Source organism: Armatimonadia bacterium, assembly GCA_039679385.1.
In the GTDB taxonomy this organism is placed as follows: Bacteria; Armatimonadota; Zipacnadia; order Zipacnadales; family JABUFB01; genus JAJFTQ01.
Map to the genome: position 1 here is coordinate 1 of JBDKVB010000096.1, position 43,557 is coordinate 43,557.

Below are 43,557 nucleotides of genomic sequence, written 5' to 3' on the forward strand. Positions count from 1 at the left end.
ACACCATCGCCTTCGGCCGCACCGGGTTCATCGGCATGCAGCTCATGAAGCATCCGCACGGCGTGGTGCGTGAGTATCACCTGATGCAGGCCTTCGGTCGCGCCTACACCGGACAGTTGGCGAACCGGATACGATACGAGGTCGGCGGCAAGATGGTCGATGCGGCGACGGCGGCCCGCTATGGAGAGCTGTCGCGCATCAACGTCGAGTACGAGGGCGGTCAGCAGGTCTATGTGAACCTGTCCGACAAGCCCTGGCGCGTCGCCGGGGAGGAACTGCCGAGCAACGGCAGCTTCACCACCGGCCCGCGCGGGACGGCAGGCACCGTCCTGCGTGATGGTCAGGTCTGCGACCTGGCGCAGTATGACAAGGTGACCTATGCTGACGCTCGCTCGCAGCAGTGGCTGCCGCCGGCAACTCAGCCGGCGATCGAGCCCTCCGTGGCCTCCTTCAAGGCCCTCGGTGGCAAGGAGTTCGAGCTGACCCTGAACTGGAAGGTCGGCCGCGCCCTGGATCGCGACTACACGATCTTCTGGCACTTCATGGACGAGGGCATCGCCTTCCAGTCCGACCACGCCATCGACCGCAAGACGACCTCGTGGAAGGTCGGCGAGACCATCACCGACGGTCCGCGACGGCTGGCGATCAAGGACGATGCCGCCGTCACCCGCTACGGCGTCTGGGTCGGCCTGTATGACAACCAGGGCCGGGTGCCCCTCGTGCGCGGTCTCACCAGCGTGCAGATTGGCACGCTCGTCGTCGAGCGCGACGGCGCCGTGGCCAAGTCGGTGCGCCTCGAACCCGTGGCGCCGCAGCAGATGCCCGGCAGCGATCCTGCCCCGTACCTGGTCGACGCCAACACCACCCATCGTGTGATCGACTTCGGCAAGGTCGCCACCAACGGCGCCGTGGTCTTGCAGCAGCAGACCAGGGGGATGGAGATCGTCCCCGTGCCCGCCGGTACGGTCATGACCGTGGGGCTGCAGGGCAAGGTCGCTTCGGTCAGCGCCTGGAACGCGAAGGGCGAGAAGCTCGCGGCACCGCAGCTCACCCGTTACGACAGCAAGACCTGGTTCGAGACTTCGGCCGACGCAGTGCGGTACCAAGTCCCGTAAGGGCGGCGTCGTTCTGAGGAGGAGCCAAGATGCCTGCAATCGAGCCCGTGGCCTTCGCTGACGGCCGGGTGCGCTGTGCCTGGGTGCCTCCCGGTGATGCGCTCTATCTTGCCTACCACGATGAGGAGTGGGGAGTGCCGCTCCACGACGACCAGCGGCTCTTCGAGATGCTGGTGCTCGAGGGTGCGCAGGCCGGCCTGAGTTGGTCCACCATCCTGCGCAAGCGCGAGAACTACCGCGCCGCTTGTGATGGCTTTGATATCGAGACAGTGGCCGGCTACGGGCCGGATCGCATCGCCGAACTGCTGACCAACGCGGGGCTGATTCGCAACCGTCGCAAGATGGAGGCGATGGTGGTCAACGCCCGCGGAGTGATGGCGCTCCAGGAGGACTTCGGCAGCCTCTCGAAGGCGCTGTGGCAGTTCGTCGAGGGGCACGGGGTCGCCCCCGGAGAGCCAGTCAGGAACGCCTGGCGCAGTGTTGGCGAGATCCCGGCAACGAGTCCTGAGTCGGAGGCCATGAGCAAGTTCTTGCTCCAGCGCGGGTTCAAGTTCGTCGGCCCCACGATCTGCTATGCCTTCATGCAGGCCGTGGGGATGGTCAACGATCACACCGTAGATTGCTTCCGGTACAACCAGGTGTAGCGGCTACCACGATAGGAGGGCCTGCTTTTCGCGGCCCATCTTCCTGCTTTGGAGGCTCCCATGCACGCATCCTTCGTCGTCTCGCAGGCCCGGCAGTGTGTTCCGGTCTTGGTGCTGCTCGCCCTGGCCGTGCTCTACCCTTGCTTCTCAGGAGGCGCTCCCGCCATGGCCCAGACAGTGGTTGTCCATCCGGCTGAGAACCGCGACCCGGAGCAGAACCCGCCGGGAGTCATGCCCTACGAGATGGCAGAACGTCCCGAGGGCACACCCCTGGTGAGCTTCGACAACGTGACAGGATGGGAAGTCGTCGGCAGCAATGCCGAGGGCCGGCTCTACCAGTCGGCCGACCAGCACCTGTGGCAGCCGCACTCGGGCAAGCTCCTCTATGTGGGCAAGGGTTCGAACCCGGAGCTCTTCGTGCGGGCGCAGAAGCCGGTTCAGATCCCCGACCCCTGGGATAGCCTCAACTGCTGGACCTACGGCAACAACTGGGGCTGGGCGCCGGACCCCAAGACGCCTGTGCTGTCCGTGGCGGCCGTTGTTCGCGACTCCGCCGGCTGGGAGTTCGAGATCCCGCTGGGCCGCATGGACTACCAGTACTGGTTTTTGATGAACGGGCGGCTACACGCGGAGGAACTGGCTCGGATCAAGCGCCCGGCCTACTTCCTCGGCCTGCGCTTCCGCAATGCCGGCAATCAGGACCCGCGCACGGTCTACCTGGGGCCCTGCTACTTCTTCAAGGAGAATCTGCAGCCGCTGAGCTTTGCGCCTGCTCCGGAGAAGCTGCCCTTCCCGACCCGGCCGGAGACCATCCTGCCCACCAACAAGGTGACGGGCTTCCGCAACGCGGTCCGGCAGGAGGGCAAGGACACGATCTTCGCCTACGCCGGACCTGACTGCAACCTCGAGTACCGCTACACGCCCACCGACGGGACCCTCGGCGACCTGGGGCTTGTGTACAAGGGCCGGACCGTCCGTCCCTGCGCCGGAGGTGGTGTGCAGTTGGTCGGTCCCGCCGGCATCCTCAAGGCCGACGACCCGGCGATCAAGCGCACTCTCCGCACGCTGACCCTGGAGAAGGACACCTTGCGGGCCGTCTGGCGGCTCGAAGCGGACAACCTCGCGACAGACGTCGAGTACCGCTTCCGCATCGCCCAGAAGTCGCTCATCGTGGAGACGACGGTTGCGGAGCCGGTTGCCGAGGCGCTGACCCTGGGACGCGTCGAAGGTGTCACCGATCAGAAGCTGGTACAGGTGCCCTACCTGACTTACGGCGGCGGCACCAATGACCCGCGTGTGCTCTACGCCCAGGGCCTGTTCTACTTCACCCAGTTTGACTGGTACGTCTCGGATGCCTCAGTGCTCTATGGTGGCGCTTCGCTGGGACCGGACTGGGCGGTGTGCAACGGTGGCGCTCGCTACAACCCGAAGACCGACGGTACCCGCAACCCGGTGCATGAGCGCCTCTTCCTCACCGCCTCGCCGGACTTCGTCGAGGTGCTTCCGAACATCCCGAATCCGCCGTCACCGTGGAAGGAGGTTCAGGGCGAACGCGTCTGGCGAACCAAGCACGGTGGTGACATCGCTGCGGAGATCGCCGAGGCTACCCACCTGCGCAAGCTTGGCTGTGACAAGGTGACCGTTCGGTATCATGAGGATAGCTGGCGGGACGGCGGCGAGAGCTTCACCTTCCGCCTTAAGGCAGCTCCCGGTCGCGGCGGAGATGCAGCACTCAAGAACTTCGTGCAGTCCGTCCAGGCTCTCGGCTGGCGTGTGGGCCTGTACACGAACTACACGGACTATGCTCCCGTGAACTCGTACTGGAACGAGGACTGGGTCACGCGCACCAGCAACGGGGACTGGCTCCGAGCCTGGATGCGCTGCTATGCGCCGAAGCCCCTGCGGGCTGTGGAGATGGAGGCCCTGCTGGCGCCGCAGATCCAGGCCAAGTTCGGCGAGAACCACAGCTACTGCGACGTCCACACCGCCGTCACGCCCTTCTCGCGGGTTGACTACGACGCCCGCGTGCCCGGCGCAGGGACCTTCCGCCAGGTCTTCGAGTGCTTTGGCCGCCTGCTGTACAACGAGAAGTTGGCGCACAAGGGCCCGGCCTACTCGGAGGGCAACAACCACTGGTGGTACGTCGGTCTCGTGGACGGCAACTACGCCCAGACGCAGGTGGCCTCCAATTCGCCCGAGCGCCTGCTGGTTGACTTCGACCTTCTCAAGATGCACCCGCTCTGCCTGGACTCCGGGCTCAACTACCGCGGCGGCCCCAGGGTCAGTCGTGACCAGCACCTCGCCTGCATCCTCGCCTACGGCCACATCTGCGGCTTCGGTGGTCCCGGTGGCTCCTCCGGCGGCGTGCGCGACTACTACATGCTCCAGCAGACCCAGAAGCGCTACGCCATGGAACCGGTCGCGAAGATCGAGTATGACAACCAGGGCACGCTGGTGGAGATCTCGCAGGCGATCATCACCGACGCCTACAAGAGCGGTCGCGTGCATGTGGTCTACCAGAACGGCACCGAGGTCTACGTGAACGGCAGCCCGAGCCTGTGGTCCCTCAAGACCGCTGCGGGGCAACTGGAGTTGCCGGAGTGGGGCTATGTGGTCTTCCGTCCGGGGGAGAACCCCGCGACCCGTGGCCTGGACCTGCTGACCGCCTCGACGCTGGTTCCCGTCGCCGGTCCCGAGGCAACCTACGGGCCACGCCAGCGAGTCGAGCAGTCGCTGGGCACCGAGCAGTTCTACGCCGACAGTCGCGGTGGCTTCGTGAACCTGGGTGCGCTCGCGCTGGAGGGGACTGCCGCAGTGAAGCGCGATACGGGGGCCTGGTGGCTGATCCCCCAGGACACCTGCGCCGACGTGGCCTTCTCACCGGTCCTGCTTGGCGCGGAAAAGTCAGTCGGGGTCCGCGTGGAGGCCCTCAAGGAAGATGACTCCGCCGGTCCGGCACCGACGCTGCGCTGGAGCCGGGGTCTGCTTCACGTGATTCCAGGTGCGGAGCAGGCCTTCCGGTACCGTCTGACCGCGACTGCCGAGTCACAACCGGCACAGGCCTCCTGCGATACGGTACTGGCCCCGATCGGCGCACAGGTCAGGGTTGCCGTCCCCGCCGGAGCTCGCCGCGATCAGGTCTTCTGGGAAGCGGACGGCCGCCGTCAGCCTGCCGCCGTGCAGTCGCGTGACGGTGGGCTGATCTGCGAGGTCCCGGCCAACCTGCAGCCCGGCAAGCACCTCTGGCTCGGACTGCCGACGGACAAGGACACTCTCTGGCTGGACTTCGTCGCCGCCGCTCCGCTGACCGTGACGCTGGATTCGCCCCTGCCGACAACGCTTCAGCCCGGCGGGCGTCTCGAGTGCACCGCGCATGTCTCCAGCCTGCTTGACGCCGAGGCGCAGGTCAGCACCTCGGCCTCGGTAGCCGGCGGAACCTGTGAGCCGCCGACCGGGGCAGTGCGCGTACCTGCCCGGGGGATCGTCTCCTGGCGGTTCGCGGTCGCACTCCCGGCAACTCCCGGTCGCAGCGACATCGTCTGCCAGGCTAGCAGCGGCACCTACAAGGGGAGCGGCGCTCTGGCAGTGAGCACCGAGTCCGTGTACCCGATCGTCGCCGACCTGCTGGACCCGAACCGGCCCTTCAACCGTGGTCGCTGCGTCCGTGGCGGTCAGGAGATAGAGGGCTTCGGCGTGGTCGAGGAGGGCAGCTTCGAGCCCATGGCCGGGACCTGCGGCGGCGTGACCCGCAACGGCTTTTTCTCGCATCCGCCCTATGCGAACGGGAAGGTCGGCTACAGCTTCGCCGTCTGGGATATCGCCTTGCCCGCGGGGCACACGAGTGCCTTCACCACCCAGATCGGCATGCGCGACGGCCTGCATACCACCGACGGCGTGACCTTCAAGGTGGTGGTCATCGACGCCGCCGGGAAGGCGACGGAGCTGTTCTCACGCCATCACGACGAGTTGCGCTGGGAGCCGGTGACGGTTGACCTGAAGGCCTTCGCGGGGCAGAAGATCCGCCTCAAGCTCATCGCGGACTGCGGCCCTGCCAACAACACGACCGCCGACCACGCCTTCTGGGCGGAGCCGAAGGTGATCGTCAGGGACGAGGCTGCGCGGGAGACCATCGTCACCGCCGCCGCGAAGTAGGCCTCGGCGAAGGCGACCCGTGGTCAGGGCTCGTCATGTAGGGGCGAGCTGCCACCGCCTAGCCGCTGCGTCCAGCCAGTATGCTTACGGTTTTCTGGCGAAGGGATTGAGCGATCCGCGACCAAGCCTGGTCGCGCCTATTCCAGTGCCTGCTGCTGACAGGATGTCCATCAGTGGGCAAGGCTTGGAGTGCGCCAAAGGGAAGGTCCTGCCAGACGCAGTCTCGGATGATCACGGGCACAACCGTTGCCTCGCCTGCCTGGTGACGCTCCAGTGCTCTTTGTGCTTCGACCTTGTAGCAGTAGTCGGAGCCGATGAAGTCGGCGCTGACCAAGAGCAAGACTAACTCAGCCGTCTCGAGGTGCTCACTGATCTCGCTGCGCCATTCGTCACCAGGCCCCATTCTGTCATCGTACCAGAGCTCTACCAGCTTGCTGCGTCGGAGCGGGCTCAGCTGTGCCAACAACTCGTCGAGCAGCCGTCTGTCCTTGTGCGAATAGGATATGAACACTTGGACCGGCCGAGAGGGCGGCGCGCATGGCGCGGGACTCCGCATCGTTGTCAGGTAGTCGCGGTCCTCAATCACCTTGAGTATCGTCGACCTCGTCGACGGGCGAAGCCGGTCGTCAGCAACCTCACGCATTCGACGCAGCCCATCTACCACCTGTCGGCCGTGGCGCTTGGTCAACTCCCAGAGCTTCTGTACGGTCTCCCTCTCGTCCGCCTCTGGGAGCCAATCCACAACCATCGCCAGTTCCGACACCATCCTTGTGTAGAACTCCTCCTGGCTGTAGCTCTCAAAGTCCGAGGCCTGTTGGAGGTAGTCGATCACAGCCCCCTTGACCCTGCCATCGGGAACGTCTTGCTTGACGAAGTCAACTGCGTAGAACCCTGCGTCGTCACAGTCCTCCAACCCGGCAGCGTATTCGGAAAACCTCCGGTCGATGCATTGTGAACACCCCCCACAGTGGGTGCTCTGGCCCCCAGTCTTCCTCGTCTTGCTGCAGGAGACTGAGCTGGACAGCAGATCAGACTGCCCACGTTCGCGCAGCAACGCCATGGTGTCGGTCTTGGTCCTCCAGAGGAACGGCGTCTCGATGCTAAACGGGGCTCCACTGACCTCCGAGAACAGCTCCGCCAGCAGCGCGATGGTTCGTGGGTGCGTTGTCCTACTTGCCCGTGCGTTCATGAGGTCTTGCCGTCTCGCGAAGTTCAGCGATGTGATTCCATTCTCGTACACGTGAATGCGGTTGGTTCCGACGGAACTGGCGCACGCGAATGCGATGGTCGCGTAGAGCAAGAAGCGGCTGCGCTGCGTCTCCTCGTGCTGGCTTGAGCCTATCAGACCGCACTTGAAGGGCACCGGCGTCACTCTGTTGGGGAACCTCTCGTCCAGCGCCCTAATCAGTCCATCCTGTGTCCTCGCGATGGAGCTCTGCGACCTGTGACTGACCAGCATGACCGGGCCACCGGTGGAGGAGAGCTGCTCGACGGCTCCCGCCAATGAGTCCACACCACCCGAGAGCAGAGTCACCTCGCTTCCTGTCCTGCAAACACACCCCGGACGGTCAAAGAGGTTCTCTGGGACGTCGTTGGTGCTTCTCTCGAACCGCAGCTCCACACGAGCTTCACCTGACAGGAACAGGAGCAAGTCGCTGAGCTGTTGCCCGGCCTCTGACGTGGACCAGAAGTCGAAGTCACGAACACGGAACCAGAACTCCAGATTCCTGCCCCACGAGTGGTACTCGACAGCGTCCCTGTGGCCTCTCGGGATCAGGCGGTCCGCGCAGTAGATGTAGGACGCTATCTCGATGAGGTCTTTGGCCCTAGCCGACAGGTGATAGACGCTGTTGATGAACCCGGGAAGGCCAATCCGCACATTAGGAACTACTGCCTGCCCGCGTCGCCACTCGAGCCGGTGAATCGCTGCATCGCCGTGGCCCCCTGCTCCGGGGTTCGCTCCACCGCACAGGATCACGTGAGGGTGCCGGGTCATGCCCTTGACCCCTCCCTCGTCATCTCATCTCGCAGCTTCGTCAGCGCGTAGTTGAAAACCCCCCGAATGCTGGACTTGGGCGGCATGCCCTTCTGTGCGTGCTTGTTGAACCATCCCGCAGCGAGAGACTGTGTGATCTTCGAAGTCTCGAGCGCGTGCTGAGACACGTCGGCCAGGTAACTCTGAAGGTCGGCTCGTACCTGGTCGCTGTGCGAGAGCGAGGGGCCAACGGCGGACAGCTCACGCTCCAGGAAATACCTCAGATAGCGCTCTACAATCTTGGAGAAGAACAAGCGCGAGAGTTCGCAGAAGCCTCGACCGCTCTGCAGCGCGTCCCAGGTGCTGTCCGCGCAGCCGAAGCCTTCGAACAGGCTGACGTCCTGAACGCGATGCGTCTGGTACCACAAGGCCAACGCATCGGCTCCCGCGGCCGCTGACAGCTCGCGGTACTCGGGAGACGAGTCGATCGATGCGAGGCGAGAACGCAGGACTCGCACGAGGCGCAAGGGCGTCAGTGGCCCGCCGTCGTCCAGTCCCGGCATACCGCTGAGGCCACCCGTTCTCGCCCGCACGGACAACTCAACGAGGAAACTGAAGGCTTCAAGCGGTGCAGGGTCATCCTGGAACCACCTAAGCCTACTGCGTGTCGCTCGTAGGGTCTCGCCAGCGATGGTGCCGACGTCGTACTCGCCGCCCGTCAGCGACCCTACATCGGCCACGATGCTGCGCCATCGCTTGCTCTTTGGGAGTACACCGATCCGCTCGTGACCCATGGCGTCACCCCTCGAGGGATGTCCGGCTGCTTCCTAGCGGTCGACGGCCGCACCTTCCAACAGATATTCTGTCGAAAGATACGCATTGCAGAGCAGGGGTCATGCATGCGGCGTCTTTCCCACACCCAAGGCCGAGTGCCGTGTCCATTTCGCCATAGCATGGCATTTACCTTCGACGCTTTCGTGCGCATCGCACTGCCGCCACAGCATCGTGTACACACTAGATCGAACGGGCCGTGTCTCGCGGGACGCCTGCCTGAAGCAAGCACCCTCAGCCTTTCAGCGTACGCCCTGAAGGTGCCACCGGCTCGCGTGCGCAATCCTGTGTGCGTCCTGGTCCGGCCCTGGCGGGAGGACTGAGCACAAGGGCGGGCGGCGCATGAAGCAGCTCTTTGCCCGCGAGACGCTCAGCCAGGTGTACGAAGGAATGAAGGGTGAGAACCGGCTCCGGCGAGTGCTGGGGCCGGTCGGTCTCACCTCCCTCGGGATCGGGTGCGTCATCGGCGCCGGGATCTTCGCCATCACCGGTCTCGTCGCCCATGACAAGACGGGACCGGCGCTCATCGTCTCCTTCGTGGTCGCCGGTGTGGCTGGTGATCGGCATGGTGGTCTACTTCGGCTACGGCCGCCGCCACAGCCACCTGGGCCGGAGACTCGCGCAGGGCGAAGAGACCCAACTCGCCTCCGAGGAATCGGGCGAGTAGGCTCAGACAGGCACTCAGCGACGACCCACCAGTGCACCTTCACCCAACAGCCACCCTTCTCCCGGGTGGCTGTTTCGTCTCTGCATGCTCCTCGGCAGGAACCTGCCCTGTCGTGCCGAAGGAGAGGAGGCCGGCTTACGGTTTGGTGCCACTGGGGAGGCGAGGACTGTGAGAGTGTGCCCTTTCCGGCCAGGATTGCTGCTGGTGCCGCTCCTTGCCTGGGCCCAGCCTACGGACACAGAGGCAAGGCAGCAGCAGATGCGCGAGTACGTGGCGGCCGAGCGCGTTTGGGCAGAAGACGGCCTCACCGCGTCCATCTCCGACTGCCACACCGACGTCCCCTTCCTCGATGACTACCGTCCTTCCGAGTACCTGCCCCTGGCTGAGATGCCGCGTGCCCGAGCCCGTGGCTTCCTCCTCGTATCGCCGGGTGTCTACGAGATGGACGCCGCCGGGTTCTGTCTCCACGCCGGAGCCTACCGGCCCTCTCGTGGCGATGGCTATGCACCGGGGCCCCTTGTCGGGCGAGCCTCAGGGCCGGTCCACGAGGTCCTGTGGAACTGGGCCGAGCACCCCGAGATCAAGCAGCGGGAGGTCCAGTGCCTGCTCTGGGCACTGGTGGGACGGATGGAAGTGGATCGCCTGAAGCCGGAGATCCAGCGGACCGCCAGGGCGCTGCTGAGCGAGAAGGGACTTGCGGCGGCGAGGACCCAGCAACGGGGTCCGCGTCCGGAGCAGCCGGAGCTGATCAGTCCCGAGTTGCAGGCTGAGCTCGAGGCTGCCGGGGCCCAGATGAACACAGACACTGCGCAGCCCAGGCAGGAGATGGAGGCGGCCTCCAAGGCCTTCGAGGAACTCACCGCACGCCTCGAAGGGGGAGAGCAGGTCGACCAGAAAGAGCTTGCAGCCGCTCTCGAGAGAGTGTTGAAGGCACAGCAAGCCGTGCTGCAGCCGACTGCACAGGCCGTGACCCGGATTCAGGCTGCTGCCGCGAAGCTGGAGGAGGCTCTGTCCGCACTGAGCGCACCCTACAGTGAACTGGAGCGCGTCGCCGTTCCGGAGGGCAACCCGGATCCGCCCGCAGGTAGCCGCAAGATCCCCACCGGACGCTGGTCCTATCAGGCCGGCGGGGTCTTCGTGCGCTACCTGCCCGAAGACTACACCCGAGTCCGCGTCGAGGTCTCGCTGCCACCGGCCTTCACGGTCCGGCGCGATGCTCTGGGCCGAATCTGCGACCTGACGAGCGAAGCCGGTAGCGCGGTTAGCTTCGCCTGGGCAGAGCCTGCTGTGCCACTCGCGGTGCCCGGCGACGACGCGGTACGCGGCTATGCACTCACAAGCCTGCAGGTCACGAAGTCAGGCACGAAGGGAGCGCCGACGGCGGTCTCCGGCTGGGCCTTCGTCGGTGTGCCCTCGGGGAAAGGGGCGCCGCAGGACGCCGGTGCCTTCACGGGTGTCGAGGCGAAATATCGTGCGGCGCTGCAGCACCGCGCTGAGGTGCTTGACCTGGTGAAGGCTCTGTCGAAGCCCACCGCCGGGGCCGGTGAGGCACAGACACAGGTCTCGCTGGAGAGCCTTGCGGACGCCCTGGACCTGGGAAGCCTGGCAGAGGCGCTCCGACCGATGGCCAAGAGCTCGAAGGGGTCTGCCGGAGCGTTGCGAGTGGTCCAGGAGGCCTGGCAGGCTGCCCTCTGTGAGCGCGTCGCCGACCTTCCCGGGGCGCAGGCAAGCCCAACTTCCGGGCCATCCCCACAGACCTCAAACCGCCCGTGCTCACCAGGCCCTGCAGGGCCGCAAGTCACACTGGAGCCGAGAGTCCGCTTCGCCGCCTTCTCCGGGATGGGCGGCCTCGGGCTGACGCTGACTCAGAGGCAGATCGGTCCCGGCCTGCCGACCTTCGACCCCGGTGCCAGCGTGGTTACGCCGGGCAACTCGGCTCGCCAGCGGCTGGGAATCGGGCCGGTACAGAGTCCGGTGGCCGAGCCGAAGGAGATGCTCCAGAAGGCCGTCGATAGCTGCGACTTTCTGAAGGGCCTGCTGGACGTCTTCAATGGCCTGACGGACCCGCTCGGCTTCCTCATGGAGAAGCTCGGGCTGGGTGCCGGTGGGCTGCCGGGGATGATGCTGGACGGGATGCTGGGCTGGATCTTCGATGCGGCAGCGGGGATCGCACAGGCCCTCGGAGGAGATCCGCCGCGCGCCGACTTCCGCGAGTTCACGCTGCCACCTCCGCCGGTCTTGCCCCAGTACGTGGCCGGTGAAGGGCTGTCTGAGGACAGGGCACGGGCCGGCAACGATGCAGCCTCGGCCTTCCTGCGGATGTACGAGTCGCTGCGAGCCGCCCAGATCGCCGGTGATCGTCTGGGAGGTGCCCTGGAGGCCTGCGACGAGGACTGGGCTCGGCGCCAGGCGAGGGCCTTCGTCTATCACAAGCGCGTGGCCGGTCTTCGTATGGTGACCGCCGCAGACCGGTACAGCGCGCTCCTCAAGGTGATGGAGCAGGAGGGTGCCGAGGACCGGCGACTCACTGAAGCCGAAGTGGCGTCCTGGCAGGCAAGGCTACGCACCGAGGGTTTCAACGAGGCTTCCCTCAAGGCGGCACGGCAACTGGGGCTCAGCGAGGAGGAGATCGAGGCTGCTCGCCTACGTCGCCTGGCAGTAACGTGGGAGGACCTGCCTGACGAGGGCCTCCTCTCGACGGGCAGCGCTGTGGCGACCAGCCTTCGGGCAGTGGGCAGGCACTGGAGTCGGCTGCCGGAGCTTCCGGCGCCAGAGATGGAGTAGACAGCAGAGGTAGCGGCTATGGATAACGATAAGGGGACAGGAGCCATGGCTCCTGTCCCCTTCTGTTTCCGTAGCGATATAGCCCGCGGGACTTCCCGCCCTGGGTCAGCTTAGTCCTGATCGCAGCGGACGATCACCCGCAGAACTCCCTCCGGGCGCTCCTGGGCGGCCTTGAAGGCTTCCACCACGTCGTCGAGCTTGAACTCCTGGAAGGGGAACAGGTCGAGATCGACCTCGCCGGTCTCGACGAGTCGCACACACTCGCCCAGCGTGTTCCGGGAGCGTCGCGAGAAGGTCACGGTGAGCTCCTTGCGCCGGGGAATGGTGGAGTTGAAGGTAACCTCGTCGGGGTGCGGGATGCCGACGACGATCACGCGACCGGCCGGCCGGGCAAGCTTCATGGCCTGCTGCGGTGCCTCGTTGTCGCCGGAGCACTCAAAGACGACGTCGGGCTGCATGGTCGGCTCGGCCATCAGCTCTTCGAGTTCCTCCGCGGAGGCGGCAACGAACTTGGCGCCCATCTTCCGCGGCAGCTCCTGGCGGTCGACCTTCGGCTCGGCGACGCTGATGTCGGTGTGTCCGTAGGCCTTCGCGGCGGCCATCACGCACATACCGATGGTGCCGGCGCCGAGGATGGCGATCTTCTCGCCGGGCTGGAGGTTGGCCAGTCGCACCGCATGCACACCGACCCCCAGGGGCTCCATCAGCGCGGCCTTCACCGGGCTGACTTCGGGATCGACCGCATGGACCGCGAAGGGCGGGCAGTTCATGTACTCGCGCAGCGCCCCGTCTTCGTTGGGGTAGCTGGGGAAGATCACGTGGCGGCAGATGTTCTCGAGGCCGCGCAGGCAGCTATCGCACTTGCCGCAGGGCCAGGTGGGCTCGACGGCCACCCGCGTGCCCACGGCAGGTCCCTCAACACCCTCACCGAGAGCGGCGACGACACCGGAGAACTCATGGCCCTGGATCATCGGGTGATCCGGCCAGACACCGCCGGAGTGGCCGTCCTCGTACATGTTGACGTCGGAGGCGCAGATAGCTACGGCCTGAATCTTGACGAGGATCTTGCCCGGCTGCACTTCAACTGGCGGGTCGTCGACCAGGCGCACGTCACGAGCGGCGAACAAACGAGCAGCTTTCATCGGTCCACAATCTCCTTCGAGGCCCGGGAGACTACCGGAAGGAGCCCGGCAGCACCGCACCACATTCCCAATACTGGGCTGATTGTACCCTCAGCCGTTGGTGGCGTCCAGTGGGCGCACCGTCAGTGCGCTGTGCCCTCGGCGCGGGCGAAGATATGCAGGTTGGACAGGAGACCTGAGCGGGCATTGTGCTCCCGCATCGACTCACGTGGGCAATGCACCAGGAGCTCAGGCAGCCACCGGTGCGGACGGGCCGAGGCATAGCGCCGGCGGACTCTCGGCGAGGGCAGCACGGTCCAGCCTGCCTTGGACACGATCCCCTTCAGCGTGTCGAGGGTGTAGAACTGCGCATGATGGGGCGGCCCGACATAGGGAACCTTCGGCCCAAGGCGCAGGATCTTCTGGAAGTTGGGAACCTCAATGTAGACCACGCCGCCGGGCGCCATCCGCTCGCGCAGGGCTCCCAGGTAGTCGACCGGGTCCTGGAAGTGCTCCACCACGTGCGTCGCCGTCACCGCATCGAGCGGCGGAAGCCAGTCTGGGAAGTCGGTGGGATGCACCGACCAGAAGGCGCGGAACCCCAGCTTCTCCGTCTCAGCGACGGCGTGGTGAGAGATGTCCGTACCGAAGGGCGTCCAGCCGAGGGTCTTCGCCGCGAACAGGTAGTAGCCCATCGAGCAGCCGATGTCGAGCAGATTCCCGGGTGGCTGCCGGTACTCCTCCAGGTAGTGGATCCAGCGCTTGGCGCGCCGCTGCCGAAAGCGCCACTTGCGGTCATACTCCATGCCCTTGTAGTAGTCGGCGTCATAGAGTTCCTCGGCCTCTTCGGCATACCCCTCGGGGACCTCGGCTCTTGCCATTCCGCAGGCGTCGCAGACCAAGACGTCGATACCATGCTGCGTGTCCCATCTCCGCAGGTTGCTAGACCCACACAGGTCACAAGGACGTGGCATTGATCGTGGCTCCATTGTTGCAGCTGATTGGGGTGGGGAGAATGGGTAAAGGGTAGACAGGTTGGTCGCAAAGGTCAAGGGTAGAGCCCGAAGTAAGGGCAGGCCTTGTGAAGTTGGCACCCAGGCTGTACACTCCCCCGCAAGATTGTCTGCGGGTCGCCCGCTAAAGGACCGGAGCGTGAAACCCTATGCTTGGAAAGTCGATCCGTCTTGAGCGCATCTGCAACCGTCTCGACGGCCGTACCGTTATCGTCCCCATGGACCACGGTGTGACGATGGGCCCGATCCCCGGCCTCATCGATATGCCCGCCGCCGTAGACAAAGTTGCCGGCGGTGGCGCCGACGCCGTCCTGGGACATGTCGGCCTGCCCCTCATGGGTCATCGTGGCTACGGCCGCGACGTAGGCCTCATCTTGCACCTGTCCGCCAGCACCTCACTGGCTCCCGACCCGAACCGCAAGGTCCTGGTAAGCAGCGTCGAGCGGGCCATCAGGTACGGTGCCGATGCCGTCTCGATCCATGTGAATCTGGGCGCCCAGGACGAGAGCGACATGCTGCGCGACTTCGGCAAGGTCGCCCGCAAGTGCGAGAACTGGCAGATGCCGCTGGTCGCCATGGTCTACACGCGAGGGGCCAAGATCCAGAGCGAGTATGACGTGAAGGTCGTCCGCCATGCCGCTCGGGTGGCTGCTGAGATCGGGGCCGACGTGGTCAAGGTCAACTACACCGGCAGCGCCGACACCTTCCGCGAGGTCGTCGAGGGCTGCGGTGGTCATCGTGTTGGCGGCATCAAGGTCGTCATCGCCGGTGGCGAGAAGATGGAGACCGACCGCGAGATACTCGAGATGGTCCAGGGGGCGATCGAAGCCGGCAGCGCGGGTGTCTCCATCGGACGCAACGCCTTCCAGCACGAGCGGCCTGACCTCATCGTCGCCGCCATCGTCGCTCTCGTCCACGGCCACAAGAGCCTCGAGGAAGCCCTGGAGATCGTGCAGCGGAACTGACTTGGCCTTTCTGGATCGTCGAGACGGAGGAGCGAAGACCCGGCCATGAAACTCGTATGGGTACAGGCAGACCCCTGGGATAAGGACCTCGTGACGGCAGCCCTGGAATCCGGCGCCGACGGCGTCCTGATTCCGGCGGGAAAGAGCGACCAGGTGAGGTCCCTCGGGCTCATCACCACCATCGCGCCCGATGGTGACCTCAAGCTGGGCGAGCAGGTCCTGCAGGTTGACATCACCGGCAAGGAGGGCGAACGAGCCGCCCTGGCCGCCGGGAAGGCAGGCCTGGTGATCGTCCGCGCTACCGACTGGACCGTCATCCCGCTGGAGAACCTCATCGCCGAGGGCGCCCGAGTCATCGCACAGGTTCGGTCGGCCCAGGAGGCGCTGCTCGCCGTCACCACTCTCGAGAGCGGGACAGCCGGTGTGCTGCTCGTCACCGACGACCCGGCCGAGATCAAGCGTACCGTCGCCGCGGTCAAGAGCGAGGCGGAGCAGGTGCATCTGCAGCCCGCGACGATCACCGAGGTGCGACCGGCGGGAATGGGCGACCGCGTCTGCGTCGACACCTGCACCAACATGGGCGTCGGTGAGGGAATGCTCGTCGGCAACAGCAGTGCTGCGATGTTCCTGGTCCACTGCGAGTGCGTGGAGAACCCCTATGTCGCCTGCCGTCCCTTCCGCGTGAACGCCGGGCCGGTCCATGCCTATGTCCAGGTGCCCGGTGAGCGAACGCGCTACCTCTCGGAGTTGCAGAGCGGTGACGAGGCGCTGATCGTGAGCTTTGAGGGCAAGACGCGCGTCACAACCGTGGGCCGCTCGAAGGTCGAGCGCCGCCCCCTGCTACTGGTGCGGGCGCAGGCTGAAGGCAAGGAGCTGTCGGCGATCCTGCAGAATGCGGAGACGATTCGCCTGGTCACCCCCGAGGGCCGTCCGGTGAGTGTGGTGGAGCTGAAGCCGGGGATGCAAGTGCTGGTGCAACTGGAGAGTGCCGGCAGGCACTTCGGCGTGAAGATCGAGGAGACCATCCAGGAGCAGTAATCCCGGGGGCCAACCAAGAGGGCCAGGAGGCGATCGGCTTGGCAGGCCCGTGAGGCCTCCGGCAGGTCAGGCATCCTGGCTCTTTTCGTCAGTGCTCGGAGACGGGCAGGGCGGCTCCTGCGAGAAGGTGGCCAGTCGCGCCGCCATGGCACGGAACCGGACTACCCCGATCAGAGCCGTCACGAAAGCCACCGGGACCAGCGCCCAGCCAAGGGTCTCCCAGGCCGCCGAGCCGCCGAACTTCACAAGCGATACCCCCGTTACTGCCACTCCCAGCGCCGTGCGCAGGTAGGCAAGGAAGGTCCGCTCATTGGCGAGCTGCGTGCGGTCTGCCGCCAGGTAGTCGCGCAGGATGAGGCTGTCTGGAGGAACGTCATCGTAGGGCGTCTTCGCCATTGCCGTCACCACCAAGGTCTGCTTGTGTCTTGCTCTGAGTTGCGTTCTGCCGGAAGGGGAAGGACAAGGCAGAGGGATTGCCTCAGCCGCCGTGGCGTCCGAGGACCTTGTGCAGGAAGTGGCCCGTGTGCGAGGCTTTGTTCTTCGCGACCTCTTCGGGCGTCCCGGCAGCCACAACCTGTCCCCCACCTCTGCCGCCTTCGGGGCCGAGGTCAATCACCCAGTCGGCTCTGCGGATCACATCGAGGTTGTGCTCGATCACCAGCACGGTGTTGCCCGCATCCACTAGCCGGTTGAGGACCTCCATCAGCTTCTCGATGTCGGCGAAGTGCAGGCCGGTGGTCGGCTCGTCGAGGATGTACAGCGTCTGCCCGGTACCGATCTTGGATAGCTCCCGCGCGAGCTTCACCCGCTGAGCTTCTCCGCCGGAGAGCGTCGTCGCCGACTGCCCCAGCGTAAGGTAGTCGAGGCCGACCTCCTTGAGGGTGCGCAGGACGCGCTCAATCTGCGGGAGGTTCTGCATCAGGTCGAGGGCTTCGGAGATGGTGAGGTTCAGCACGTCGGCGATGTTCTTGCCCTTGTAGTGAACCTGCAGCGTCTCACGGTCGTAGCGCGTGCCGCCGCACTGGTCGCAGGGGACGTACACGTCCGGCAGGAAGTGCATCTCGATCTTCACCACGCCGTCGCCCTGACAGGCTTCGCAGCGTCCGCCGCGCACATTGAAGCTGAACCGGCCCGGCTTGTAGCCCCGGACCTTCGCTTCGGGTGTCGAGGCGAAGAGCGTGCGAAGGTGGGCGAAGACTCCCGAGTAGGTGGCGGGATTCGAGCGTGGTGTGCGGCCAATCGGGCTCTGGTCGATGTTGACGATCTTGTCGATGTGCTCGACGCCGAGGATCGACTTGTGCGCCCCGACGCGCTCCGTCGAGTTGTACAGCCTCTTGCGGAGCGCCGCATACAGCACGTCGTGTACCAGCGTGCTCTTGCCCGACCCGGAGACCCCTGTCACACACACCAGGGACCCCAGCGGGATCTTGACGTTCACGTCTCTGAGGTTGTGTTCGGAGGCTCCGCGGATCTCCAGGCACCGACCGTTGCCGGGCCGACGAACCTCGGGCAAGGGCATCTCCAGCTCGCCGGTGAGGTAGCGGCCGGTGATGGACTTGCGGCTGGCCTTCATCCCCGCCACATCGCCCGCGTAGATGACCTCACCACCACGAACTCCGGCACCCGGTCCGAACTCCACCACGTAGTCGGCGGCCTCGATCGTCATGGGATCGTGCTCAACGACCAGCACCGTGTTGCCCAGATCGCGCAGGTCGATCACCATCTGCAACAGCCGGTCGTGATCGCGCAGATGCAGACCGATGCTGGGCTCGTCGAGGATGTACAGCACACCGGCGAGGCCGGAGCCCATCTGCGTGGCAAGGCGGATCCGCTGGGCCTCGCCGCCGGAGAGACTCGGGGCCGCACGGTCGAGGGTCAGGTAGCCGACGCCGACCTGCTTCATGAAGCTGAGCCGCGCTCGCACCTCGTGGAGCAACTCGGCGGCAATCACACCGCCGGTGTTGCCCAGGTCCAACTGCTCGAAAAACTCGAGTGCGCTCTCGACATCGAGAGCCGTTACCTCGGCCAGGTTGCGCCCGTCGATGAGCACCGACAGCGCCTCCTGACGCAGTCGAGTGCCATGACACTCGGGGCAGGTCACCTGGGCGTAGAAGCGGCTGTAGAAATCGCGACCGGCCTTCGAGCGTGTCTCCTTGCGCCTGCGTTCGCTGGCCGGGATGAGCCCCTCGAAGGCCTTCGTGTAGCTGTACTCGTGGCCCCCGCGGGTGACGTAGGAGAAGTCGATCTTGTCCTCACCGGAGCCGTAGAGAACCACCTGGCGTGCCTGCTCGGAGAGCTCGCGCCAGGGCGTCTTGAGGTCGAAGCCGTAGTGCTTGGCCAGCCCACGCAGCAGGTGCTCGACGTGCGGCGTTCGGGCGTGGCCGAGAATCTCCAGCGCGCCGTTCAGTAGTGACTGGTTGGGATCGGCAACGAACAGCTCAGGGGCGATGTCCTCGCGCGTCCCCAGGCCGCCGCAGCTCGGGCACATTCCCATCGGGCTGTTGAAGGAGAACATTCCCGGGGTCATCGGCGGGAAGGTGATGCCGCAGGTCGGGCAGGCGAAGCGGGTCGAGAAGATCATGTCCTCGCCGCCCAGGACGTTGATGATCGTGGTATCGTCGCCCTCGGACAGCGCCAACTCGACGGAATCGGCCAGACGCGAGTGCACGTTGGCATCGACGACCAGGCGGTCAATGACGATCTCCAGCTCGTGTCCGTCGCCCTTGAGGTCGACGCCCTCGGAGAGGTCGACGACTTCGCCGTCGATCCGCGCCCGAATGTATCCCGCGCGACGAGCCGCCCGCAGAGCGTCACGCTGCTTGGTCTCGGCCGACAGCGGCGCGAGAACCAGAAGGCGGGTGCCCTCGGGCAGCGCCAGCACGCGGTCGACAATCTGCTGCACGGTGTAGGCGGCGATCTCCTGCCCGCACTGGTAGCAGTGAGGTCGGCCCAGGCGAGCGTAGAGGACGCGCAGGTAGTGGTGAATCTCGGTGATGGTGGCGACGGTGGAGCGAGGGTTGCTGCTGGCCGACTTCTGGTCAATGGCAATGGCGGGAGACAGCCCGTCGATGTGGTCGACCTGCGGGCGCGCCATGACCCCCAGGACCTGCCGAGCGTGGGTCGACAGGGACTCGACATAGCGCCGCTGGCCCTCGGCGTAGATGGTGTCGAAGGCCATCGAGGACTTCCCGGAACCGCTGACGCCGCAGAACACCACAAGGGCGTCTCGGGGGAGTTCGAGACTGACGTCCTTCAGGTTGTGTTCCCGTGCACCATAGACACGGATGCTCTCGTGAGCCATTGCCGATCCCGGAGGCCCAGTGCCACCACAGGCAGAACTTCGTCAGAAGGTGTGAATCCTACCACCGCCAGGCCACCGGGTCAACGTGCCGGGGGCAAAACGGGGCCTCACGCAGGGCCCAGAGCTCCTCAGCCTCCCATGGGTCGCATCGGTTGCTTGCGGCCGCCGGTCTTCTGCAGCGTCTCCATGAGTAGACTGACCGCCTTCTCAATCTGCGGGTCCTTGCCGTCGCGGTAGTCCTCGTAGGAGAAAGGCACCTCGTAGTCCGGCTTCACGCCCAGGTTCTCCAGGTCGATGCCGTCCATCGTGTACCAGCCGACCCAGGGCACACGGAACCGGAACCCGTTGACCAGCGTGCGATCGGAGGTGCCGATGACCATGCCTGAGGTCGTCCTTCCGACCAGCGGGCCCAGGCCCTTCTGGCGGAACCCGTTCGGGAAGATCTCGGCGTCCGAGGCGGAGTGCTCGTTGATGAGCAGCGCCTTCGGCCCGTCGAACTGCGAGAAGGGTGAGGAGCGAAGAGGCGTGTTGCGAGCCGCGTTCCAGGCGTGGACAGTCTTGGTGAGGTCCTCCAGCAGGCGGTCGTGTGTGTTGCCGCCGCCGTTGTTGCGCACGTCAAGCAGCAGTGCCTCGCAATGCTGCGCGGCACCGTTGAGCTCGCGCTCGAAGCGAGTGAAGGAGGCATCGTCCATGGAGCGGATATGCAGGTAGTAGACCTTGCCCCCGGACAGCTTGGTGGTCATCTCGCGGTTCCTGCGCAGCCAGTCCTGGTAGCGCAGCTCACCCACAGTCCCCAGGGAGATGGGCTTGGCGGAGACCTCCCGGGCACCCTCGGCTTTCGGTTCCTTGTTGACCTTGAGCTTGAGGCGCTCGCCCTCGCGGTTGCTGAGGAGCCGGCAGAAGTCCTCGTTGTTGGAGACCTCCTTGCCGTCGATACTCAGGAGGTACTCACCCGCAGCCACCCTGGCTTCGGGTAGGTCCAGCGGCCCGTTGGGAAGGACCTCGAGGACTTTGATACCCGGGCCACGGTACTTCGGGTCTGCCACGATTCCCAGACTTGCCGTGGACGGCCCGGTCGGAGCAGTGCCGCCGGAGATGCCCAGGTGCGAGCCGTCGAGCTCGCCGATCATACGTCCGATCAGGTGCTGCAGGTCGTCCCGCCCGAGGGTGCCGTCACAGAGCAGGCTGTAGCGCTTGTACTGCGCCGGCCAGTCGACACCGTGCAGGTTGGCCGAGTAGAAGCTCTCGTCGAGCATCGCCCAGGCCTGGCGGAGCGCTTCCTTCTGCACCAGCCGGTCGTCGGTGTGGATCTTCGCTTTCCAGGAGATGTCCGTCGGGTTCCCGCCGGCGATCGGGGCCTTCTTGAGCTTGCCGCCATCAAGGAAGAAGAGAGCCTTGCCGTCCTCCTGTAGCCGCAGGGCACCCAGGTCGAAGCTGCCCGTTACCAGACGCCGCTGGTTCTTGCCGTCCGGGTCCATCGCCCAGATCTCGCGCCCCTTGATGTAGAGGAGAGTCTTGCCATCGGGCGTGACGATCAGGCTGCTCTCGTTATCCGGGGTATTCGTCAGGCACTTGGCGCGCTCATAGATCTCGGTGAAGTCGATCTCGAAGGGGTCGATGGTCGTGTACTTCCAGGGCTTCTCCTCAGTCTTCTCAGCAGCCGGTTTCTCCTCCGTCTTGGACTTGTTCTCCTCGGTGGCAGCAGCGGCCGGCTTCTCGGTCTTCTTCTCCTTCTCCTTTTCCTTCTTCTCTTTCTCCTTGTCGGCCAGTTGCTGCTCGTAGTCCTCGAACTTGGCGGGCTCACGCTGGAGCTCCACCGAGTAGATCTCCGTGTTCCCCTCTCGACTGGAGGCGAAGTAGATGCGCTTGCCGTCGGGCGACCACCAGGGCGTCCAGCTTCCCTTCGGTTCGCGGGTGATGTTTACCCACTCGCCACCGGCCAGAGGCTTGACGAACAGGTCGGTGCCGGAACGCGGGTCATCGATCTGGGCCAGGACCCAGCGACCGTCCGGAGAGATGCGCACTTCCTGGATATTGGGGTCGCTGAGGAACCGGGTGACCTCGCCGGTCTGCGGATCAGCCGCGAAGATGCCGTCGCCACCGGCGTTATGACGGAACAGGAGCTTCTTGCCATCCGGCGTGTACCCGATCAGGTCGAGGTAGAACTTGTCGTCATGCACGAGCCTTCGCTTCTGCCGGGTAGCGCCGTCAACTACCCAGATCGACTCCGCCGGCTCCTGTTGGGTGGTGTAGGCGAGCTGCTTGCCGTCGGGTGACCAGAAGTAGTCGCCCTCGAAGCCCTGCCAGTCGGTGAGGCGGATCGAATCGTTCTTGAGGTCGGGCTTCACGAAGAGGATGTCGTCGCGGACGCGGACCGCCACCAGCGACCCGTCGCGGTTGACCTCCATCTCCTGGATGCCGTCGGTCAGCGTGGTATCGGTCTCGAAGGTCTGGCGGTAGTCAACCGGGGCGTGCAGGGCGATCCTCAGGGGAGTGCCGCCGGTAGTGGGCATGCGCCAGAGGTCGAAGTTCCACTCGAACGCCAGCCACTTGCCGTCGCGGGAGATCTGCAGGAAGTTGACGGCGTCGGTGTCGAAGGAGGTGAGCCGGCGCACCCGGCTATCGGCCAGGTTCATCTCGAAGACGTTCGGTCGGCAGTTGCGCTCACTGACGAAGAAGACACGCTTGCCATCCGCACTCATCACGGGCCAGTTGTCCATCCCCGGATTGTCGGTGAGCAGTTTCAGCGTGTCCTGACGCGTGTCGTACATCGCAAGCTCGGCATTGGCCGATCCCGTGTAGCCCTTGCGCCACCACGTGATACCGTCGCGAATTCCCAACACATAGCGGCCGTCGGGGCTGTAGCTGTTGGCCGACACCGAGCACACGTCGCGCAGCACCGGATGCACGTAGCCGGTCTTCAGCTCGATCTCATAGGGTGCCAAGCGGTCGTGGTCGCGGGCGGAGCTGAACAAGAGCTTCGTACCGTCGGGCGACCAGTCGGTCAGGGTGTCGCCGCCGCTGTGGTAGGTGACGCGCTGAATCTCCCCGCCACCGGCAGGCATGACGAACAGATCGCTGTTGCCGTAGCGGTCCGATACGAAGGCCAGTTGCTTTCCGTCCGGCGAGAAGCGCGGTCGCGAGTCATAGGCGTCGCTGAGAGTGAGCCGCCGTGCGTCGCCGGTGGCAACGTCGGCAACCCAGATGTCGCCCTGGTAAGAGAAGGCGATGCGGGAGCCGTCGGGACTGAGACCGGGGTAATGACAATCGCGGATGACAGGGGCTTGCTGGGCTGGAAGGCTGGAACCGAGCAACACGCAGACGACCACGCCAAGGCCCGCAAACATGACGCTCACCTGAGGGGGAAAGAATCGCCCTGGGCCGTCCAGGGGGGGCGTAAAGTGGCAATTCGGCGTCTACGCCCCGACACCTGCACCGCAAGGGTGTGCTGTGAGGGCCGCAGGCGATCCTGGGCTCAACCTCGAATCCCCGAAGGGCATTGCGGGAGGGCTGTCGAAGTGACCGCCCCACAGACGATACCATGAAGGGAGTTATCCCCTATGCCCAAGACAGTAAAGGTTGCCTTCATCGGCAGTGGCGGTATGGCCAAGTCCCACGTTCCCGGCCTGAAGGAAATGCAGGACGTTGAACTCGTCGGCTTCTGCGACGTTGCCCTGGAGCGCGCGCAGGCCATGGCAGACGAGCACGGTGGTCAGGCCTTCGCGGACGCGGGGAAGATGCTCGATACCGTTACCCCCGACTGCTGCTACGTGCTGCTCCCGCCCTTCGCCCACGGTGCGGCTGAGATGGCCTGCGTCGAGCGCGATATCCCCTTCTTCGTGGAGAAGCCCATCAACCGCGACTACAACCAGGCGGCCGGGATTGCTGAGGCCGTCGAGGACAAGGGCCTGCTCACCTCAGCCGGCTACATGAACCGCTACCGCAAGGCGATCCAGGCGGCGAAGAAGAGCCTGGAGCAGGACCCGGCCATCTACGTCTCCGGCGGCTGGATCGGCGGCAAGCCGAACCCGAGTCCCGAGCGGCCCATCAGCATGTGGTGGGTTCAGAAGGCCAAGAGCGGCGGTCAGTTCGTCGAGCAGGTCACCCACACCGTCGACGTCGTCCGCTTCCTCTGCGGCGAGGCGACTCATGTGAGCGCCTTCGCGGCCGAGGGCTTCAACCAGAACATCCCGGGCTATGACATCGACGACGCCCTGGCCGTGACCATCCACTTCGCCAACGGCGGCGTGGCTAATCTGCACTCCTGCTGCGGATGCAATGCCCACGGTGGCGTGACGCTCGACGTCTTCGCCGGCAACGTCGCCTACGAGTTCCGCGGCTGGGCTCACGACTGCAAGGTCTACAAGGAGCATAAGGTCGCGGAGGAGATCAAGGGCGAGCCCGACATCTTCGTCATCGAGGACGAGGCCTTCATGGAGGCCGTGCGGACGGGCGATCCGGCGCCGGTTCAGTGCACCTACGCAGACGCCCTTAAGACGCTGGAGATCACCCTGGCTGCAAATGCCTCCGCGGAGCAGGGCAAGATCGTCAAGTTGTCGGGGTAGCGAGCCCCGCCTCCCTGGAAAGGCCCGGGCACCCGCCCGGGCCTTTCTCTTTGCGGACACACCTCAGCGGTACTGCACGTGCAGTTCGACCTTCTCCAGGGCGATATCGCGGACCACATAGGCGATACGGTCTGCGATCCAGACGTCCACGCGGTTCCATCCACGCCGACACAGGGACGCCGGCAGCAGGAAGTCCAGCCGGAGCAGTTGCTGGCGGGGATCGACGGCGTACTGCCCTCTGCCGCCAGAGGCGGGCTGAGGTGCCGGTGAGAAGATCTGCGGGTCCTTCCAGCCATGGTCGCAGACCTCCACCGGAAGCTCCATTCCGTTGAGCGAGGCAGCGATCCTGTCACCCTCTCTTGCCCCGAAGAGGACGAGGCGAAGCTTGAGGCCCGCAACCTGGTCCGCGTCACTGCGGAGGGGATCGCCCAAGTACAGAGGGACCTGTGCTGCCGTGCCGTCGTTGCGCAAAGGCAGCGGTAGCAGGGCCTCGTCATTGCGGTTGAAGAAGCCCTCCGCCCAGGGATAGCCGCCCCGTCGCTCAACGGCGAACACCTTGTCCTTGCGCGCGATCGTGTCGGGGCTACCCACCTCGCAGTAGGCCTGCCCGTGAGAAGCGGGCCCCGGCTCGTTGAACATTGCCCGCTGCCAGCCCTTCGCGATCAGCTCCTCGCACTCTTGGGCCGGAGCGTTGGTCCAGTTGAAGGTCGCTACGCTGTCGGCTCCCTGTGCCCACCAGTTGGCGAACACTCCCCGCAGGAACTCAACCGGCGGAAAGCGGTAACCATCGGTCGCATGGTGGTCGTCGAAGCAGGGCTGGAGCTTGAGGTTGTGTCCGGCAACCACTTCGGCGAAGTCCGCCAGGTCGACCGTCATGGACCGCGAGCCCAGTGTGAGGATATCCACCAGGTCCTCGTGCACCCACTGAGCGATGTCGAAGCCGTCGGCATGGCAGCCGGCGAGAGTCTGCGGGATACGGGCCGCCAGCAGATAAGGGCGTCCACGGCTCGCCGCGACCTCCTCCAGCATCGAACGGACCATGCGGAGAAACTCGGTGACTTGGTCGCGCAATTCCCACTGTCGGCCGACAGGCAGACACGGTACGTGCCGGGCGAAGTCGAGCTGGAAGCCCTCGAGGTCGTAGGTTTCGGCAACCTCACGAAGGATGGCGACCTGGAACTCGCGGACCTGGGGCACCGCGTAGTTCCACATGCCCTGCCACCACCAGGTCTTGAGAACCCAGTCCGGATGAGCTTCCTTGAGGGGATTGCGGCGGTCGAGCATGAGCGTGCAGCCGGGGTCGAGGCTCTCGGTCGGGCTGAGATCTACCTCGCTCACGCGGTGATTCCAGAAGGCCTCCAGGCCCCGCTGATGGGTCTGGGTCACCAACCCCGCGATCCAGTCAATCCCCTGATCCCACCACAAGCGCAGCCCGGGATGCTCGAAGCGCTCGAGCACCTGGCTGGGGTACGGCGCCCAGCTTCCGAAGCCCACGTCCCAGAAGATGCTGTCAACCTGGCTGCCGGGCTGGTCGAAGTAGCGGAAGCGGAAGTCGAGCCACTCGCCGAAATCCGCCCCGAGTTGCCCGTGAGCATCGTACTGCACGACGATGCGACGACGACGATTCACGGCATCGTGGTGCGCCTGACTCAGCTGCACCCAAGGTCTCCCCTTTCGACGCCGACAGACAGGTGATCAGTCGACCACAGCACCGCAGTCCTTCAGCGGCGGCAGGGATCATCCCTCCCCGGTGCACTCCAGTTGCCGCCAAGGGGATCGCGACTGAGGTGGCGAAAGTTGACAGGCCCTCGTATGATGAGGACCTTGCACCAGGGGTGCACATCGACCCCTGCGACCGGAGGACTAACCATGCAGTACCGCCGTCTGGGAAAGACTGACTTGGAGGTTTCCATCGTAGGCTTCGGCGCCATCAAGCTGCCGAAGGTCGACCAGGAGGAGGCAACCGCTGCGCTCAACCGGGCGCTGGACCTGGGCGTCAACTTCGTCGACACCGCTCGGGCCTACCGCGACAGCGAGGAGAAGATCGGCATCGCCCTGGAGAGCCGCCGGGACGAGTACTACCTCGCGACCAAGACCGTGCAGCGTCAGGCCGGGGAAGCACGCGCCGAACTGGAGACGAGCCTGCGCAATCTACGCACAGATCACGTGGACCTGTGGCAACTCCACAGCGTCAGCACCTGGGAGCAATGGGAGCAGATCAACGCGCCCGGCGGAGCCGTCGAGGTCGGAGCGGCTGCCCTCACAGAGGGCAAGATCCGGCACTTCGGGATCACCATCCACCGCGACTGGCGCGTCATGCAGGCCGCCATCGAGTCCGGTCTCTTCGAGACCCTCATGGTCGCCTACTCGCCGCTGGATTCCGAGGGCGTGCACGAGGTTGTTCTGCCGCTGGCCCAGGAGCACGACCTGGGCGTCATCATCATGAAGGCGCTGTCGGGCGGCCAGCTTGCTCTGCCTGCCGAGGCGAAGGTGGCGGGACTTGGCGGAGCCGACGCCGTCGTGGCGGGGTCACTGCGCTTCGTCCTGGGAAACCCGGCCGTCAGCGTTGTCATCCCCGGTATCACCTGCGTGCGGGAGATCGAGGAGGATGCGGCTCTCGGCGAGGACTACAACCCGCTCTCGGCCGACGAACTCCAGGAGCTGCGCCGTCTCATCGGCGGCCTGGGTCAGGAGTACCGCTACAAGCAGGCCTGCCTGCGCTGTGAGTACTGCCTTCCCTGCCCGCAGGGCCTTGTCATTCCGGAGATCTTCCGCGCCGTCCACATGAAGACGCAGTACCCGGAGGAGCTCAGACACATGGGCGACGAGCTCTGGGAGAGTCTCGAGGTCTACCCGGACGCCTGCGTGGAGTGCGGAACCTGCATGAAGAAGTGCCCCGCCGGGCTGAACATCCCGGAGAAGCTACAGGCCGCCGCGGCTGTGTTCGAGCGGTAGAGTTGGCGCTCTGAAGGATGCGCTGCCGGCACTTTGCTGTCCGCTTGCCTCCGGCTCTCAGTCGGAGGCATACCACAACGCCACCTCACTCCCTGCCTTCGGCATCCTCTCCACGCGTGGAAAGCAACTGTGTTGCTCGTCAAGCCGTCTCGGGCACGGGGTGGTGGCAAGGTGCTGCTTGCGCCATGATCGCGTTGAGCATGGTTAGCAGCCTGAGCACGGCTTTGTCTTTGGAGACGGCAGAAAGAAAGCGTGACTATGGCCAGACCACAACTATGGACAAGAGACTTCGTGCTCGTTTCCCTCGTCAATTTCCTGGTTGCTCTGAACTTCTACTTACTGATGATAGTTGTCTCCGGGTATGCAATGGAGCGATTCGGCGCCTCACCAAGTGAGGCGGGCCTTTCCGCCAGCATCTTCATCATCGGCGGACTCGCGGCACGTCTTCTGTGCGGGAAGTGGATCGGGCGCGTTGGCTACAAGAGGGCGCTCTACGTAGGGGTCATCCTGAATCTGCTCATGACGGTGTCGTACTTTGGAGCCAATAGTTTCGTCCTCCTGCTCGCGGTCCGCTTGCTCCATGGCGCGGCCTTTGGGATTACCACGACGACAACGGCGACGATTGTTGGCAGTATCGTTCCGAAGGAAAGAAGCGGCGAAGGGATTGGCTATTATGGTTTGAGCCAGATCTTGGCAACCGCCGTCGGTCCCTTCCTGGGCATATTCATCAGTCAGCGTGGCAGTTTCGGCATGATCTTCGCCGCCTGCGCAGTTGCCTCGGCAATCAGCCTTGTGGTCACGCCCTTGCTATCCATAGCTGGCACGCAGTTGACACGAGAGCAGTTGGCGGAGATGAAGGGGTTCAAGCTGAGCAATCTTGTTGAGGCCAGAGTCATCCCGATCTCAACCGTCGCCATGCTGATTTTCCTGTGCTATTCCAGCGTCGTCTCTTTCCTGACCGTGTATGCCAAGCAAATCCGTCTGGTAGATGCAGCCAGCTTCTTCTTTCTGGTGTATGCGGTGGTGATCCTGATTTCGAGGCCGTTCGTTGGCCGCCTGTTTGACGTGAAGGGCGAGAACTCGATCATGTACTCAGCGATCGCAGCCTTTGCTGTTGGCATGGTTCTGTTCAGCCAGGCCCATCATGGGTACACACTGCTGATGGCCGGAGGTCTGATCGGTCTTGGCTTTGGGGCCATACAGTCCAGCACTCAGGCCATTTCTGTCAAAATGACGCCGCGGCATCGCATGGGGCTGGCGAACTCAACCTATTACACGCTGTCAGACGTGGGAATGGGAGTTGGCCCCTTGATGGTCGGGTTTGTGGTCCCCTTCGCTGGTTACCGGGGCATGTATATGGTTGTGGCAGGTGTGGCGGCGGCGTGCCTGTTGCTGTACTACGTGCTGCATGGGAGGAAGGAGCCGGCATCCCTGGTGGGCATGGAAGGCGAAGCTGGCTACCCCCTCAGTGGCCGGCAACCTCCAGAGCCGTGTGTACTGACGATCAGTCGACAACTCGGGAGTGGCGGTGCTCTCATCGGACGCGAGCTTGCCCGCCGGCTCGGCATCTCTTGCTTTGACCGTGAGATACTCCACCGCGCCGCCCTGCAACTCGATGCCTCCGAGGACTTACTCGAGGACCAGGACGAGAGGATCAGGACAGTATGGGAGTCGGTGCTCCAGTCTCTCGCGGCAGGAAACCCTGAGAGCCTGTATTTTCCTCCGCCTCTGAACATCCCGACGGACGGCGCACTGCGTCAGGTCGAGGCGGCAGTCATCGCGCACATCGCCCGGACGCAAAGCGCGATCGTCGTGGGCCGAGGTGGCATCCACACTCTACAGACGCATCCCAGACATATCAGTGTCTTTCTCCATGCGCCCACTGGCTTCCGGCAGCACCGTGTGCAGGAGTTGTACCATGTGTCTGCCCGCGAAGCCCAGGAGAGGCTTGAGTGCAGCGATCGTGACCGGGCTCGGTACCACGCCTCGCTCTCGGGCCGGGACTGGGGGGATGCCAGACAGTACGACCTGTGCCTGGATGTGGCCTCATTGGGGGTCGCGGTAGCTGTTGAGATGCTGCTCCGATGCTGGCACAGCCGTTTCGGCACCGACTGCGAGGGGAATGAGGAGAGGGCTAGCGCGAACTCGCTGCTTCCCGCTCTTGGCGAACGCCCTCAGCGAACAGCCTAGCCCCGCACTCATGTGGGGCAGCGCTTCCTTTTCAGTGATCAGTCAAAGTCCTGATGCGCCCTCATTCCCAGCGCGCTTGGACTCTTGCGGGGGGGGGAGATTCTGCCTGCACAGCACCTCCAGCAGCGTCCCTACCGGAATCGCCAGACGCTCGACTCCATCGCGCCCCACCATCGTCTCCACCCGGAGGAGGGAGTTGAGGATGGCCTCCTCGGTGGTCTCGATGGTCGCGCGGAAGAGGCCGGAGAGACCTGTCTCGGCCACGAGGCCGCTACCCGTAGTGCGCTGCTCACCCCGCGCCGAGAGGCGGTTGCCGGTGGAGAAGGCGATGACGAAGTCCCCGCTGGCGTGGTCGGCGCTGCCACCGGCGATGGCAAGGATGACGGGCTTTCGCATGGTCCCACCTCGGCACGACAGGCCAGTCTCTCGGATGCGGGTCTCGACCACGGTGGTTCGGCCCCGGACAGGAATACCCTTCTCCCGGGTCGAATAGCGTACTCGTGCGGCGGACAGAGGTGAACACCTTCTCACACCCAAGAGGCTCCCTATGCGAACTGTCGACTTGCTGGTTCTCTGTCTCGTGATGGGCGTTGTCTCCCTCCTTTCTGCCGAGCCGGTCGTCCAACCCTTCACCCGCTACTACACCGGCAAGATTCTCCCGACGCCACAAGCGGTCACCTACACTGAGGACCTGTGGCCGGTCGCCGACTGCAAAACGAAGACCGCGACCGCTTGCTTGCTTCTGTCGGCCAAGGCCTCGGAGGCGGAGAAGCTGGCAGCGGCGGAGATCGCCGCCCGCGTCAGCTACCTGTCCGGTGGCGTGACCGTGCCGATTGCCGTCGAGAACCAGCGCCCGAAGGCCGAGGTCTACCTTTGCCTTGGCGTCGTGGAGACCAGCCAGTTCCTCCAGCGACACCTGCGTATGTGTCGCGTCGAGCCGGTCACGCAGACGGAGGGCTACAGCATCTCTTTCTATGAGCACCACCGGGGCCTGCGGGGTGTGTTCCTCGCCGGTCACGATCAGGCGGGCGCCTACTTCGCCGCCCAGAGTCTCGTCCAGCTTCTGGAGCGCGTCGGTGACAAGGTCGTGCTTCACGGCGCCCAGGTCCGCGACTGGCCGACCTACAAGCTGCGGTCCTTCAAGACCGGCGGAGACTGCAAGGCCGAGTCCGGCTCGCGACAGATGGGCCTGTGGGCACCCTTCGCCAAGTTCAACTGCTACAACCTCTGCTACAGCACCCTGGGCCAGGACAAGTGGGTCGACCCGTCGCCCGAGTACCGCGAGCATGTGCGGATTCTGACCGAGCACCTGCGCTCCCGGGGCCTGGATTGCATGCCCTTCGTGAACCCCTACTATCTGTGGAAGGAACACATTGAGGTCTCCGACGAGGGCGACCTGCAGAAGCTCTTCGAGGCCTGCAAGATCGGTCTCGACGCCGGTGGCAAGCGAGTCATGCTGTGCCTGGACGACTTCGCCAGCGAGGGCGACAGCACGGGACCGAAGCTGTACCACGTGCGTAGCGAGAAGGACCGGGCACGCTGGGGCGATGATCTCGCGGCGGTCAACATCGCGATGATCAACGACCTGTGGGGCCGCCTGCACAAGGCCTATCCCGACTGCCAACTCTACGTGGTCTTGCCCTACTACTGGGACCCCTCCGGCCACTACCGCGAAGGCGGCGAGGAGTACCTCAAGGAGGCCTCCGCGGGGATTGCGCCGGAGGTCCGCATCGTGTGGACAGGGCCCAGGGTTCGCTCGGCACAGATCACTGCCGCCGACGTGGACCACTACCAGGGCCTCCTCAACGGACGCAAGGCGATGCTGTGGGATAACACCCTCTACATGCACCACACGCCGCCGCACTACTTCCTGGACACCTTCCACACCAAGTACGCGGACAAGTTCTGGGAGCTCACCAGCGGCGAGGTGCACCTGAACGCGGGCAGTGGCGAAATCTACAAGTGCGGGCTGCTGGCAGCCGCCGACTACCTGTGGAACCCGGCCGCCTATGATCCCGAGACGTCGCTGCGAACCGCCATGGCCATGATTGCCGGGCCGGATCAGGTCGACCGTCTGATCGCCTTCCGCGACGCCTTCTACAAGGTCTACGACGAGCTTGCCCCGCAGCTTGGGAGCCCGTCGTCTTTCCTGGCGACAGCGAGAAAGATGACGAGCCAACCCTTCGATGCCGCGGAGGTGGAGTCGCTGGCCTCCACGCTGAACGCCGAAGTGACCCTCGCCGACGAAGTCGCTGCGTCTTGTCAGAACGCCGGAGTCGTCGCCGAGGTCCGCCAGCGGGTGGCCGGTCACCAGGCATACCGTGACGCCCTGACGGCCCTCAAGGGCCTGCCGCCGATGACCGAGGAGGATGCGGCGAACCTGATCGTCAACCCGGGGGCGGAACAGGTGGCCGAGGGCAAGCCCGTCGGCTGGCAGACCTACACCGGCGCAGGTGGATGTGACCTGGTCTCGGCGGAGGGACGCAAGGGCGGTCGCTGCGGGAAGCTCGTGGCCAACAGGATGTACGAGTGGGGCGACGGCCGCACCTCGATCAACGTCGCGCTGATGCTCACCGGCAGCGACGGCTTCACGGGAGCAAACGCGCCGCAGGTCCAGCCGATGCACCGTTACTACTACTCCTTCTGGCTCAAGGGCACGGCACCGCGAGTGGTCATCAGCTTTGTCACCTGGTCTGATCCCAAGAGCTCCAACAGCCGAGGCTCGGGTCTTGGCAAGACGGAGGCCTTCTCCGCCCCGGGGGAGTGGAAGTTCCTCTATGGCAGCTTCGTTGTGCCCGTCGGCGCCGTCCGGGGTGCGTTGAGGATCGGTCTCGACGGCTATGCGGAGCAGGGCGGCGGTCTGGGCGAGTTGTGCGTCGATGACGTGTACCTGGGTCGCAGTCGGGCCCGGGCGCTGCAAGGAGCCGATAGTGAATGAGTACCGACCTTTCCAACTTGCCGCCCGCACAGCGGGCTGCCTCTCGTCCGGTGCCCGTGGCACTGACCATCGCCGGTTCCGACTCAGGGGGTGGCGCAGGAATCCAAGCCGACCTGAAGACCTTCACCGTGCTGGGTGTCTACGGGATGAGCGCGATCACCGCCATCACCGTGCAGAACACCGAGGAGGTTCGCTGGTCGCAGGCGCTGAGCCCGGACCTGGTGACCGCCCAGATTGACGCGGTGATGGACGACATCGGCTGTGACGCCGCCAAGACCGGGATGCTTGTGGATGCGCCGATCGTCTCTGCGGTGGCCGACCGAGTTCGTCTCTATGGCATCGCCAATCTCGTAGTCGATCCGGTGATGATCGCCAAGAGCGGCGACGCCCTGCTTCAGGCGAGCGCACGCGAAGCGGTGCTGAAGGAACTGCTGCCGCTGGCCCGGGTGGTGACTCCAAACCTGCATGAGGCGGCGGCCCTCACGGGGCTGGAGGTGGAGGACCTGACAGGGATGCGGGAGGCTGCCCGGCGGATCGCACAGCACGGCCCGGAAGCGGTGATCGTCAAGGGCGGCCATCTGGACGACCGGCCGCTTGATCTTGTCTACCTGCGCGACACGGGCGAGGAAGTCCTCCTGGAGGGCCAACGGTTCGACACCAAGAACACCCATGGCACGGGCTGCACCTTCTCCGCGGCAATCGCGGCGGGGCTTGCGAGCGGTCTTGCCCTGATCGAGGCCATCAAGCGGGCCAAGGAGTTCATCTCCCTGGCCATCGAGAATGGGCTGGAGCTGGGCCACGGCCATGGTCCCACCGGCCACATCGAGGCAGGTCGGCGTCTGGGCGGTTGCTCCTAGCCCTGGACGGCAATACCACAAGACTCCTGCGCGGGTCGCATCGGACGGCCGGACGCACCTGCCGCGCACTTTGGATTCTGAGGAGGCCCTGGCGATGCTGTTGCTCAAGAAGTTCCTCCGCCGCGCGATTGTGGCGGTCATCGGCCTTGCCCTGCTCTTCGGCATCGGCTACTACGGAAACTGGCCCTTCTTCCTGGGAATCGTGCTCCTGACCATCGTCGCCTTGAGCGAGTACTACTCGGCGCTGCAGGCCAAGGATATACGCCCGAGTGTGGGACTGGGCTGGATCTGCGCCGTGCTCATGCTGTTGGTGACCGAGCGTGGCGAACTGATCGGAGCCGCCTCCGGGGCGTCCAACGTCGTCACCGGTCCGGCGGCCATGAACGCCTTGCAGTACATCCTCATCATCCTGTTCGCCTGCGTCACACTCTCGCTGATCGCCCAGTTCGGCAACCGTCCCGGTCAGTCGGCAGTGGCAAACTCGGCCGCGACCGTCTTCGGCGTGGTCTACATCGGGCTGCTGATGTCCTTCGTGCTGCGAATGCGCTACCTGGATGTTCCTACGATGGTCGGCAACGCCGAAGCAGGTGAGTTCGCCAAGCGCATGGGTGGCCTGCTGCTGGTGATGGTGCCGGTCTGGGCCTCGGACACCTTCGCCTACCTGGCCGGCGGCCTCCTCGGCAAGCACAAGCTGGCACCCCGCATCAGCCCGAACAAGACGGTGGAGGGCGGTGTGGCGGGTCTGATTGCAGCGATCCTTGGAGCCCTGGCAATGGGGGCGTGGCTTGGCCTGGGGATGGGGCACTCCCTGCTTCTGGGGCTGACGATGGGGATCCTGGGACCCCTCGGCGACCTGGGCAAGTCGGTGCTGAAGCGTGACCTGGGGATCAAGGACTTCGGCGCGGCCTTCGGCCCCCATGGCGGAGTTCTGGACCGCTTCGACGCCATCCTGTTCTGCATGCCCCTGGTCTACTGGTACCTGTGGGCGGTCTTCCTCAAGGTGCCCTCTGCGGGTTAGGCAGTCTCAGCCGGAAACGAGAAGCCGGACAGAAGGCCGCTTCGGGACATCCTCGAAGGGCTCTCCTGTCCGGCTTTTGCGTGGCTGACTACGGTCAGGGACCTGTACTGCGGCTGTCTAGGGCCACGGGAAGCTGGGCGCCTGGGTGTGGAAGATGCAGCTCACCAGGGTCCAGAACACCGCCATCGTGAACTCCCCGAAGATCAACCCCAGGAACACCGGCCGGGCCTTGCGGTAGGTGCCGATGCCGCCATAGCGCATGATCACCGTCTTGACGATCCACGCTATCAGCATCGGGAACCAGAAGACCGTCGTGGTCCAGGAGCAGGAAAGGGCATAGCCCAGCGGGTTGAGTGGCCACCACACGAAGCTGCGCCGCAGCAGCGACAGCACCAGGGTGACACCGAGCCCGACGGCGCTCCACACCGGCGCAACCCAGGTGAAGCTCTCCTGGCCGGTCATGAAGGGGTAGTTCTCGCGCCAGAAGGCCACGGAGTTCGACCGGTAGGTATACGAGTACATGGTCACGGCGCCCCGCTGGTAGGGCAGGTAGATGCTCAGCAGTCCGGACAACACCACGGAGACGACAATGGCGAGCACGAACACGCCGAGCAGCGAGCGCCGGCGCATCCCGACTTCATCGGCCATCTTCTGCCCGTCGAGGAAGCCCGTCAGGGTCAGGCCGCGCAGGTCACGAGTGAACAGGCAGTCGGTGAAGGCCAGGGAGGTCAGGCTGCGAGGCCCGATGCTCCGCTTGTGCGTGAAGAGCCCGATGACATCCAGCGGAGTGAAGGAGCCCTCCGTCATAGGCATCCCGGCCTCGGCTGTGCTCCGGGCCATGACGATGGCTTCCACAAAGATGTAGATCCCGAACTGGACGACGGAGACCCACAGTGAAGACCCGGTCGCGCCACTGAAGGCGAGGATTCCGACCAGCGCCAGACCCAGCACCGCCAGCGCCACCGGATAGGGCATCAGCTCGTCGTGGTCGCCGCGGTCGTGGCGGCGCATCGCGGAGGCAAACATCGCCTTGATCCGCGGCCAAGAGGCATAGGCCATGTACCCGACCAGCCCGAAGAAGGCGCCGACCGTCTGGTACCCCACGAACTGGGTGACTCCCACGTGAGGCATCGGCCGGACCAGCACGCCGAAGCTGGAGCCGATCAGCACCTGTACCCGCGCCAGGATGTAGAACAGCCACAGGCTCAGCAGAATCTCGGTGGGCAAGAGGTAGAAGAACCCCACGGCCGCAAAGGAGAAGAACATGGTGGTGTAGCCAAGGTCGCTCCAGGGCTTGCCCTTGAGGAATTGGTTCACCGAGAGCTGCGTCATGACTTGCGGTACCGAGGGGTAGATCTGGTGCAGGCCGTTGAGGCCGAAGATGATCATGGGGACCGCGAAACCGATCCAGACCAGCTTGTTGCGCAAAAAGTCGCGAGCATCCCCTGTGACCCCGGGGCGGTTGCTGGTGTGGCCGATCATCTCCAGCGGAAGCTGCACCAGTGGGAAGGACAAGAGCTCGTGGTCGGCCCACAGCCGCTGCAGGAAGGTGGAGAGGGCCAGGAAGGCGGCGTAGACCATGCCGACCAGACTGAGCCACGCCAGGGTCGGGACGATCCAGAGGTTCCAGGGCACCGGCGTCCCCGGCTTGAGGCCCTCATAGAACCCGACCGATACATCCTGCAGCGCCCCACCCTTCACATCCCAGGGCACCATCCACTGCTTGATGTGCGGGAAGAACACGTCCTCCCACTTGCTCGCAGGGGTAGCGTAGTAGTTCATCGCCACCTGCATCGGGATCAGGTCTTCCATGAGACCGCGCGAGGTGATCATGGCGGCCATGAGCATCATGCAGTAGACGACCACCATCTCAGGGGGGGTCAGAGGCAAGCGCGGCGAGATGCGGGCCAGCAGCTTGTTGAGGAGGGCGAAGAGGAACAGCAGTGCCACGACGACCGGAGGCAACTGCAGAAAACCAATCATGATCGTGCCGGTGACCAGTTCGGCCCAGGCGACGATGAAGACGGTGGCGGCAATCGCGAGTAGGCCGGCGATTATCGCCCGAGGGGTGACGGCGCGAGAGAAAGTGCTTCGCCTCAAGTCATGTCTCCCGAATCGCGTTGGTGGGGCCGCAGATCGTGCCCCACCTGTAGTCTGTTGGTTACCTCGTCTTGGGGTCTGTCGGATCCTGGGCCGAGCGGCAGGCCAAGACGCTCCAGCCGCCCCGCGGGGATCAGTTTGCGGCCTCCTGCGTGGTCTCGCTGTTGCGGTCGCGCTCCGTCCAGGCCTGGACCTCGCACCGCAACTGCTCCAGTGTTCCCTGCTCGACGGCTTCGCGAATCCGGGCGATGAGCCGCATATAGAAGCGTATGTTATGCAGGCTCAGCAGCCGCCAGGCGGAGGCCTCACCGATTCTGAACAGGTGATGCAGGTACGCCCGACTGTAGCGCCGACAGGCCGGGCAATCGCAACCCTCTTCCAGCGGCGCCGGGTCGTCACGGTGTCGAGCGTTCTTGATCTTGACCGTCCCGGCCCAGGTCAGGAGGCTGCCGTGTCGGGCCATCCGTGTGGGCAGGACGCAGTCGAACATGTCAATCCCGCGGACTACGCACTCCACCAGGTCCGAGGGCGTGCCGACGCCCATCACATACCGCGGTCGATCTGCAGGCAGGAGGGGCTCGCAGAGCTCCACCGCGTGCAGCATCTCCTCCTTGCTCTCCCCCACCGAGAGGCCGCCCAGGGCATAGCCGTCGAAACCGATCTCGACGGTTCCCCGAGCGCTGCGCTCCCGCAGGTCTGGGAACACACTGCCCTGCACAATCCCGAACAGGGCCTGGTCGGGGTTGGCATGGGCATCCCGGCTCCGCTGGGCCCAGCGCAGGGTCCGCTCCACGGACTCCTCGGCATACTCGTGGGTGACCGGGAAGGAGGTGCACTCATCGAAGGCCATGGCGATATCGCTGCCAAGGTTGTTCTGGATCGAGAGCGACTTCTCGGCCGTCAGCAGCAGCCGACTGCCGTCGAGATGAGAGCGGAAGTGGACGCCCTCCTCGGTGATGTCCTTCGGCTCGGCCAGCGAGAAGACCTGGAAGCCGCCACTGTCGGTGAGGATCCCGCCCGACCAATCCATCATCCGGTGCAGCCCGCCGAGACCACGGAGTAGCTCATCCCCCGGACGATGCCACAGGTGATAGGCGTTCGCGCACAGGATCTGCACGCCCACGTTCTCAAGGTCGGCTGTGTCGCAGGCCCGCACCAGCCCCAGGCTCGCGCAGGGCATGAAGGCCGGCGTCTCCACGGTCGCATGGGCGAGCGTCAGCAAGCCTCGTCGTGCCTTCGTCTTCGGGTCGCGATAGGTGAGGTCAAACTGCATGGCGCTTGTTCCTGTCCCTCGCCAGTCCCAGAACTCAGCGGTCACTGGGCGTAATCAGCATGCAATCCCCGTAACTGAAAAAACGATAGCGTTCCTGGACCGCGTGCTCGTAGGCGGCCAGCATCCGCTCTCGCCCGGCCAGCGCCGACACGAGCATCAGCAGCGTTGAACGCGGCAGGTGGAAGTTCGTCAGCAGAACATCGACAGCCCGAAAGCGGTACCCGGGATAGATGAAGATGTCGGTCAGTCCCGCGCCGGGCTGGACCTTGCCTTGTTCGTCGGCACGGCTCTCCAGGGTCCGCACAGCCGTTGTTCCAATCGCCACGAGGCGGCCGCCGCTTGCCCTCGTCGCAGCCAGGGTCTCGGCGACCTGTGGGCTGACCTCGCACCACTCGGCGTGCATCCGGTGCCCCTCGACGGTGTCCGAGGTCACTGGCTGGAAGGTCCCCAGGCCGACATGCAGCGTCACCGTCACCAGCTTGACGCCCTTCTGCCGCAGGCTCTCCAGAGTCGCCTCGTCAAAGTGCAGCCCGGCCGTGGGAGCCGCCACTGCCCCCGGGTGAGTGGCGTAGATGGTCTGGTAGCGCACGCGGTCTTCACTGCGTGGCTGGGGACGCTTGATGTAGGGCGGCAGCGGGGTCTGCCCGAAGCGGTCGAGAGCTTCCTCCAGGCTCCCCGAGTGGAGGAGACGCACCCTCCGCCGTCCACCCTCGAGCCTGTCCTCAATCCGCACCTGCAACTGCCCGTCGCCAACCTCAACCTCGCTCCCGGGGCGCAGCTTCGCACCGGGCCTGACGAGAGCCTCCCACAGATCGGTCTCGACCTCCCGCAGGAGTAGGACCTCGGCCTGCCCGCCACCAGCGCGCCGTCCGAGCAGCCGTGCGGGAATCACCCTGGTGTCGTTGAAAACCACGCAGTCGCCGGGACGCAGGAACTGCGGCAAGTCGCGGAACTGCCGGTCCTGGAGCTCCAGCGGGCCCTCACGGGGCACCACGAGCATCCGGGCACCGGCACGTTCCTCAGGCGGCTCCTGGGCGATGAGCTCAGGAGGCAGCTTGTAGTCGAACAGGGAGACATCCATCGAGATACTCAGCGTTCTGAAGAGGGCGAGATCGGAGTAACGCCCGTGGAGCCATCACGTACAGCCTGGAGCAGGCACCCCATCGCACTCAGCAATCTGCGGAAAGAGCGGCAGTTCTCTTCCGCGAGTGACAGATTGAGCTCTGCAGACAGCCGCGCCTGGTCGATCGTCTCTTTGTAGGCACGCCCGGGCCCCATCATCTCGGTGAGAAGACCCTTGGGGTTGCGTACCCCCTCAACGTCCGCAGGCACCTTGACACGATCCGCACGGGGGAGCCGATCCTTCATCTCGGAAGCGCTAGCCAGCAACCACGCCTCGTACTCGCACCGAGCAACGACAACTGCGAGAGGGTACGGCAGGCTGCAGGCCAGCGCACGCCCCGCCAGTTCCCAAGCAAGGTCCTTCGGGCAGTCTTCATCGGCATCCAAGAGAACCAGGAGGCCCCGGCATTGCCCGCCCTTCGCGCGCGCATACCCCAGGTACTTGCCGTACTCCCCAAGGAGCTTCGTTCTTCCGTGAGCGACCAAGGGCCTGCCTACCTGGATACCAAGCGCGTCCGGGTAGTACGCCTGGATGATCCGCCGCAGCAACACAGGCACTGCAGCCGCGTCACCATCGCCCTCGACCAGCGGGACGATCAAGACTGCACCCCACCACGGTCGGTGTAGAGCCCCTCGATGCGGAGCAGATCGCCGCCCGAGAAGAGGTCCTGCTCGATCGCTGCGCGTTGGGCGCTATCGATGAGACCAATATGTGTAGACCCGTCAATCACCTCAACAGCCCGCAACTCATCGGCGCCGAAGCGCGACAGGAGGTCGGGGCTGTGAGTGGTGAGAAGCACCTGTGTACCTCGTGCCTGAGCCGCTTCGCGGACCACGTCGCTCAACACACCGAGCGCGCCCGGATGGATGTGCAGTTCCGGCTCCTCGATTGCCAGGAAGGACGGACTCGGCACTTGGTAGAGGGCCGTCAGCAGCCCCAGCATCCGGAGGGTCCCGTCCGATTCCTGCGAGGCATCAAAGGTGCACGTGCCGCCGCCCGCAAGCTCATGGTCGAAGGTCAGGAGGAGGTATCCTCCTCCGCCACCGATGCCGGCCTGCTGGACATCAATCCCCAGAAGGCCTTCTACGGCGACCGATAGGGCGGCACTGATCTCCTTGAGTACCTGAGGCTTGCGCTCTTTCAGGTCCCACAGCAGCGATGCGAGGTTCTCGCCGTGCTCCGCCAGCGGGTACTCCTGAGCGAGTTTCTGGGGCTCGCGCACCTCGTTCGGGAGAATCGAGCAGAAACTTAGCCTGGAGAGGTGCCTCCCGACGGTCCACGCCGACCCGACGAGTGGAGTTGTCAGCAGCAGAGCTGTCGACGAAATGAGCGCCTCGTCTAGGCGCACCGTGCCCTTGCCCTCGATGTGCACTACCTTCCCGTCTGACACCTCGTACTCCGCATTTCGGTCACCTCCGCCCGTCCCTTTGAAGGCCTCCCTTTTGACCCGGAACCCGCCGCCACGCTGACTGCCCAACTCGATGGTGTACTCATAGGAGACAGAGGGCGCTGGGAGCCTGCCCTCGACGGCGATCATGACGTCTCGCGGCCTGCCCTTGGACCATCGGCGCAGGGCCCCGATGCCTTTGCGCTTCATGACGGCCGCCTCGAGGCCAAGGTTGACGGCATCGGAAAGGAACCTCAGAGCGTCCACGAAGTTGCTCTTGCCCGAGCCGTTGCGACCGGCAAGCACGGTCACGGGTCCCAGGTTCACGTCGACCTCGGCGAGGCTTCGGTAGTTGCGGATCTGGACCCGCTGGATCATCTTGAGGCTCCCCGGCAGCCAATCACGCAGGTGAGGCGTCCCTCGCCGTCGAACCCGGCATGGATACCATTTTAGCCCATTTCCGCCCTTCTGAAAAGTGTGGCGGCCCCGGCCCAACCGTGGAGGAGGAAACCTCGATATGCCCGCTGAGGACAAGGCCCGAATGGAGACCATCCTGCGCCGTGAGGTCATCGGTCATCTCGCCATGACCGACGGCGACGAGCTGTACATGGTCCCTCTGAACTACACCTACCACGAGGGCCGCATCCTGTTCCACTGCTCCCTGGAGGGCCACAAGCTCGACATGATCCGCCGTAACCCGCGGGTGTGCTTCGAGGTCTGCCACCAGTATGCCGACCCCGCTGAGCACGGGCCGGAAGGCTGCGATGCACCCTTCGATAGCGTCCTGTGCTGGGGGACCGCGCGGATCATCGACGACCTCGACGAGCGCAAGGTAGTCCTGGACGCCTTCCAGGCCCGCTACCCGAAGCCCGAGGGTGGTCCGCGTGGAGGAGTGCCGATGGAGCGGGTCAAGCGCTGCGGCGCCGTCGTGATACAGGTTGAGCGCATGACCGGCCGCTACTGGGCGGGCAAGGTTCAGGAGAACTGGGAATGGGCTTCGGAGTCGGAAGGAGCCCGTTGATGTCATCGCCTTTGCTTGCCGGTGCCGCACGTCGCGTCATCACGCCGCCCGTGGGAGTCGACCTGTGCGGGTTCGGGGCACGTCCCGGTCCGTCGATCGGTGTGCGCGACGATCTCTATGCCTCTGCCCTATACCTGTCCAGGGACGACCAGCAGGTGCTGATCCTCAGCGCCGACCTCATCGGTCTGCACCGCGACGAGGTGGCGCTGGTCCGCAACCAGATTCAGGAGGCCACCGGGCTCGCCCCCGAGGCCATCATGGTGTGCACCACTCACACCCACTCCGGCCCGGCGACCCACGCGATCCAGCACCTGGGCAAGCAAGAGGAGACATACCTCTCCTGGCTGTACACCGAGCTGGCGACCGTGAGTTGCGAGGCCCGGGAGGCGGCCGTCCCGGCCTCCGTCGCCCGGGCACGAGTTCCCGTGCAGGTGGGGATCAACCGCCGCATCAGTGGCGGAGTCGTGGCGCCCTACGCCGACGTGCTGTCGGTGTGGGATAGCGCCGAGGTTCCTCGCGCCTGCCTGTTTTGCCACGCCGCCCATGCAGTCACGATGGGCGGCGCAAACCAGAGGATCAGCGGCGACTGGGCCGGCGCCGCTCAGCGCCACGTACAGGCGGGGTTTGGCCCGCAGTGTGTGCCGGTATACCTTCAGGGGTGCTGCGGCAATATCAACAGCGCCGAGCGCGGCGAGGAGTACGTGGAGATGCAGGGCCGGAAGCTGGCGACGGCAGTGCTGGCCTCACAGGCCGCAGCGCCTCGTGAGACCGAGCCACGCCTGGGCGCCTGCAGCCTTCAGACTGCCCTGCCCCTGATGGCGCCGCCCTCGGTCGAGGAAGCCGAAGGCCTGCTGGCGCAAGCACAGGAGCTTGCCGCCAGAGCCCGCGTCGACAAGAACTATGGCGCGATCATGATGTACGACGGCTGGGTACAATGGTCGCAGAATCTGGTGGGCTACGCGCGGAAGCAGGACTGGCCGAGAGAGGTGCCCTTCGAGGTCCAGGCGCTGGCACTTGGCTCGCTGGCGGTGGTTGGGCTGCCTGGTGAGATGTTCGTCGAGTACGGACTGAACCTCCAGGATGCCTCGCCCTTCGCTGCTACGGCGGTGACTGCCTACACCAACGGCATGGTCGGCTATGTGCCCACGGCGGCCGCTTATGAGGAGGGTGGCTACGAGGTGGACAACGCGATCCGCTACTACGGGACAACCATGCTGGACCGCAGCTCCGAGCAGGTGATCCTCACGACGGCCCGCAAGGCCCTTGCCGGGCTGAGCTGAGCACGAAGGGAGCACAGAGCGGCCCAGGCAAGCAGAACCCTTGCGGGGAACATGCCTCACGTTGCCTGACGTTGTATAATGCGTCACAAGCGTCCCAAGAGCTAAGGGCGTGGGTGAGTGGTCGTGCCCGTGTCGGGCCCGGTCAGGGCAGCCTCTGCAGGAAGGCCATAGGGTATGAACAGACAAACGGGTTTGAGCGCATTCATCACGCTGCTGGCGGTCGTGGCCCTCATCGGCTACGTCGTCGGCTGCAAGCCGTCGGATCAGCAGCAACCACCGCCGGCGAGCAACGCTGCGGCTGCACATGAGCACGAACATGACCGTGAGGCCGCGGCGCAGGCGGCGAAGTTCAAGGAGATCAACAGCCCGGCCGATTTCAAGACCGTAGAGGAAGCGGCTGCCGGTCTCAAGCACCCTGACCCGAAGGCGCAGACCATGGCTATCACGCGCCTGCAGGGGTACCTGGAAGATCGCGATCCCGCCAACGCCGACAAGGCTGGGAAGGCTCTCGTTGACCTGATGCGGGACCAGACCGCGGAGGAAGGCAATCGCGGAGCTGCCACCATGGCTCTGCGGTCCGCCGCCGACCGCTACTACGGTGTCCTCGAGGGTGCTCTTGGAGACAAGTCGGAGGTTGTGCGCTTCTCGGCCCTAACCGCTCTTGGTGGCGGGACGCCGGGGTCACCGGCCGAGAAGAAGCTCCTCGAGCTCACCAAGAGCGCCGATTCCGCCGTCAAGGCGACGGCCGTCGATGCTCTGACCTTCCTGCGCTCGAAGGCCGGCGGCGCTGAGATCGCCAAGCTCGTCGAGCAACTGGGCAATCCCGAGGGCGACGCTTCCGCTAAGGCTGCGATCGAGGTCAAGCTCAAGGGCGCCGTTGCCTTGCCCTACCTGGAGCGGGCCATCCGCAACAGCCCCAACCCTCGTCAGCGACACGCGGCAACTATGTGTGTCGCGTGCATCTGCGCGGGCAAGAACCCCTCTCAGCAGCGCTTCGCAGCCAGTGTGAAGGCCATCCGCAAGGGTGGGGCCCCGATTCCTGACTCCGATCTGCGCGGTCTGCCGATCCTGATCTACGCTCTCAAGGACACCGACCCGATGACCCGCGAGATCGCCGCCCAGGGCCTTGGCTATCTGGGCGATGAACGAGCCGCTGGTCCACTCGCGGCGGCTCTCAGTGACTCCGACACCCAGGTGCGACGACGCGCTGCCGCAGCCCTGGTCACCACTCCGGCGAAGACCGC

At 65.0% G+C, this 43,557-nt stretch carries 30 protein-coding genes; 15 read left to right on the forward strand and 15 right to left on the reverse strand.

Annotation, left to right across the window (positions count from 1 at the left end):
* The 3 genes from ABFE16_11295 to ABFE16_11305 form a co-directional block, all read left to right on the forward strand.
* Positions 1-1,115, forward strand: a 1,115-nt coding sequence (locus ABFE16_11295) for a hypothetical protein (protein MEN6345878.1), incomplete at its 5' end; no start/stop codon positions are given.
* 29 nt (positions 1,116-1,144) lie between these two features.
* Complete coding sequence (locus ABFE16_11300; GenBank protein MEN6345879.1) at positions 1,145-1,759, forward strand: DNA-3-methyladenine glycosylase I; 615 nt, start codon at positions 1,145-1,147, stop codon at positions 1,757-1,759.
* Between the two features lie 60 nt (positions 1,760-1,819).
* The gene (locus tag ABFE16_11305) at positions 1,820-5,911 is read left to right on the forward strand and encodes a hypothetical protein (protein MEN6345880.1); all 4,092 of its coding nucleotides are present in this window, start codon (positions 1,820-1,822) and stop codon (positions 5,909-5,911) included.
* A gap of 58 nt (positions 5,912-5,969) precedes the next feature.
* Here ABFE16_11305 and ABFE16_11310 read toward each other — a convergent pair whose 3' ends face one another.
* The 3 genes from ABFE16_11310 to ABFE16_11320 form a co-directional block, all read right to left on the reverse strand.
* Positions 5,970-7,907 carry a TIR domain-containing protein gene (locus ABFE16_11310; GenBank protein MEN6345881.1) on the reverse strand — a complete coding sequence of 646 codons (1,938 nt, stop codon included), beginning with the start codon at positions 7,905-7,907 and terminating at the stop codon, positions 5,970-5,972.
* Complete coding sequence (locus ABFE16_11315) at positions 7,904-8,680, reverse strand: hypothetical protein (GenBank protein ID MEN6345882.1); 777 nt, start codon at positions 8,678-8,680, stop codon at positions 7,904-7,906. The genes ABFE16_11310 and ABFE16_11315 overlap by 4 nt, the downstream gene beginning before the upstream one ends.
* Before the next feature lie 271 nt (positions 8,681-8,951).
* Complete coding sequence (locus ABFE16_11320) at positions 8,952-9,284, reverse strand: hypothetical protein (GenBank protein ID MEN6345883.1); 333 nt, start codon at positions 9,282-9,284, stop codon at positions 8,952-8,954.
* Between the two features lie 268 nt (positions 9,285-9,552).
* Here ABFE16_11320 and ABFE16_11325 point away from each other — a divergent pair, with 268 nt between their 5' ends.
* Positions 9,553-12,168: a hypothetical protein gene (locus tag ABFE16_11325; GenBank protein ID MEN6345884.1), complete on the forward strand. Its 2,616-nt coding sequence runs from the start codon at positions 9,553-9,555 to the stop codon at positions 12,166-12,168.
* A 110-nt stretch (positions 12,169-12,278) separates the two neighbouring features.
* Here the strand turns inward: ABFE16_11325 and ABFE16_11330 are convergent, their stop codons facing one another.
* Complete coding sequence (locus ABFE16_11330; GenBank protein MEN6345885.1) at positions 12,279-13,310, reverse strand: alcohol dehydrogenase catalytic domain-containing protein; 1,032 nt, start codon at positions 13,308-13,310, stop codon at positions 12,279-12,281.
* 122 nt (positions 13,311-13,432) lie between these two features.
* Positions 13,433-14,263, reverse strand: coding sequence for a class I SAM-dependent methyltransferase (locus tag ABFE16_11335; GenBank protein ID MEN6345886.1), 831 nt, complete (start codon positions 14,261-14,263; stop codon positions 13,433-13,435).
* A gap of 188 nt (positions 14,264-14,451) precedes the next feature.
* Here ABFE16_11335 and ABFE16_11340 point away from each other — a divergent pair, with 188 nt between their 5' ends.
* On the forward strand, positions 14,452-15,267 hold the full coding sequence (locus ABFE16_11340) for a 2-amino-3,7-dideoxy-D-threo-hept-6-ulosonate synthase (protein ID MEN6345887.1): 816 nt from the start codon (positions 14,452-14,454) through the stop codon (positions 15,265-15,267).
* 45 nt (positions 15,268-15,312) lie between these two features.
* Complete coding sequence (locus ABFE16_11345) at positions 15,313-16,305, forward strand: 3-dehydroquinate synthase II (protein MEN6345888.1); 993 nt, start codon at positions 15,313-15,315, stop codon at positions 16,303-16,305.
* Between the two features lie 66 nt (positions 16,306-16,371).
* Here ABFE16_11345 and ABFE16_11350 read toward each other — a convergent pair whose 3' ends face one another.
* The 3 genes from ABFE16_11350 to ABFE16_11360 all read right to left on the reverse strand — a co-directional run bounded on the left by ABFE16_11350 (position 16,372) and on the right by ABFE16_11360 (position 22,953).
* On the reverse strand, positions 16,372-16,701 hold the full coding sequence (locus ABFE16_11350; GenBank protein ID MEN6345889.1) for a DUF202 domain-containing protein: 330 nt from the start codon (positions 16,699-16,701) through the stop codon (positions 16,372-16,374).
* An 82-nt stretch (positions 16,702-16,783) separates the two neighbouring features.
* Complete coding sequence (gene uvrA / locus ABFE16_11355) at positions 16,784-19,606, reverse strand: excinuclease ABC subunit UvrA (GenBank protein MEN6345890.1); 2,823 nt, start codon at positions 19,604-19,606, stop codon at positions 16,784-16,786.
* 128 nt (positions 19,607-19,734) lie between these two features.
* Complete coding sequence (locus tag ABFE16_11360) at positions 19,735-22,953, reverse strand: S41 family peptidase (GenBank protein MEN6345891.1); 3,219 nt, start codon at positions 22,951-22,953, stop codon at positions 19,735-19,737.
* Positions 22,954-23,166: 213 nt separating this feature from the next.
* Here ABFE16_11360 and ABFE16_11365 point away from each other — a divergent pair, with 213 nt between their 5' ends.
* Entirely contained in the window at positions 23,167-24,171 is a 1,005-nt protein-coding gene (locus tag ABFE16_11365; GenBank protein ID MEN6345892.1) for a Gfo/Idh/MocA family oxidoreductase, read from the forward strand.
* Between the two features lie 63 nt (positions 24,172-24,234).
* On the opposite strand, the gene ABFE16_11370 is transcribed toward ABFE16_11365, so the two are convergent.
* Positions 24,235-25,830, reverse strand: a complete 1,596-nt coding sequence (locus ABFE16_11370) for a family 10 glycosylhydrolase (GenBank protein ID MEN6345893.1) — start codon at positions 25,828-25,830, stop codon at positions 24,235-24,237.
* Between the two features lie 210 nt (positions 25,831-26,040).
* On the opposite strand from ABFE16_11370, the gene ABFE16_11375 reads away from it, so the two are divergent.
* Both ABFE16_11375 and ABFE16_11380 read left to right on the forward strand, forming a co-directional pair.
* Entirely contained in the window at positions 26,041-27,126 is a 1,086-nt protein-coding gene (locus ABFE16_11375) for an aldo/keto reductase (GenBank protein ID MEN6345894.1), read from the forward strand.
* A gap of 258 nt (positions 27,127-27,384) precedes the next feature.
* A complete protein-coding gene (locus tag ABFE16_11380) occupies positions 27,385-29,316 on the forward strand; it encodes an MFS transporter (GenBank protein MEN6345895.1) in 1,932 nt (643 codons plus the stop codon).
* Between the two features lie 42 nt (positions 29,317-29,358).
* Here ABFE16_11380 and ABFE16_11385 read toward each other — a convergent pair whose 3' ends face one another.
* Positions 29,359-29,712, reverse strand: a complete 354-nt coding sequence (locus tag ABFE16_11385) for a P1 family peptidase (GenBank protein MEN6345896.1) — start codon at positions 29,710-29,712, stop codon at positions 29,359-29,361.
* A 151-nt stretch (positions 29,713-29,863) separates the two neighbouring features.
* On the opposite strand from ABFE16_11385, the gene ABFE16_11390 reads away from it, so the two are divergent.
* The 3 genes from ABFE16_11390 to ABFE16_11400 all read left to right on the forward strand — a co-directional run bounded on the left by ABFE16_11390 (position 29,864) and on the right by ABFE16_11400 (position 34,129).
* A complete protein-coding gene (locus tag ABFE16_11390) occupies positions 29,864-32,254 on the forward strand; it encodes a beta-N-acetylglucosaminidase domain-containing protein (GenBank protein ID MEN6345897.1) in 2,391 nt (796 codons plus the stop codon).
* Positions 32,251-33,111: a bifunctional hydroxymethylpyrimidine kinase/phosphomethylpyrimidine kinase gene (gene thiD, locus ABFE16_11395; GenBank protein ID MEN6345898.1), complete on the forward strand. Its 861-nt coding sequence runs from the start codon at positions 32,251-32,253 to the stop codon at positions 33,109-33,111. Before ABFE16_11390 ends, thiD begins: the two co-directional genes overlap by 4 nt.
* Positions 33,112-33,205: 94 nt before the next feature.
* Positions 33,206-34,129, forward strand: a complete 924-nt coding sequence (locus tag ABFE16_11400) for a phosphatidate cytidylyltransferase (GenBank protein ID MEN6345899.1) — start codon at positions 33,206-33,208, stop codon at positions 34,127-34,129.
* Between the two features lie 117 nt (positions 34,130-34,246).
* Here ABFE16_11400 and ABFE16_11405 read toward each other — a convergent pair whose 3' ends face one another.
* The 5 genes from ABFE16_11405 to ABFE16_11425 form a co-directional block, all read right to left on the reverse strand.
* The gene (locus tag ABFE16_11405; GenBank protein ID MEN6345900.1) at positions 34,247-36,229 is read right to left on the reverse strand and encodes a DUF6785 family protein; all 1,983 of its coding nucleotides are present in this window, start codon (positions 36,227-36,229) and stop codon (positions 34,247-34,249) included.
* 133 nt (positions 36,230-36,362) lie between these two features.
* A complete protein-coding gene (tgt, locus tag ABFE16_11410; GenBank protein MEN6345901.1) occupies positions 36,363-37,502 on the reverse strand; it encodes a tRNA guanosine(34) transglycosylase Tgt in 1,140 nt (379 codons plus the stop codon).
* Between the two features lie 34 nt (positions 37,503-37,536).
* Positions 37,537-38,583, reverse strand: coding sequence for a tRNA preQ1(34) S-adenosylmethionine ribosyltransferase-isomerase QueA (gene queA / locus ABFE16_11415; protein MEN6345902.1), 1,047 nt, complete (start codon positions 38,581-38,583; stop codon positions 37,537-37,539).
* 8 nt (positions 38,584-38,591) lie between these two features.
* A complete protein-coding gene (locus tag ABFE16_11420) occupies positions 38,592-39,224 on the reverse strand; it encodes a DUF4276 family protein (GenBank protein MEN6345903.1) in 633 nt (210 codons plus the stop codon).
* Complete coding sequence (locus ABFE16_11425; GenBank protein MEN6345904.1) at positions 39,221-40,390, reverse strand: AAA family ATPase; 1,170 nt, start codon at positions 40,388-40,390, stop codon at positions 39,221-39,223. Before ABFE16_11425 ends, ABFE16_11420 begins: the two co-directional genes overlap by 4 nt.
* A gap of 139 nt (positions 40,391-40,529) precedes the next feature.
* On the opposite strand from ABFE16_11425, the gene ABFE16_11430 reads away from it, so the two are divergent.
* The 3 genes from ABFE16_11430 to ABFE16_11440 form a co-directional block, all read left to right on the forward strand.
* Positions 40,530-41,033 (forward strand): pyridoxamine 5'-phosphate oxidase family protein, encoded by a 504-nt coding sequence (locus ABFE16_11430; GenBank protein MEN6345905.1) that lies wholly within the window; start codon positions 40,530-40,532, stop codon positions 41,031-41,033.
* Positions 41,033-42,313, forward strand: a complete 1,281-nt coding sequence (locus ABFE16_11435) for a hypothetical protein (GenBank protein MEN6345906.1) — start codon at positions 41,033-41,035, stop codon at positions 42,311-42,313. The genes ABFE16_11430 and ABFE16_11435 overlap by 1 nt, the downstream gene beginning before the upstream one ends.
* Positions 42,314-42,505: 192 nt before the next feature.
* Positions 42,506-43,557 (forward strand): HEAT repeat domain-containing protein (locus tag ABFE16_11440; protein MEN6345907.1); only part of this gene is annotated, 1,052 nt, incomplete at its 3' end.

Coding starts and splice junctions, on each gene's coding strand:
- ABFE16_11310 (MEN6345881.1), bottom strand. CDS start 7,907: ATGACCCGGCACCCTCACGTGATCCTGTGCGGTGGAGCGAACCCCGGA.
- ABFE16_11320 (MEN6345883.1), bottom strand. CDS start 9,284: ATGCCGATCACCAGCCACACCGGCGACCACGAAGGAGACGATGAGCGC.
- uvrA (MEN6345890.1), bottom strand. CDS start 19,606: ATGGCTCACGAGAGCATCCGTGTCTATGGTGCACGGGAACACAACCTG.
- ABFE16_11390 (MEN6345897.1), top strand. CDS start 29,864: ATGCGAACTGTCGACTTGCTGGTTCTCTGTCTCGTGATGGGCGTTGTC.
- thiD (MEN6345898.1), top strand. CDS start 32,251: ATGAGTACCGACCTTTCCAACTTGCCGCCCGCACAGCGGGCTGCCTCT.
- ABFE16_11350 (MEN6345889.1), bottom strand. CDS start 16,701: ATGGCGAAGACGCCCTACGATGACGTTCCTCCAGACAGCCTCATCCTG.
- tgt (MEN6345901.1), bottom strand. CDS start 37,502: ATGCAGTTTGACCTCACCTATCGCGACCCGAAGACGAAGGCACGACGA.
- ABFE16_11305 (MEN6345880.1), top strand. CDS start 1,820: ATGCACGCATCCTTCGTCGTCTCGCAGGCCCGGCAGTGTGTTCCGGTC.
- ABFE16_11375 (MEN6345894.1), top strand. CDS start 26,041: ATGCAGTACCGCCGTCTGGGAAAGACTGACTTGGAGGTTTCCATCGTA.
- ABFE16_11380 (MEN6345895.1), top strand. CDS start 27,385: ATGGCCAGACCACAACTATGGACAAGAGACTTCGTGCTCGTTTCCCTC.
- ABFE16_11300 (MEN6345879.1), top strand. CDS start 1,145: ATGCCTGCAATCGAGCCCGTGGCCTTCGCTGACGGCCGGGTGCGCTGT.
- ABFE16_11365 (MEN6345892.1), top strand. CDS start 23,167: ATGCCCAAGACAGTAAAGGTTGCCTTCATCGGCAGTGGCGGTATGGCC.
- ABFE16_11335 (MEN6345886.1), bottom strand. CDS start 14,263: ATGCCACGTCCTTGTGACCTGTGTGGGTCTAGCAACCTGCGGAGATGG.
- queA (MEN6345902.1), bottom strand. CDS start 38,583: ATGGATGTCTCCCTGTTCGACTACAAGCTGCCTCCTGAGCTCATCGCC.
- ABFE16_11435 (MEN6345906.1), top strand. CDS start 41,033: ATGTCATCGCCTTTGCTTGCCGGTGCCGCACGTCGCGTCATCACGCCG.
- ABFE16_11345 (MEN6345888.1), top strand. CDS start 15,313: ATGAAACTCGTATGGGTACAGGCAGACCCCTGGGATAAGGACCTCGTG.
- ABFE16_11425 (MEN6345904.1), bottom strand. CDS start 40,390: ATGATCCAGCGGGTCCAGATCCGCAACTACCGAAGCCTCGCCGAGGTC.
- ABFE16_11330 (MEN6345885.1), bottom strand. CDS start 13,310: ATGAAAGCTGCTCGTTTGTTCGCCGCTCGTGACGTGCGCCTGGTCGAC.
- ABFE16_11340 (MEN6345887.1), top strand. CDS start 14,452: ATGCTTGGAAAGTCGATCCGTCTTGAGCGCATCTGCAACCGTCTCGAC.
- ABFE16_11430 (MEN6345905.1), top strand. CDS start 40,530: ATGCCCGCTGAGGACAAGGCCCGAATGGAGACCATCCTGCGCCGTGAG.
- ABFE16_11315 (MEN6345882.1), bottom strand. CDS start 8,680: ATGGGTCACGAGCGGATCGGTGTACTCCCAAAGAGCAAGCGATGGCGC.
- ABFE16_11385 (MEN6345896.1), bottom strand. CDS start 29,712: ATGCGAAAGCCCGTCATCCTTGCCATCGCCGGTGGCAGCGCCGACCAC.
- ABFE16_11360 (MEN6345891.1), bottom strand. CDS start 22,953: ATGTTTGCGGGCCTTGGCGTGGTCGTCTGCGTGTTGCTCGGTTCCAGC.
- ABFE16_11400 (MEN6345899.1), top strand. CDS start 33,206: ATGCTGTTGCTCAAGAAGTTCCTCCGCCGCGCGATTGTGGCGGTCATC.